Genomic DNA, 56,299 nt, shown 5'->3' with positions numbered 1-56,299 from the left:
CGTGGCGCGCCTCATCACACCGTTGATGGCCGCCTATCTGATGCGCGCGGAAGACGGCATGGAAGACCATCACGACAATGACGGCACGATCATGCGCGGCTATACGCGCCTGGTCACCGGCACCACGCGCAAATGGTACTGGCGCTATACGACACTGCTCTGCGCTATCGCCTTCCTGATCGGCTCGATGATGTTGCTCAGCCGCGTGCCCGGCAGCTTCATGCCGCCGGACGATTCCTCGCGCGTCGTGCTGTCCGTCGAACTGCCGCCAAACGCCACGCTCGAAGACACTGCCGCAGCCTCGACCAAGGTCTACGACGCGGTGCGCGGGATCGACGGCGTGGAAAGCGTCTTCGTTCTCGGCGGCGCCTCGCCCAAGGGTGATCTGGAGCTGCGCCGCGCCACCGTGCGCGTCATCCTCGGCAATATCGATCACTCGCTGCTGAAGACCCTCGTCAACAAGGGTCTCGGCGGACTGCCTGTTATCGGCAATCTGATCCCGAAGATGGAAGAACACGGCCGCACGCGTCCGCAGTGGGATGTCGAAAAGGATATCTTCGCCGCCGTGCGCGGTATCCCTGACGTGCGCATCTCCAAGGTCAACGACCGCGCCGAGCGCGACCTCACCTTCAACTTCCTCTCCTCCAACGAGGACGATCTGAACGAGGCCGTCAGCCTGCTGGAATCGAAGCTGCGCGCGTCGCCGATCCTGGCGAACGTCTCCTCCGAAGGCGCCCTGCCCCGTCCGGAACTGCAGATCCGCCCACGCATGGCCGAGGCCTCCCGCCTCGGCATCACGCCGCAGCAGATCTCCGAGACGATCCGCGTCGCCACCATCGGCGATATCGACGCAAACCTCGCCAAGATCTCGCTCGACGACCGGCAGATCCCGATCCGCGTTCAGGCATCGCTCGATGTCCGCCGCGATCTGGCCGCCATCCGCGCCATCAAGATCAAGACGGCGAGCGGCGCCAGCGTGCCGCTCTACAGCGTCGCCGATGTCGACTATTCGGAAGGCCCGAGCTCGATCAAGCGCAACAACCGCAATCGCGTCGTCGCCATCGGCTCCGACGTGCCCTTCGGCACGGCGCTCGATACCTCGACCGCCGAGTTCAAGCGCATCGTCTCCGAAACCGAACTGCCGAAGAGCGTGCATCTGGCCGAAAGCGGTGACGCCAAGGTTCAGGGCGAAATGGTCCAGAGCTTCGGCAATGCCATGCTGATGGGCCTGATGCTGGTTCTGGTCGTGCTGATCCTGCTCTTCAAGGACGTGATCCAGCCCTTCACCATCCTGTTCTCGCTGCCGCTTGCGATCGGCGGTGTGGCACTGGCGCTGATCGTCACCCAGAACGCGCTCTCCATGCCGGTTCTGATCGGCATCCTGATGCTGATGGGTATCGTCACCAAGAACGCCATCCTGCTCGTCGATTTCGCGATCGAGATGAAGCGGCATGGGATGGAGCGTGTCGAAGCCATGGTGGAAGCCGGCCGCAAGCGCGCCCGCCCAATCATCATGACCTCGATCGCCATGTCGGCGGGCATGCTTCCCTCGGCGCTCGGCGTCGGCGAAGGCGGCTCGTTCCGCTCGCCGATGGCAATCGCCGTGATCGGCGGCATCATCGTCTCGACGGTGCTCTCGCTTGTCGTCGTACCGTCCTTCTTCCTGATCATGGACGACCTTTCCCGCCTGCTCGGCTGGCTGTTCGGCCGCCTTGTCGGCAAGAAGGACGAGGAGCAGCTTCCGCTCTCGCCGGAGGAACTCACGACCGCCGTCACCAACCTCGACGGCCGCATCACCGCGATCGAGAAGCCCGACGACAAGAAGGGCAAATCCGGCGGCAACGTCGTCCGCCTGCCGCCCTTCGCGGCGGAATAATCGGATCATACGGAAAAGCCGGGGTTCGCCCCGGCTTTTTCATTTCTTGCTCCCACTTGATGCAGATCAACTTTCCCCATGGCCATTCCGGCTATTTTAGCCGAATGGCAGGCGCGGCCTGCGACCGACGAATGTGGAGAAAGAGATGACGACGGGCTTGAAACTAAGCAATGTCCACAAGACCATGCTTGGCGAAACCATTCTTTTTTCCGGCCTCAACCGGGATGAACGCAACGCGCTTCTCGCCTGCGCGACCATCGTGCGCTACCAGATGCACGACATCCTGTTTCACCAGGGCGAACGGGGCGAGTATTTCTATTGCGTGCTGACGGGCTTTGCCCGGCTCTATCGCCTCGGCGGCGACAATCAGGAAGGCGATATCCGCATCTGCGAGCCCGGCGACAGCTTCGCCGAATGCCTAGTCACGGATGGCGGCGATTATCGCTATGGCGCTCAGGCCATGGAGCACTCGATCTTCGCCCGCTTCAATCTCGAGCAGGTCCGGGCGCTGGTCGAACACCGGCCGCATATCGGCATCGCGATCATGCGCAGCCTCTCGCAGCACCTGCTATCGACGATCGATTGCCTGGCGAGCGACCGCATGCAGACCGCACCTCAGCGCGTTGCGACCTATCTGCTCACCCATTGCAAACCGGAAGGTCTGGCGGCGAAGATGCGGCTCCCCTTCCAGAAGAGCCTCCTGGCGCGCAAGCTCGGACTGGCGCCCGAGGCGCTCTCCCGCGCCTTCTCGTCGCTGCGCGCCGCCGGCGTTACCGTCAGCGGCCGCTCGATCGAGATCAGCAATCTCAACGTCTTGAAGACGATACCGGCGATTACAAGCCGCCATGCACCTTGAGGAAATCGACGATGGCGCCGATGCCATCGCCGCGCTTCATGTCTGAGAACACGAAAGGGCGTGTGGCGCGCATGCGCGTCGCGTCCCGGTCCATCACGTCGAGATCGGCGCCGACATAGGGCGCTAGGTCCTTCTTGTTGATGACGAGAAGGTCCGACTTGGTGATGCCAGGCCCGCCCTTGCGCGGAATTTCCTCGCCCTGGCAGACCGAGATCACATAGATGGTGATGTCGGCGAGATCCGGCGAGAACGTCGCCGCCAGATTGTCGCCGCCCGATTCGATGAAGACCACGTCGAGATCGGGAATGCGCTCGTTGAGGCCGGCAATGGCCTGCAGGTTGATCGTCGCATCTTCACGAATGGCGGTGTGCGGGCAGCCGCCGGTTTCGACGCCGACGATGCGCTCCGACGGCAGCGCCTGCATGCGCATCAACGCCTCGGCATCCTCGGTCGTGTAAATGTCATTGGTGACGACGGCGACTGAATATTGATCGCGCATCGCCTTGCAGAGCTTTTCCGTCAGCGCCGTCTTGCCCGAGCCGACCGGTCCGCCGATGCCGACCCGCAGAGGTCCATTTCCTGATTTCATATCGTGCACTCCAATCGAGAATAATCATAGCGCGTCAACCGCAAGTCGGCCACCGGCAAATGGCGCAGATCGTTAGCGACAAGCGCTGTCGTCACGATCGGAAAAGCCGCGTCGATTGCGTCTCGTGCCGTAGCGAGACGATATCGGCCTGCACCGTCGCCGAGCCCAGTTCATCGAGCGTCGAGCCCGTTGCCCGCCGCGCAAGCAGCGCGATATCCCTTTCCCGCGCCGCCATGATCGCGACACCATCCTTCTGCCCGGCAACGCCGAGCCGGATACCGGCGGAAACGGCCTGCGAGACATAGGCGTGCAAGAAGGCGGCGACCGCCTTTTCGGCGCCGATCCCATGCGCGCCGGACACGGCGCCCACGGCAACAGGATAAGCCACATGTTTCGGCAGCCGTATGAACACCTCATCAGGCCATGCGCCAGCCGCCGACAGGAAAGCATCGCCGAGCAGCATCGTCTCCTGGTGCCGCTCGCGCGATCCCGCCAACGCCTCGGCAAGCTCGGCCACCTCAGACAGAGCCGAGGCATTGCCCTGCACCCTGTTGCTCTCGGCAAGCAGCACGACGTCGTTCCAGACGGCGCCGTGATCCATCATGGCACCAAGCCAATCGCTGAGCGAGGCGGCATCGTGTACGAGCCCATCATTTACCGCCCGCTCCAGCCCGCCCGAATAGGCGAACGAGCCCACCGGAAAGGCCGGCGAAAGCCATGCCATCAACCGCAGCAGCGCCTGAAGATCACCGTTCTCGGTCATGGTTCAGTCGTGCGAGTGGTTGTGGCCGTGGTTATGCCCATGATCATGTCCGTGGCCATGCGAATGGCTGCCATGGGAATGATAAGCACCGCGCGCCGGCTGGAACGGCTCGGTGACATCAGAGACCGTCGCGCCCAGCCCTTCGAGCATGGCGCGGATGACATGGTCGCGCAGGATCAGGATACGCTCTTCCTCGATCTGCGCACCCAGATGCCGGTTGCCCAGATGCCAGGCGAGCTCGATCAGATGCAGACGGTCCCGCGCCTTGATCTCGAACAGCTTCTCGTCGGCCGCAACGATCTCCACCAGCTCGCCATCGCCAAGCACCAGCATGTCGCCATTGGCAAACAGCACCGGCTCCTTGAGGTCGAGCATGACCATCTCGCCATTGTCGAGATGCAGCAGCTTGCGCCGGAGATGCCTCAGATCATGCGCCAGCACGACCTTGTGCGTTGGGTGGGAAGACGGCGTGCCGGCAGGCAGATAAGAGGTGATGTACTGCATGATATGTCCATTCCGGTTCAGGCGAGGAGCATGCAAAATCGGCTGGAACCGCGCAAGGGTCAAAACGCCGGTTTGCGCACTATACGCGTGTCGTTGCAACGCTTTAGAGCCTTTCCTGGTTAGATTGAAGCATTCTGCCGGAGCAGGTTTTCGTCAGGGCAAGGCGATTGGCGAAGGGCATACCCCAGGTACGGTCGAGCCGATCGCCTTTGATCCTGACGGAAAGATGCCCGGCCCCTGCGGGGTTGGCTGAAACGGGCCGCCTGATCGACCGGCCGGCTTGGCCGTATGCGTTGGCTACGACGCGCGCCGGCCGGTCGACCATACGACTCCGTTTGAGCCAACAGAATGCTTCAATCTAACCAAGAAAGGCTCTAATGAATGGCGGACGACCTGCCGTCGACATTGGTTTCATCCTGGCTGAGACGCATGCGGCGCTGCAGGCCCTCATCCTCGTGGACCACGCGATTACGGCCGAGCGTCTTCGCCAGATAGAGCGCCTTGTCGGCGGCTGTGTAGGCGGCCTGCCTGCTTCGCCCATCGAAGAGCTCCGCGATGCCGGCCGACATCGTGACATTGAAGCTGCAGCCATCGAGCGCGATCGTCCGTTCGGCAAGCCGGTTGCAGGCAGCCCGGATCTGCGCCACCCGCTCCTCTTTCAAGGGAGCGATGACGACCACCCCGAACTCCTCACCGCCGAGCCGCGCAATAGTCGAATCCGAGCTGAAGGCCGCCGACAGCTCCGCGGCGACAGCGACGATAACAGCATCGCCGCAGGCATGCCCGTAGCGATCATTGACCGCCTTGAAGCGGTCCACATCGAAGATCGCCAGACAGGCTGGCTCATCGACATCATCGAGCGCCTCGGTGAATGCCCGTCGGTTCAAGAGGCCGGACAGCATGTCGGTGCGGCTCAGCTGCTCGAACTCGGCGCGCGAGACGCTGAGCTGATGCATGGCATAGCCTGCGACCAGGGCCAGCGCTCCCGATACGATCCCGCCGATCACCCAGGATAGCGCCACGCCATAGATCACCGCATGCTCCAGCGAAACCGGCAGCATGCCCGCCCAATCGAGCGGCAACAGCAGCACCGCGATGACAAGCGAGGAGAGCATCACCGCGGCGAAACTCATCTTCAGCGCATAGGTATAAATCGTCAGGCGATTCCTGAAATCGCCGAGCTCCGCCTCGAGTAAAATGTGCATCCGAATCGACCTTCTAGCCCCTCGCCAAGTCTATTGATGAGACACGAACCGCTGCCGGGGTCTTAAGGGAATCACTAGGATTTTAGCGAGTTTTGTAAATTGTTCGTGCGCTGCACAATGGATCGAAACGCGACGAAACTGGCCTTGGAAATGGCGGCGAGGCCGAGCATCTAAGAAATTGATAAATCACAGTTTTCAGGATTTCACCGGTCGCCGCGTCCCATTTCGGACGCAACGCCCCATGGTGGAACAGCACGCAATCACGATGCAACTTTAAGAATGCATTGCTAAACGTGTAGCCAAAAGTTGGCCGGCACCGGGGCGCCGGCCATTAAAGCTGATCAGTACATGAAGTAACGCTGCGCCATCGGCAGCGACGTCGCCGGTTCGCAGGTGAGCAGCTCGCCGTCGGCGCGCACCTCGTATGTCTCCGGATCGACCTCGATATGCGGCGTCAGGCTGTTGTGGATCATCGATGCCTTGGAGATGCCGCCGCGCGTGTTCTTGATGGCGACGAGGTCCTTGGCGACGCCGAGGCGTCCCTTCAGGCCGGCGTCGAGCGAAGCCTGCGAAACGAAGGTGACCGACGAATTGGTGCGCAGCTTGCCGTAGGCGGCAAACATCGGGCGATAGTGCATCGGCTGCGGCGTCGGGATCGAGGCGTTCGGATCACCCATCGGGGCCGCCGCGATCGAGCCGGCGAGCAGCACCATCTCCGGCTTCACGCCGAAGAAGGCCGGGTTCCAGAGCACGAGGTCGGCGCGCTTGCCAACTTCGATCGAGCCGATCTCGTGGCTGACACCCTGGGCGATCGCCGGGTTGATCGTGTACTTGGCGATATAGCGGCGGACGCGGAAGTTGTCGTTATCCCCCGTCTCCTCCTTCAGCGGACCGCGCTGGCGCTTCATCTTGTCGGCGGTCTGCCAGGTGCGGATCGCGACCTCGCCGACGCGGCCCATGGCCTGACTGTCGGACGAGATGATCGAGAAGGCGCCGATATCGTGCAGGATGTCTTCGGCCGCGATCGTTTCCTTGCGGATGCGGCTTTCGGCAAAGGCGATATCCTCGGGGATCGACGGCGACAGATGGTGGCAGACCATCAGCATGTCGAGATGCTCGGAAATCGTGTTGACCGTGTAGGGTCGCGTCGGGTTGGTCGACGACGGGATGACGTTCGACTGGCCGCAGATCTTGATGATATCCGGCGCGTGGCCACCGCCCGCCCCTTCCGTGTGGAAGGCGTGGATGGTGCGGCCCTTGAGCGCTCCGATCGTATCCTCGACGAAGCCGCTCTCGTTCAGCGTGTCGGTGTGGATCATCACCTGGATATCGTATTCGTCGGCAACCGAGAGGCAGCAGTCGATCGCAGCCGGCGTCGTGCCCCAGTCCTCGTGCAGCTTCAGCGACGACGCGCCGGCCAGTACCATCTCCTCAAGTGCGGCCGGCAGCGAAGCATTGCCCTTGCCCGCGAGCGCGAGGTTCATCGGGAAGCCGTCAAAGCTCTCGATCATCCGCTCGATATGCCAGGCGCCGGTGCAGGTGGTGGCGAGCGTGCCGTGCGCCGGGCCACTACCGCCGCCGAGCATGCAGGTGATGCCGGACATCAGCGCTTCCTCGATCTGCTGCGGGCAGATGTAATGGATATGCGCGTCCATGCCGCCGGCGGTGATGATCTTGCCCTCGCCGGCAATCGCCTCGGTCGAGGGGCCGACGATGATGTTGACGCCAGGCTGCGTATCCGGATTGCCGGCCTTGCCGATGGCGTGGATGCGGCCGTTCTTCAGCCCGATATCGGCCTTGACGATACCGGTATGGTCGATGATCACGACATTGGTGATGACGGTGTCGACCGCGCCCTGCGCCCGCGTTGCCTGGCTCTGCCCCATGCCGTCGCGAATGACCTTGCCGCCGCCGAACTTCACCTCTTCGCCATAGGTGGTGAAATCCTTCTCGATCTCGATGAAGAGCTCGGTATCGGCAAGCCGCACCTTGTCGCCGGTGGTCGGGCCGAACATGCCGGCATAGGCGGCGCGGGAAATCTTGTAGGGCATGGGTCAGGCTCCTTGGGAGGACGAACGGGATGCGGACGGATAAAACCGCGTGACGCGGCCGGCGGCGACGTAAGCGTCGACGAGCTGCCTTTCGGCAGCGAAGGGATGCCACTCCCAGCCTTGATGGCCGAAGCCGGCAAGCGCGATCGGGGCATCGGGAAATCGGTTCACGACCTCAGCGATCACGATCATGCCGCTGCTCGGCACGACGTAGGGTGCGGGATCAAATGCGGCCAGCGCTTGGTCGACGCCATCATGAATCATTGTGTCAACGACCACATGCGTCTTGCCAGCGTCCCTGCAGAAGCTGCTGAATTGACTCGTATAGTCGTCGCAGAAATCGTCGAGCTCTGGATGCGAAATGGCCAGCGGGGCCTTCAGCGCCGCGAACTTCTCCGGATCGCGCACGCTCCAGATCTCCGAAGCCTCGACCACGGCGGGATGCGCACGCCACGCCTCGGAAGACAGCATCGCCTTGGCGGGACGGCCGGTATTGCAGACGGCGACGACATCAGTGCGGCCGGGGCTCGCCTCATAGGACCGGCATTCGTTGAACCGGATGACGAAGCGTGCTGCAGCAACAGCCGCGGCCCCTTCCGCACCGATCTCACCATTGCCGACGATCATGATGCTCTCTGTCACCTCAGTTGCTCATCGCATCTTCGAGCGTCTTCAGCTCCTTGGTCCTGGCATCGGTCACGTTCGCGATGCAGCCGGCAACCAGCATCGGCTCCATCGTGCCGCCACGCGCCTGAAAGCCCTCAGCCTCGCACTGCGCATCACGGTAGGTGATCCAGGCACGCTGGGCAGTTACCAGAGCCTTCTCCGCCCCCTTCATATCGCCATCCTGATCGCTATCAACGGCGACCATGGCGGCGCGGGTCTTCTTGTATTGAACGTTGAGCGCCTTGTCGGCCTCGTCCTGCCGCGCCCGCTCGCAGAGCGTCATGTCGGTCTGCGTCGTCGGGCTCTTGCAGTCGATCTCCTCGGCGCTGGCACCGCTGGCACCAATCAGCGCCAGCAGCCCGAAACCGATAGGCATAAAGAAACGCATCATCTCCTCCCGAGACATGATCACAGCTTGCCCATCACCAGCTGGCGAAAGCCGTAGACTTCGCGCTTGCCTGATAGCGGGATCAGCGTCACCGAGCGCGTCTGGCCGGGCTCGAAGCGCACGGCGGTGCCGGCGGGAATATCGAGCCGCATGCCATGCGCCTTCTCGCGATCGAAGGAGAGCCCGGCATTGGTTTCGCCGAAGTGATAGTGGCTGCCGACCTGCACGGGACGATCGCCGGTGTTCGACACCTCGATGGTCACGGTCGGCGCACCGGCATTGAGTTCGATTTCGCCTGGTGCGGCAATGATTTCGCCTGGGATCATGATTCTCTCCTCACGCAGCCTTCACGGGCGCGCAGCCCTCGGCCTTCAGCACGCGTTTCGTCGATGCCGGGTTGTTGATGAGCCTGGCCGCCGGGCGCACCGGCCGGCGCACCAGTTCGCCGCCGCAATTCGGGCAGATGCCTGAAAGCACGTTGTCGGCGCAATCAGCGCAATAGGTGCACTCGAAGCTGCACATCACGGCCTCGCGGCTTTCGGGCGGCAGGTCCTTGTCGCAGCATTCGCAATTGGGTCGAAGCTCGAGCATGGTGGCCTCAGCGGATCGGTTCGTGAACGGTGACAAGCTTGGTTCCGTCAGGGAACGTCGCCTCCACCTGCACGTCATGGATCATCTCGGCGATGCCATCCATCACCTGGTCGCGGCCGATGACATGGGCGCCGGCTTCCATCAGCTCGGCCACCGGCCGTCCGTCACGCGCGCCTTCGACGACGTAGTCCGTAATCAGCGCGATGGTCTCGGGATAGTTGAGCTTGACGCCCCGCTCCAGCCGCCGCCGCGCGACCATCGCCGCCATCGAAATCAACAGCTTGTCTTTTTCTCTTGGTGTGAGGTTCATCGTGCATCCATCTGCTTGAACTAGAGATTCCAGACTTTCGGCACAGGCGCGCCGTTGCGCAAGGCTGAAATGATCGGGATCAGGATTTTTCGAAGTGCGAAGCCATCCGACGCCGCGAGCCGAACGACAAGCTTGCCCGCCCAGCAACTGGCACCGCCCATATGGCCGTCGAGCAACGGCCTGACCGCATTGAGATAGCCCTCCGCCGGTGGTCCGACATAGAGCAGCGTCGCGAAGGCGACCTGGCCCGACAGCACCGCCTGCTCGCGCGTCAGCGACTGGACCTCGCCCGCGAGCCTCAGATCCTCGGCATGGCAAAGCCGGCCTTCCCGGCGGATACGCCAGCGGTCGCGAAATAGCCCGGAGACAACCGCCTCGCCCATCGCCTTGCGCCCGAGCAGCACCGCCTCGACCGCCAGAAACTCCGCCCCCTCGTCGAGGTCGACATCGAGCCGCCGATAGAGCGAGGAGCGATCGAAGAGGATGGTTTCCTGCGGCAGCCAGTCGACCCGCGCATTGGCGCCGACCTGAATTTTCGTGGTGATCTCGGCGGTGCCGGCGGAAGCCTTGTAGATCTTTTCGCAGGCCTGCGTGGTCACGTCGATGCGCGTACCGGGACCGGCAACGACGCTCCAGTCCATGCGGTCGCCGCCGGTGAGCCCGCCGGCCGTATTGATGATGACGGCCTCCATCGAGGCATCGAAGGTATCCGGCAGCCGGATCTTCGCCGCCCCCTCCTGATAGAGCTCGCGGATGCGCGTACGCCCGCCCAGCGACTTCGCGGCCAGATGCCCGCGGCCTTCGGCCCTTTGCGGTCTGGTGGCTGCCGCGGCGTTCGTCATTCCATGCCCTTTTCATGCCGCCGGTTTGCCCGGCCGTTCTCATTCAATCCTGTAACTGATTGAAAGCAAGCAATTTCCGTGCCGCGCGAAAGACGCCGCAATCCCGGCGCCGGCCAGCGGAGCGCATGTCGTCGAGTGCCCTTAAAAGCGGCGAATGCCGATCAGACGGTCAGGTGCCGGCGCGCCTCCGGCGTATCCAGCGTCTCAGCCAGGCCTTCATGCACGATCTCGCCTCGATCCATGATGTAGACGTAATCCGCAAGCTCCCGGCAGAAATCGAGATACTGCTCGACCAGCAGGATCGCCATGCCGGTGCTGTCGCGCAGATAGCGGATCGCCCGGCCGATATCCTTGATGATCGACGGCTGGATACCCTCGGTCGGCTCGTCCAGCACGAGGATCTTCGGCCGCGTCACCATCGCCCGACCGATCGCCAGCTGCTGCTGCTGCCCACCCGAGAGATCGCCGCCGCGCCGCCCGAGCATGGTCTGCAGCACGGGGAACAGGCTGAAGATATCGTCGGGGATATTCTTGTCGCGACGCGAAAGCGGGGCAAAGCCGGTCTCGAGGTTTTCCTTCACCGTCAGCAACGGAAAGATCTCGCGCCCCTGCGGCACATAGCCGATGCCCTGCTTGGCGCGCGCATAGGGCGCAAGGCCGTTGAGTTTTGTGTCGTTGAAGGTCAGCGTCCCTGAAGACAGCGGGTGCTGGCCGGTGACGGCGCGCAGCAGAGAGCTCTTGCCCACGCCGTTGCGGCCGAGCACACAGGTGATCTTGCCCATCTCGGCCTTCAGCGAGATGCCGCGCAGCGCCTGCGCCGCGCCATAGTGGAGGTTTGCGTTTTCGACGGTCAGCATGGTTTTCCCCTATGATCGCTTACGGTTGTGGCGCCCCCCTCTGCCCTGCCGGGCATCTCCCCCACAGGTGGGGAGATTGGCTGGGCGCACCCGCTCGCTCCAACGGCTATTGATTGACGAGACGCCCGCCACAGGTCGATCTCCCCCCTTGTGGGGGAGATGCCCGGCAGGGCAGAGGGGGGTAATCCTTGCTCAACGCTCATCACCGCCCCAGATAATTCTCGATCACCTTCGGATCGGAACTCACAAAATCGATCGACCCCTCGGCCAGCACCGAGCCTTCGGCCAAGCACGTCACCTTCACCCCAAGGTCACGAATGAAGCCCATGTCGTGCTCGACGACGACCACCGACCGCGTCTTGGCGATCTCCTTGAGCAGGATCGCCGTCTCCGCCGTCTCCGCATCCGTCATCCCGGCCACCGGCTCGTCGACCAGCAACAGCTTCGGCTCCTGCGCCAGAAGCATGCCAATCTCCAGCCACTGCTTCTGCCCATGGCTGAGATTGGCGGCGAGATCGTCGCGGCGATGCGTCAGGCGGACCGTTGCGAGGATCTCGTCGATACGCGATCGGTCCTCGCTCGACAGCCGGTAGAACAGCGTCGAAAACACCCCGCGTTTGCGGTTCAGCGCCAGCTCGATATTGTCCCAGACCGTATGGCTCTCGAACACCGTCGGCTTCTGGAACTTGCGGCCGATGCCGAGCTGGGCGATGTCGGCCTCGTCGAGCTTGGTGAGATCGGTCTGGCCGTTGAAGAACACCTGGCCGGTGTCCGGCCGCGTCTTGCCGGTGATGATGTCCATCATCGTCGTCTTGCCGGCGCCGTTGGGGCCGATGATGGCGCGAAGTTCGCCCGGTTCGATGACGATCGACAGCGAATTCAGCGCCTTGAAGCCATCGAAGGAGACGGAGACGTTGTCGAGATAGAGAACGCTGTTGGGTTTGACGTCAGGGATCATGGCGCTCACTCCGCGGGCTGGATTTCTGCGTCCACACCGTCTTCGCGTTTCGCGGGCGGCGTGTCGCTGGAGGATGGCTTGCGCTTGCCGAGATACTGGCCGATCGTGCCGACGATGCCTTTGGGCAGGAACAGCGTTACCGCCACGAACAGCCCGCCGAGCGCGAAGAGCCAGAATTCGGGGAAGAGACCGGTAAAAATCGTCTTGCCGCCATTGACCATGATCGCGCCGATGATCGGCCCGATCAGCGTCGAGCGCCCACCCACCGCCGTCCAGATGACGACTTCGATCGAGTTGGCCGGGGCGAATTCGCCGGGATTGATGATGCCCACCTGCGGAACGTAGAGCGCGCCGGCGATCCCCGCCATCATCGCCGAGACGACGAAGGTGAAGAGCTTGAAGTGCTCGACGCGGTAGCCGAGGAAGCGGGTGCGGCTTTCCGCGTCACGCACGCCGACCAGCACCTTGCCGAACTTCGACCGCACGATGGCCGACGCGATCAGCAGCGACAGTGCCAGCAGGATCGCGGTGGCCGAGAAGAGGGCAGCACGCGTGCCGTCGGCCTGGATGTTGTAGCCGATGATATCCTTGAAATCGGTCAGGCCGTTATTGCCGCCGAAGCCCATGTCGTTGCGGAAGAAGGCGAGCAGTAGCGCATAGGTCATCGCCTGGGTGATGATCGAGAGGTAGACGCCGTTGACGCGCGAGCGGAAGGCGAACCAGCCGAAGACGAAGGCGAGCAATCCGGGCACGACAAGCACCATCAGCGCCGCGAACCAGAAATGGTCAAACCCATGCCAGAACCACGGCAGTTCCTTGTAGTTCAGGAACACCATGAAATCGGGGAGGATGGGATCGCCGTAGCTGCCGCGCGTGCCGATCTGGCGCATCAGATACATGCCCATCGCATAGCCGCCGAGCGCGAAGAAGGCGCCGTGGCCGAGCGAGAGAATGCCGCAGAAACCCCAGACGAGATCGAGCGCCAGCGCGAGAAGTGCATAGGTCAGATACTTGCCGAACAGTGACATGATGTAGGTTGGGATATGCAGCGGGCTCGTGGCTGGCGTCATCAGATTCAGGACCGGCACCAGCACGGCGAGCGCCAGCAGGATGAAGAGCGCAACGATGATCTTGCGATCGAGAGACCGGAGAAGGAAGGCCGTAATCATGCTTCCACCGCCCTTCCTTTGAGTGCGAAGAGCCCACGCGGCCGCTTCTGGATGAAGAGAATGATGAGGACGAGCACCAGGATCTTGCCGAGCACGGCGCCGGCGAAGGGCTCGAGGAACTTGTTGACGACACCGAGCGACAGCGCGCCCACCAGCGTGCCCCACAGATTGCCGACGCCGCCGAACACCACGACCATGAAGCTGTCGATGATGTAGCTCTGGCCGAGATTGGGCGAGACGTTGTCGATCTGGCTGAGCGCCACGCCCGCCATGCCGGCGATGCCCGAGCCGAGCGCGAAGGTGAAGGCATCGACCCAGCCGGTGCGGATGCCCATCGACGACGCCATGCGGCGGTTCTGCGTGACGGCGCGCATCTGCAAGCCGAAGGCGGAACGCTTGAGCAGCATCAGCAGCGTCACGAATACGGCCATCGAGAAGACGATGATCCACAGGCGGTTCCAGGTGATCGACAGGCCGCCGAGTTCGAACGCGCCCGACATCCAGCTTGGATTGCGCACTTCGCGGTTGGTCGGCCCGAAGATCGAGCGCACCGCCTGCTGCAGGATGAGCGAGACGCCCCAGGTTGCGAGCAGCGTTTCCAGCGGTCGTCCGTAGAGATAGCGGATCACGGTGCGTTCGATGACGAGGCCCACGAAGCCGGTAAAGACGAAGGCGGCGGGCACGGCGAAGGCCAGCGAACAGACTTCGAGGCCGGGGAATGTCGAGGCGATGTATTGCTGCACGACATAGGTCGTGTAGGCACCGATCATCACCATCTCGCCATGCGCCATGTTGATGACGCCCATGACGCCGAAAGTGATGGCAAGGCCGATGGCGGCAAGCAGCAGCACCGAGCCGAGCGACAGACCGTACCAGACATTCTGCACCACGTCCCAGAGCGCCAGGCTGCGGTTGATCGTGTTGATATGCGTCTGTATCTCGCCCTTGAGTTCGTCAGGCGCGGTCGCCATCGCCGTCGTCAGGATGGTCAGCGCGTTGCGACCGCCACGGGCGGCGATCGTGTCGATGGCCGCCTTCTTGTCCTCGGCGCCGACATCGCTCTTCAACACCATCACGGCGCGGGCGGCTTCCATCGTCTCCTTGACCTCGCCGTCCTTCTCGGCGGCAAGCGCTGAGTTCAGAAGTTCGAGATTGGCGGGATCGGCATCGCGCAGCAGCCCCTGGGCAGCCGCGAGGCGGGCGCCGCGATCGGGAGAGAGCAGCGTCAGCTGGCTCATGGCTGAAGCGATGACACCGCGCAGCGAATTGTTGATCCTGACCTTGGACATGTAGTCCGCGTCGATATCGGCGACGGCTTCGCCGCTGATCGGATCGGAAAATGTCGGCTCGTCATCCGTGCCGCCCTGGAGCAGAACCGGGCCACCGCTTTCCGAATTCACGTAAAGCTGGCCGTCGCTGAGCTGCTGCAGGATCTGGCTGACGTGCGCATCGCCGGATGCGACCAGCGCCTTGATGGCGACCTCGCGTTCCGGGAAATCGCCGACGCCGAGCGCGTCGACCAGCGCGTGGATGTCTTCCTGCGCCTTCAGCGCCGTGGCGAATGCCGGCAGGGCCAGGCACAAGGTCAAAAGCAAAATCTTGATGGCGCGATACATCGGCTTTCTGCCTCGGTTATCGTTGGCCTTCCGGCGCAATCGGGAGAAATTCAGGCCTCTAACTCGGCAACTGCCGTCCGAAGCCTCAAGGCCACGCTTCGGAGAGAGAACTTCCGCCCGGACAGGAGGGCCGGACGGAAGCTGTTTTCAGGCTTTTAGAGTGAAGGGGTGTCCACTCAGGAGCCCTTGCCGCCGCACTTGCCCGTTGCGACATTGAAGTTGCCGCAGTTCATGGGCTTGCGCCAATCGGAGATCAGGTCCTTGGAGTCAGGCAGGAAGTCGGACCATTCGTCGCCGACGACAGCAGGGGTCTGCTGGACGATTTCGAACTGGCCGTTCGCCTGGATTTCACCGATCAGGACCGGCTTGGTGATGTGGTGGTTCGGCATGACGGTGGCGTAGCCGCCCGACAGGTTCGGAACCGTGGTGCCGATGATCGTGTCGAGAACCTTGTCCGTGTCGGTCGTGCCCGCAGCCTGGACCGCCTTAACCCATGCGTTGAAGCCGATATAGGCAGCTTCCATCGGGTCGTTGGTCACGCGCTTGTCGTTCTTGGTATAGGCATGCCATTCCTTGATGAACTTCTTGTTGGCCGGGCTTTCGACCGACTCGAAGTAGTTCCAGGCAGCGAGGTGGCCGACGAGCGGCTTGGTGTCGAGACCGGCAAGCTCTTCTTCGCCGACCGAGAAGGCGACGACAGGAATGTCGGTTGCCTTGACGCCCTGGTTGCCGAGTTCCTTGTAGAACGGAACGTTGGCGTCACCGTTGATGGTGGAGACGACGGCGGTCTTCTTGCCGGAGGCGCCGAATTCCTTGATCTTGGAGACTTCCGTCTGCCAGTCGGAGAAGCCGAACGGCGTGTAGTTGACGATGATGTCTTCCTTCGGAATGCCCTTCGAGATCAGGTAGGCTTCCAGGATCTTGTTGGTCGTGCGCGGATAGACGTAGTCGGTGCCTTCGAGAACGAAGCGCTTAACGCCTTCCTTTTCCATCAGGTAGTCGACAGCAGGGATCGCCTGCTGGTTCGGAGCAGCACCCGTGTAGAAGATGTTGCGCGAGGACTCTTCGCCTTCATACTGAACCGGGTAGAACAGGATGGAGTTGAGCTCTTCGAAAACCGGCAGGACCGACTTGCGCGACGAGGACGTCCAGCAACCGAAGACGGCCGCGACCTTGTCCTTTTCGATCAGCTCGCGTGCCTTTTCGGCAAACAGCGGCCAGTCGGAAGCCGGATCGACGACGACGGCCTCGAGCTTCTTGCCGAGAAGGCCGCCCTTCTTGTTCTGCTCGTCGATGAGCATCAGCATGGCGTCTTTCAGCGTCGTTTCGGAGATCGCCATCGTGCCGGACAGCGAATGCAGAACGCCGACCTTGATGGTGTCGTCAGCCGCAACGGCTCCATGGAATGCGGCCGTGGCCGACATGACGGCGCCGAGCACGGCACCGGAAACATATGATCGCAGATTCATCTGGTTGATCCCCTCTTCTTGTTCCGACAACAGGCCTGAAACGGCGATTAACTGTTGCTTAAGGGACTATCCGGTGCTGCACTGCGAAAGCGTATACGCGAAATGACGTAGGTGACGGGGCGAAATGTGCAGTTTTGCGTTGCACCGCACTCTTAAGCCCCGCACTGTTCCATGTTACGAACGCATGACAAGGGGAACGAAGGGGCCGATTACGGGCATGGCAGCGCGGCAACGCATTATTCCGGTCAGGCGCGAATACAATCGCTGGGTCGCCAACCAGACGCTGGAAGACTATGCGCTGCGCTTCACCGCCAAGAGCGCCCGGCAGTTCTCCTCGCAGCGCATTTCGCAAACCGCGATCGGCGCTATCTCCTTCCTAGCGCTGGAGGCGATCGGCGGCGCCATCACGCTCTCCTACGGCACCACCAACGCCTTCTACGCCATCATCGTCGCCTCGATCGCCATGCTCGCCATCGGCCTGCCGATCAGCCGCTACGCGATCCGCCACGGCGTCGACATCGACCTGCTGACGCGTGGCGCGAGCTTCGGCTATATCGGCTCGACCATCACCTCGCTGATCTACGCAAGCTTCACCTTCATGCTGTTTGCGATCGAGGCCTCGATCATGTCCGGCGCGCTGGAGCTGACGCTTGGGATACCGCTCTGGATCGGCTATATCATCAGCGCCGTCATGGTCATCCCGCTCGTCACCCACGGGGTCAGGCTGATCAGCCGGTTCCAGCTTCTGACGCAGCCCTTCTGGATCGTCCTCAACATCTTGCCCTTCCTCTTCATCGCGGTGATGGACTGGGAGAAGTTCGATCTCTGGCGCGCCTTCTCCGGCATTCGCCATGCGTCAGGCCCACCCGGCACCATCGCCCCATTCGATCTCGTCGAGTTCGGCGCGGCCTCGGCCGTCATCCTGGCGCTGATGTCGCAAATCGGCGAACAGGCCGACTTCCTGCGCTTCTTGCCCCCGGAAAAGCAGACCAAGTGGCGCCACCGCCTCGCCGTCTTCCTCGCCGGTCCCGGTTGGGTCATCATCGGCGCGCCGAAGCTGCTGGCCGGCTCCTTCCTCGTCGTGCTCACTTTTGCTTCAGGAGTGCCCGCCGACCGCGCCGCCGATCCGGCGCAGATGTATCTCACCGCCTTCGGCTACATGATCCCCTGGCACAACGCCGCGCTGCTGCTGATGGCCGCCTTCGTCATGGTCTCGCAGTTGAAGATCAACGTGATGAACGCCTATGCCGGCTCGCTCGCCTGGTCGAATTTCTTCTCCCGTTTGACCCACAGCCACCCCGGCCGCGTCATCTGGCTGGTGTTCAACGTGGCGATCGCGCTGCTCTTGATGGAACTCGGCATCTACCGGCTGCTCGAAGAGACACTCGGCATCTTCTCGATCATCGCCATGGCCTGGCTCTGCACCATCTCGGCCGATCTCTTCATCAACAAGCCGCTCGGGCTTGCCCCTCCAGGCATCGAATTCAAGCGCGCCCATCTCTACGACATCAACCCCGTCGGCCTCGGCGCTATGACGCTGTCGGCGACCATCGCGCTCATCGCCCATTTCGGCGCCTTCGGCACGGTCGCGGCGTCGCTCGCGCCCTACATCACCCTCATCGTCGCCCTGATCGCCTCGCCCGCGATCGCCTGGGCCACGAAGGGCAAGTTCTACCTCGCCCGCAAGCCGCGGCAGAGCTGGAAGAACCTGACCAACATCACCTGCTCGGTCTGCGAACATCCGTTCGAGCCGGAGGACATGGCCTGGTGTCCCGCCTATGCCGCGCCGATCTGCTCGCTCTGCTGTTCGCTCGACAGTCGCTGCCACGACATGTGCAAGCCCAACGCGCACCTGAATGCACAGGTCGGTTACGTCGCAAAGGCTGTCCTGCCCGAAACCATCGTCCAGAAGCTCACCACCCGCCTCGGCCGCTACGGCATCGCCGTCATCCTGGCGCTCACCGCAGTCGGCGCCATCCTCGCCATGATCGCCCACCAGGTCTCCTCCGCCTCCCCGGCAACAGCGGAAGTCGTCAACGGCACGATCCTGATCGTCTTCTTCGTCTTCGCCGTCATCGCCGGCGTCGTCTGCTGGTTCTACGTGCTCGCCCATGACAGCCGCGTCGTCGCCGAGGAAGAATCCTCGCGCCAGAACACGCTGCTCCTGAAAGAAATCGCCGCCCACAAGAAGACCGACGCCGCACTCCAGGCCGCCAAAGAGACCGCCGAAGCCGCCAACCGCGCCAAGAGCCGCTATGTCGTCGGCCTCAGCCACGAGCTGCGCACGCCGCTCAACGCCGTGCTCGGCTACGCCCAGATCCTCGAGCGCGACGAAACCATCCCGACGCCGCGCCAATCCTCGATCAAGGTCATCCGCCGCTCGGCCGAACATCTCTCCGGCCTGATCGACGGCCTGCTCGATATCTCCAAGATCGAGGCCGGCCGCCTGCAGGTCTATTCCAACGAGATCAACATCCAGGATTTCCTCGACCAGATCGTCGACATGTTTCGGCCGCAGGCGCTCGCCAAGGGTTTGACCTTCAACCACCAGCGCGCCCCCGCCCTGCCCCAGTTCGTGCGCACCGACGAGAAACGCCTGCGCCAGATCCTCGTCAATCTGCTCTCCAACGCCATCAAGTTCACCGACGAGGGCACCGTCACCTTCGACGTCGCCTATCGCAGCCAGGTCGCGACTTTCACCGTGACGGACACCGGCCGCGGCATCGCCGAGAAGGACCTCAGCCGCATCTATGAACCCTTCCAGCGCGGCGAAGCCGACAGCATCCGCCCCATGCCCGGCCTCGGCCTTGGCCTGACGATCACCCAGCTTCTGACCAACACGCTCGGCGGCGAAATCTCCGTGACCAGCGAAAAGGACAAGGGCTCGACCTTCCGCGTGCGCCTGATGCTCTCGGCCGTGCTGCGGGAGATGGCGGCCCCGCCGCAGGAAAAGAAGATCGTCAGCTACGACGGCCCGCGCCGTACCGTCGTCGTCGTCGACGACAATGAGGACCACCGCGAGATGATGCGCGAGATCCTCGTGCCGCTCGATTTCGTCGTGCTGACGGCCGCAAGCGGCACCGATTGCCTCACGCTGATCGAAGGCATCCAGCCCGATCTCTTCCTCGTCGATATCCTGATGCCCGGCATGAACGGTTGGCAGCTGGTCTCGCGCCTTCGCGAAGCCGGCCAGACCGCACCGATCGTCATGCTCTCCGCCAACATCGGCGACGCCGCCGCCCATGGCGACAGCGACGACAGCCACAATGACGCGATCGGCAAGCCGGTCGACATCCGCCGCCTGCGCGACAAGCTCGCCCTGCACCTCGGCCTGAAATGGCTCTACGCCGAAGCGGCTCCCGTGGCACCCAAGAAGACCGAGCAGGTCCTGCAAAGCCCGGGCGACGCGCATGTGCAGGAACTGCTGCGTCTCGGCGAGATCGGCTACATCAGGGGTATCGAGGCCAAGCTCGCCGACCTTGCCAAGGTGGAGGCAAATCAGCCATTTACCGAGGAACTTCGATCCTATGTCGCCGCCTTCGACCTGAACGGCTTCATGACCTTCCTGCACCGCTTCGACGAAAAGGTGGAACACATTGGCTGAACTCCCGCGCGACATCGTTCTCCTAGTCGACGACTCGCCGGAAGCGCTCGGCTTTCTCACCGATGCGCTGGAGCAATCCGGCTTCTCCGTCCTGATCGCGACCTCCGGTTCAGCAGCACTCAACATCGTCGAGCGCATCACGCCGGACCTGATCCTGCTCGACGCCGTGATGCCCACCATGGACGGCTTCGAGACCTGCCGGCGGCTGAAGGCCAACCCGGCGATCAGCCAGATCCCCGTCATCTTCATGACCGGGCTGACCGAGACCGAACACGTCGTCCACGCGCTAGGCTCCGGCGGCGTCGATTATCTCAGCAAGCCGATCAACATCGACGAACTCCGCGCCCGCATAGGCGTGCACCTAAAGAACGCCCGCTCCGCCCAGAGCGCCCGCGTGGCACTCGACGCCGCCGGCCGCCATCTGCTGGCGGTCAAGGGCGATGGCAACATCCACTGGTCGACGCCCCAGGCCACCCGCCTCGTCAACGCCGCCATGGGCAGCGACGATGGCATGGACACCGTGATCTCGACCATCGCCGCCTGGATGAAGGACCGCACCGCCGCCACCATCGCTGTCGCCCATGGCGGCCAGGACGTGCTGCAGCTCGCGTTCCTCGGCACGATCGGCCCCGACGAATATCTCTTCCGCCTCACCGCCAGCCAGCGCGCCGACGACCAGGTGCTGCGCCAGCGCTTCGCGCTCACCCACCGCGAATCCGAGGTGCTGCTCTGGATCGCCAAGGGAAAGGCCAACCGCGACATCGGCGAAATTCTCGGCCTTTCCGCCCGTACGGTGAACAAGCACCTGGAGCAAATCTACGTCAAACTCGGCGTCGAAAACCGCGCCTCGGCGGCGGTCAAGGCGGCGCATGTGTTGCATGAGACGTAGGTGAGCCCTGACAGCAAAAAAGCCGCTCACACTTTAGAAAGCACACACGGATATCCTTGAGCGACGCCCGCAAGCTGGGCATGGCATCAAGATGATATCCGGCAGGTCATGAAGGACAGGCTTTATTATGTGGATCGGCTGCGGATTTCCGCCTTCGCGATCCTGATCCTCTATCACTCCTCGGCGGCCTTCTTCACCGACATGGGCTGGCTGATCCATAGCGATCGCACCAGCCCGGCGCTCTCGCTGATCATGGAATTCCCCCGCGCCTGGCGGCTGGCGCTGCTGTTCTTCGTGTCAGGCATGGGGGCTGCCTTCTCGTTCCGCTCGGATTCCAGCCTCGCCTTCCTGCGCAAGCGCACCGTCCGCCTGCTCGTCCCCCTGCTCTTCGCCATGGCCGTCCTCGTCGTGCCGCAGGTCTGGTACGAGCGCATGTACGAGACTGGCTATGACGGCTCGCTCATCAATTTCTGGCTGACGCGCTATTTCACCGAGGGCCGCTATCCGACCGGCAACTTCACCTGGGCGCACATGTGGTTCGTCGCCTATCTGCTTGTGATGTCGGTGATCTGCTACCCGATCTTCCTCTATCTCAGCCATCAGGGCAACGCGACCATGGCCTGGTTCGAGCGTGTCGCGAAGTCGGGCGCCATCTATCTCTTCTTCCTGCTGCCGCTGCTTCTCAACCTGGCCTTGACGCCCTTCTACCCCAAGGAAACCAATGCGCTTTATAATGACGGCGCCTGGTTCGCGGTCTGGGCGAGCTGGTTCGGCCTCGGCTTCCTCGTCGCCCGCAATCATCGCAGCCTGATCGAGCCGATCATCGCCAAGCGCTTTATCAGCGCCGCGATCGCGCTGGCCGTGACGGTGTTCCTCTACGCCTTCGCCTGGCTTGCCCCGGCCGAGCGGGCAATCGGCAGCTACGCCGATGAAACCCCGCTCTTCAAGGCCGCGATCTTCCTGCTTGCCTGGTCGATGACCCTGACCCTGATCGGCTTCGCCGCCCGTCATTTCAACCAGCCGGATGCGCGGCTGGTCACGGTCAACAGGCTCGTCTTCCCGCTTTACATTATCCACCAGACCGTGATCGTCGGCGCGCTCTATTATGTGCTGCCGCTCGGCCTGCCCGCCGTGCCGAGCTTCATCATCATCGCCGCCGCGACCTTCGTGCTGTCGAGCCTCTTCGCCATCGCGGTGGACTTCATCCCCGGCCGCGCGCGCCTGCTCTTCGGCCTTGAGGCCAAACCGCGTGGTCCCTCGGGCGAGCGCAAGACCGTCGGCGCGCAGCGGTAGGCTGTATCAGGCCACCCGGTCCGGCGGCTCGCGTCGCTCGAAGAAGGCGGTGATGTTGTCCACCACCTTCATCCCCATCGCGTTGCGCGTCTCTTCCGTAGCACTACCGAGATGCGGCAGCAGAACCACATTCTCCATCACGCGCAGCTTCTCCGGCACTTGCGGCTCCGCCTCGTAGACGTCGAGGCCGGCGCCACGGATCACACCATTCTCAAGCGCCGCAACCAGCGCCGCCTCGTCGACCACATCACCGCGCGCCGTATTGATCAGATAAGCACCAGGCTTCATCGCCGCGAAACGGGCTGCATTCATCAGGTGCCGGTTCTCCGCACCTCCCGGGCAATGCAGCGACACGAAATCACTCGCCGCCAGCACCTCTTCCACGGTCGCGAGCTGCCGCGCGCCATATCGCGCCGCTTCCGCCGCATCGACCGTCGAGCGGTTGTAGAACACCACGTCCATGCCGAAACCGAAATGGCAGCGTTGGGCGAAGGCCTTGCCGATGCGCCCGAAGCCGATGATCCCCACCGTCTTGCCCGTAACCTTGCTGCCGATCATATGCGTGGGGCACCAGCCCTTCCACTCTCCAGCCCGGATCTGTCGCTCGCCCTCCCCGCCACGGCGCGCGATCGAAAGGAGGAGCAGCATCGCGATATCGGCGGTGCAATCGGTGAGCACACCAGGCGTATTGGTCACCACGATGCCTTTGGCCTTCGCCGCGGCGATGTCGATGTGGTTGTAGCCGACCCCGAAATTGCCGAGCACCTTGGCCCGGATTTCGCCTTCGAAAACCGACGCCGGAAGCTTGTCGGACACGGTTGGCAGCACGGCGTCGTGGGTGCGCAGCGCCTCCGCGATGGCTTCGGGCGACATCGGCAGGTCGTCGGTGTTGAAGGTCGCGTCGAAGCGTTCGGCAAGAACGGCCTCGACGGCGGAGGGCCAGCGGCGCGTGAGGAGAATCTTGGGGCGGGGCATGGCGTATCCGTCTCGTCTGCGGCTACGCGCCGATCGGCGGCAACCTGTTGAATTCGCCGGCGATCGTAACCGGATCGTCCTCGATCGCAAGACCGGTAAGCGGCCGGGCGGTTCGCATTGTTGCCAAAACGAAAGAAGCCCGGCGCGAGACCGGGCTTCCAAGGTGAGAACGAAAGTTCTTACTTCGCGTCCTGCGGGAAGTAGGAGAACTTGCCGTCCGGGCCCTTCTTCCATTCGTACATGACGTAGCCTGGGATCTTCGGGTCGCCCTTTTCGTCGAACGAGATTTCGCCGAGAACGGTCTTGAACGGACCCTTGGCCTTCATCGCTGCGGCAACGGCTTCAGCGTCGGTCGAAGCAGCTGCCTTGGCAGCTTCAGCGATCGTCTGCATCGCGGCGTAGGAGTACAGCGTGTAAGCTTCCGGGTTGAAGCCGGCAGCCTTGAACTTCTCGACGAGTGCCTTGTTGTCGGGGTTCAGCGTTGCGTCCGGGCCGAACGTGTTCAGCGTGCCGGCGACTGCGTCACCAGCGATCGATGCCAGTTCGTTCGAAACGATACCGTCACCCGATACGAGCGTTGCCTTCAGGCCCTGGTCGGCGGCCTGGCGGATGATCAGACCAGCTTCGGTGTGGAGACCACCCCAGTAGATGATCGAAACGCCGGCTTCCTTCATCTTGGCGATGAGGGCCGAGAAGTCCTTGTCGCCGACGTTGATGCCTTCGTACATGACTTCGGTGAGACCAGCGGCATTCATGGCCTTCTTGGTTTCGTCAGCGAGGCCCTGGCCGTATGGGGTCTTGTCGTGAACGACAGCGATCTTGGCGTCCTTGAAGTGGTCGGCGAGATACTTGCCGGCGATGCCGCCCTGCTGGTCGTCGCGACCGCAAGTACGGAACGTGTTCCACAGACCACGCTCGGTGAACTGCGGGTTGGTCGCAGCCGGCGTGATTTCGAGGATGCCGTTTTCAGCGTAAACTTCGGAAGCCGGGATCGAAACGCCCGAGTTGAAGTGGCCGATGACGAACTTGACGCCGTCAGCTGCGAACTTGTTGGCAACCGAGATACCCTGCTTCGGGTCGGACACGTCGTCGCCGAGCACGATCTTGATCTGCTCGCCATTGATGCCGCCAGCAGCGTTGATGTCGGCAGCTGCCTGCTCGGCACCCTTCTGGAGCTGTGCGCCGAACGCAGCGTTCGGGCCGGTCAGCGGACCAGCAACGGCAACCGTGATGTCGGCCCAAGCGTTGCTGCTGAAGGCGACCATCGCCGTCAGAGCCACTGCCGACAGAAGAGACTTCTTCATTATGTTACTCCCAGTTTTTTAGCGGGTTCCGTTCCATTACCCAGCGCATCACCCACTTTACTGCGCTGGGAAACCTGTTCCACTCGGAGAGGTAATTTGTCCCTAGATTCAACCGGCTGTCAATGTTTTGCCTTCCAGGAGAAGGGCGACGTCTTTTCGTAGAGCCAGTAGTAATTATTGACCATCTGATTGGTCCGGCGATAGCGGTATCCTGCCGTCGCGAAGATCAGGAGAAGGACGAAGTCGATGGCGTAATAGAACACGCTCAGCACCGGCCCGTCGAACAGCGCATGATGCAGAAACTGCATCGCGGCCGCCAGAAGCACGCTGTAGCCGATGACGATTGGATAATCGCTCCAGCCATCGGCAGCAGCCTTGCCCGAACGCCACGCGGTCCAGAAGCCGATCAACACGACGATCAGGCGGATGACGCTGCGAACGCCGGTATCGCCTTCAAAGAAAAGTCCCTGCATATCAAAGTCTCCCCTTCGTCATGCTCAATGCCGTCCGCCTTCGAGATAGGCGGCGCGAACTTCAGGATTGGCGAGCAGTTCCTGGCCGGAGCCCGACATCGTCACCTTGCCGTTGACCATGACATAGGCCCGGTCGGACAGCTTCAGCGCCGCGAATGCGTTCTGCTCGACGAGGAACACGGTGAGCCCCTCATCCTTGTTCAGCTTCTTGATCGCCTCGAAGATGCCCTTGACGATCAGCGGTGCGAGACCGAGCGACGGCTCGTCGAGAAGCAAAAGCTTCGGGCGGGCCATCAGCGCGCGGCCGATCGACAGCATCTGCTGCTCGCCGCCCGAAAGCGTGCCGCCGCGCTGCGTCTGGCGCTCCTTGAGACGCGGGAACATCGCGAAGATCTTCTCGACGTCTTCCTTGAAGTATTTCAGGTTGTCGAGCCCGGCGCCCATCTGCAGGTTTTCCATCACGCTCATGCGCGGGAAAATGCGGCGTCCCTCTGGTGACTGCGCAATGCGCAGACGGGCGATCTCGTGGGTCGGCATCTTGGTGATGTCGCGGCCCTCGAAGATGACCTTGCCGGCGCGCGCCTGCGGGCTGCCGCAGATCGTCATCATTAGCGTCGACTTGCCGGCGCCGTTGGCGCCGATCAGGCTGACGATTTCGCCCTGGTTAACGTGGACATCGATACCGGCGAGCGCGCGAATGTTGCCGTAATAGGTTTCAACACCCTCGACCTTGAGAAGTGGTTGACCGGTCATCAGTGCGTACCTCCTTCGAGGTTTTCGACGTCTGCGATCACCTGTTCCACTTCCTCGTCTTCGACACCGAGATAGGCCGCGATGACCTTCGGATCGTTCTTCACATGGTCTGGCGTGCCATCGGAAATCTTCTGGCCGTATTCGAGCACGACGACGTGGTCTGAAATTTCCATGACCACGGACATGTCATGCTCGATCAGGAGCAGCGACGTGCCCTCGTCGCGGATACCGCGCAGAAGCGTGTTCAGCGTCAGCGATTCCTTCGGGTTGAGACCGGCGGCCGGCTCGTCCAAGCAGAGCAGTTCCGGTCCTGTGCACATGGCGCGCGCGATTTCCAGACGACGCTGAGCGCCATATGGGAGGTCGCCGGCGGGATCGTCGGCGCGATCGATCAGATCGGCCTTCTCCAGCCAGTAGCGGGCAAGCTCGATCGCGTTCTTCGCTTCCGCGCTGTAGCGACCGATCCCGAGCAGGCCGAGAATGGTGTAGCCCGATGCCAGCATCAGCTTGTTGTGCTGCGCGACCAGAAGGTTTTCAAGCACCGTCAGGCCCGAGAACAAACGGATGTTCTGGAACGTGCGGGCGACCTTGGCTTCGCGGGTGATGCGAAAGTCCGGCAGACGCTCAAGCAGATGTTCCCTGCCGTCCTTGTGGCGCATGGTGATCATGCCCATGGTCGGCTTGTAGAAACCGGTGATGCAATTGAACACGGTGGTCTTGCCGGCGCCGTTCGGGCCGATCAGCGCGGTGATCTCGCCGCGCTTGGCCTCGAACGAGAAGTCGTTGATGGCCATCAGGCCGCCGAACTTCATCGACAGGTGCTCGACCTTGAGCAGGGTATCGCTGGACATGTTGGTTTCCTGAGGGCTCATCAGCCGTGGCCCTCCTTGGTGAAGCTTCCCGATACCGATTTCCGTTCTTTCAGGAACGCCGTCGGCTCACGCGATCCGACGAAGCCGCGCGGCTTGATCAGCATGACGACGACCATCGCCAGACCAAAGAGCAGCATGCGGTAGAGTTCAGGCGTGAAGTCGGGTCCGAAGATGAGCTTCAGGAACTCCATTTCGCGCAGCATTTCCGTACCGCCGATCATGACGATCGCCGCGATCGCGATGCCGGTCAGCGAACCCATGCCGCCGAGAACGACGATGGCGAGGATGACGGCCGATTCAAGGAACACGAAGGATTCAGGCGAGACGAAGCCCTGACGAGCGGCGAAGAAGGAGCCGGCGAAGCCACCGAACATCGCGCCCGTGGCAAAAGCCGTGAGCTTGGTCGTCACCGTGTTGATGCCGAGCGAACGGCAGGCGATTTCGTCTTCGCGAAGCGCTTCCCACGCACGGCCGATCGGCATGCGGCGCAGGCGGATCGTCACGTAGGCCGTCAGAAGGCACAGCGCCAGGATCAGATAGAAGAGGAAGATCTTGTAGTAGGCCGAAGAGATCGGCAGGTGGAACAGCTTGGCGAAGCCGTGAGGGCTGGCATCGAACGGAATGCCGAACAGCGTTGCCTTCGGAATGCTGGCGATACCGAACGTGCCCTTGGTCAGATCCGTCCAGTTGATGATCACCAGGCGGATGATTTCGCCGAAGGCCAGCGTCACGATCGCCAGGTAGTCGCCGCGCAGACGCAGCACCGGGAAGCCGAGGATGATGCCCCAGAGACCGGCGAGAATGCCCGACAGCGGCAGAAGAACCCAGAAGGACAGGCCGAAATAGCTGGAGAGCAGCGCGTAGGAATAGGCGCCGACCGCGTAGAAGGCGACATAACCGAGATCGAGCAGACCGGCGAGACCGACGACGATGTTGAGGCCCCAGGCCAGCATCACGTAGATCAGGATCTGGATACCGAAGTTGTCGACCCACTTCAGCGAGCCCTGCGCACCGACCAGCGCCACGATGACGACGGGATAGAGCACCAGCGCCAGAAGCGCGATCTTCAGGAAGTGGGCGTGGAAGAAGCCCTTCTTGTCGGAGATGTCGAGCTCGCCGCTGCGCGCCTTGGCAAGCTTGCGGGCATCGAGATGCGGACGCAGGAACACCACGATCGCGAACCGGCCGACCGCCGCGATGGCGACGAAGATCGCAAGCAGGCCCCAGCGCTGAACGACGACGAGTTCGTTGCTGATGTTCTGCTGCGTGCCGAGACCGACATAGAGAACGAACATGCCGAAGGAGATAACGGCTGCGAAGATAGCTTCTTTAATACCCTTCTGGACAAGTCCGGATGCGGGCTTGCCAGGGGCGTTTTCAACATTTGCCATGATCTTAAACCTTCTCGACTTCCGGCCGGCCCAGGATACCTGTCGGCTTGAAGATCAGCACGAAAGCGAGGATGGCGAAGGTCGCCACATCCTTGTAGGCGATGGTGAAGTAGGCCGACCACAGGCTTTCGATCAGGCCGATCATCAGACCACCGAGAACGGCGCCCGGAAGAGAACCGATACCGCCGAGAACGGCCGCCGTGAACGCCTTGACGCCAGGCACGAAGCCGTCGTTGAAGTTCACCACGCCGTAGTACATCAGGTACATCGTGCCGGCGACGGCAGCGAGTGCGGCGCCCATGATGAAGGTCACCGAAATCGTCTTGTCGACGTTGACGCCCAGCAGCGCCGCCATCTTGCGGTCCTGCTCGGTGGCGCGCTGCGCGCGGCCAAGCGCCGTGTGATTGACGAGATACCAGAAGACGGTGAGCAGCACGGCCGTGATGATGATGATCACGATCTGCTTCAGCGAGATGGTGACACCACCAATGTTATAGACGCTGCTGATCAGCGGCGGGATCGGCTTGTTGCGCGGACCCTGCGTCACCTGGATGAAGTTCGACAGCACGATCGACATGCCGATCGCGGTGATCAGCGGCGCCAGGCGGAACGAACCGCGCAGCGGGCGATAAGCGACGCGCTCGATCGTCCAATTCCACAAACTCGTCATCAGCATCGCGATAAGCAGCATTGCCAACAGCAGAACCGCGACCGGCAAACCAGCAAAAATCGATGTGAGGACGAGAAAGACGATAAGGGCGGCGAAGCCACCGATCATGAAAATATCGCCGTGAGCGAAGTTGATCATGCCGATGATGCCGTAAACCATCGTATAGCCGATAGCCACGAGGCCATAGATGGATCCAAGAGTCAGCCCATTGATGAGCTGCTGGACAAAATATTCCATATGTCTTTCCCCTGGACACAGAACCGTGAAAAGCCTGCGTCTCTTGTTATTCGAGCCCTTGTTGAGCCCTTGATTAAAGATTTCATACTGCTTTCAAGGCAAAAGGGAAGTGTAAAATTTCAAAGCTCCAAAGTTCTTTGCCGTTTTGGTGAAAATGACTTTTTCGAGTTCAAAAAGTTGATTTTTTCAACACAATCCGGCCTCCGACGCCACTTTTCACCGCAAATTCACTTTTCCCTATGATCTTTACCCTTCGCTGATGGATGGAAAATCGTCAAACCACACCTGCGTCCTTTTGCGACGGTCGACCGGCGGTGCAATGAAGCGTGAAAACGACTATATGAGAAGCATGATGGAGAAGGGATCGAACCGACCCGCGATGCTCGAAACGTTTGAACGCGCCGCCCTTGAGGCCGGCAAGGCGATCATGGATGTGTACCGCGCCGGCTGCACGGCGGCCAGCAAGGCCGACAACAGCCCAGTGACGATCGCCGACGAGCAGGCCGAGCGGATCATTCTGGCGCATCTCTATCGCGATTTCCCCGATATTCCGGTCATCGCCGAAGAATCGGTCGCGGCCGGCATCGTGCCGGCGGTCGGCTCGTCATTCTTCCTGGTCGATCCGCTTGATGGCACGCGCGAATTCGTCGACAAGCGGCCGGAATTCACCGTCAACATCGCCTTCATCGTCGATGGCCACCCGGCCGCCGGCATCGTCTTCGCGCCCGCGCTGGGTGTCGCCTTTCTCGGCGAGAACGGCACGGCCGAGAAGCTGCATGTCGGACCGGACTTTCGTGTCGAAAAGCGGTTGCCGATCAATGTGCGCCTCGCCAAGGCCGAACGCACCGCACTCGCTAGCCGTTCGCATAACAGCCCGCAGACCGCGCGTTTCCTGGCCGAGCAGGCCATCTCGGAGTGCAAGAATATCGGCTCGTCGCTGAAATTCTGTCTTCTCGCGGAAGGGGAAGCGGACGTCTATCCGCGCTTTACCCGCACGATGGAGTGGGACACCGCGGCCGGCGATGCCATCCTGCGCGCGGCAGGCGGCTGCACCGTGACCCTCGACGGCCGCCCCCTCACCTACGGCAAGACCCGACAGGCCCACGACGCGGATTTCGCCAACCCCGATTTCATCTCATGGGGCAACGCGCCAAGGCTTTGAGCACGGGGATATTTCTCACAAATTTCCCTTTGAAATCAGCGCTGGCTCCCGCGCGCTGTCCCCGCTTCCCGACACGCCCCTACGATTTGCGGCAGTGAAACCTGCCGCGAACACCGGAGCTCGATCGTGTCGGACCAGACCAACAACCTCGCCTTGCCCTACATCCTACCCTCCCAGGCGCAGAAGCACGTGCCGCACAACGAGGCGCTGCAGCGCCTCGACGCCGTGGTCCAGCTGACCATCCTCGCCGGACGCCAGGGACCACCCGAAACACCTGTTGAAGGCGACTGCTACCTCGTCGCCGCCGATCCCGAGGGCGCGTGGCTCGACCGGCAGGGGCTTATTTGCGTCTGGCAGGATGGTGCATGGGCCTATCTTTCGCCAAACCCCGGCTGGCGCGCCTTCTTTCTCGATACCCGCCAGCTGCGTGCTTTCGACGGCACGAACTGGAACGTGATCTCGCTCGATGCGGATGGCGCGCTTCCGATGATCGGCATCAACGCGACGGCCGACGCGATCAACCGGCTGGCGGTCGCCTCAGCGGCCAGCCTTTTCACCCATGCAGGACAAGGCCATCAGCTGAAGATCAACAAGGCCGACCCGTCTCAAACAGGCACGCTGCTCTTTCAGACGAATTGGTCGGGCCGCGCCGAGATGGGGCTTGCGGGAAGCGATGCGTTTTCGATCAAGGTCAGCGGCGATGGCAATGATTGGTCGACGGCGCTCGTCGTGGCGCCGGATGGCGTGGTGCGCATGCCCTCGCGGCCGATCGTGCGGGCATCGCCCGCTGCCGGCACAGCGTCTCCACCAACAGCAAGCCGCACCGGCTTCACGGATTTGCATGCCGAGCAAGGCGGCTTCGAACTCGGCGCCGCCGTGCCGTCTGGCTCCGGCGCACGGCTGATCGTCCCGGCAGACGGCTTCTATCTGCTGTCGCTTTCCGTGAGCACCCTCACCTCATCAGGCCACGGTGTGGCGATCGAGATCAACGGCGCGACGGTCGTCGCCAGCGCGAGCGGCCCGGCCTCAGCATCGCCGGCCCGGCAAAACACGACGACGATCGTCTGGCTGAATCAGGGCGATTGGCTTGCATTGCTTCACAGCGGCACGGCGCAATACGAATTCGGACCGGCGAAGACCGAACTCTGCGCCGTCATGCTCTGAACGGGTTACAGCAGGCGGTAGCGGAAGGCCCGGGCAACCGCCTGCATCCGATTGACGGAATCGAGCTTGCGCATCGCGCTTTTCAGATATCCGACCACGGTGTGCGGCGACAGCTCGAGTATGATGGCGATCTCATCACTGCTCTTGCCCGCCGCCGACCAGCGCAAGCATTCGATCTCGCGGCTGCTGAGGCTCTCCAGCGGTTGCTCGGTCACCTGCAGGCGCGCATAGACGTCGAGGAATTCCATGGCGCTGAACACATGCGCCATCGCCTCCTCGCGCGAAAGATCCGCCCGCGCGCCCGAAAACGCGAAAATATAGGGCTGTCGATCGGCGTCATGCAGCACGAAAGCAAATGTCCGGCGAAATCCGAGCTCGCGAAACCGCTCGGTGATCCGCCCGTTCTTCGGGTTGGTCACGCTGCTTTCGAAGGCACCGACACCAAACGAAACCGGCAGGCTCGATTTCCTGAGTTCCGAGACAAGCGCACTATTGTGAAACAGGTCATCTTCGTCATAGGCGGCAACGAGGCTGTCGGGCCAGTTGCTGAAAATATGGTTTCCCGCAAAGCCGCCATTGTCGCCATGGGGAAAACCCGCGAACAAATAGTGGTTGAAACCCGCCGCTTTCGCGAGACGCGCGAGGCGCTCCTTGGGATCAACCGGCGATGGACTGGACTTCTCTGACGATAAAAAAACAATATTCGCCGCGCCGTCTTGAACGGCGCGTTCTTCATTCCGCATCGATTTCGTCCTTCAAAGGCTAAACTTGCCTGAAAACGGCCTTCTGGCAGCAACAATCAAAGTATAGGAAAAGAAAAAACGGCCGCTTCGACGTTATGCGAAGCCTGACATTCTATTCCCAACGCACGCAAAAACAACAATCGCGACGACACGCGACGTTCTATCTGCCCCTGGGGAGGCTTATAGTTTGATGAGGATCAGACAACTAATATTCATTGTGCATGGCTCCCATGCACTTATGACAAATTTACGCAAGGGAAGCCGTGCGCGAAGCGCGCGCCAGCGCCATCATGCGACGCGGTTAAATTTATTATCAAAGTCTTACGACGCGTTTAGGCAATTTTTAAATGTGACAAGCTAGAGTGGCTCTCGTGGTCTTGAGTTGTGTAGAGAGTCCAATGACCGAAATGATACGTCCCCGAGTGAAATATGTCATCGGCCCCGATGGCAGCCCGCTGACGATTGCGGATTTGCCGCCGCCGAATACTCGGCGCTGGGTAATTCGCCGTAAGGCAGAGGTTGTCGCAGCTGTGCGCGGTGGCCTGTTGAGCTTGGAAGAAGCTTGCGAACGCTATACCCTGACCGTCGAGGAGTTTCTCTCCTGGCAGTCATCCATCAATAGCCATGGTCTTGCCGGCCTGCGCACCACGCGCATCCAGCAGTATCGCCATTGATTAATTATTGAAGTTGATTCCATTTCAGTTCGGGCCGACCGCACATCGCAGGATGTGACGCCGGCCCGAAGCTTTTGCTGCTTTCCGGCGTTTATCTCATTGCCGAACTGAACCGACGCTCTGAAGCGCGGCCACCGTCCACAAAGACCACTCGGACAACGGCTGCGCGAGCAAGGCTCGACATTTTCTTTTCGCAAACGCCGAACCACCTGCCTCCCCTTTCATCGAACAATGCGTCACCTTGAGCGGCCTTTGCTTTGCGCCGGCGCCATGGCACGTTTGCTTTAACGCAATCGAAAGGAAGGCAGTCGGGATGAAGATCACCAACGAAGAAAACGCATCGGGCGGCCGCTACGTCGCCGAGCTCGAAGGCCATCAGGCCGAAATGACCTATTCCCGCACATCGCCGACGCTCATCATCATCGATCACACCGGTGTTCCGGATGCGCTGCGCGGCAAGGGCGTCGGCCAGGCGCTGGCGCTGCATGCGGTCGAAGCCGCCAGAACCGGTGGATGGAAGATCATTCCGCTCTGCCCCTTCTTCAAGGCGCAGGCGCTTCGCCATGAAGAATGGCGCGACGTTATCAACTGATCTTCTGAAGTCGAGAAACGCCAAAAGCCATGTATGACGGACAGCACGCCCGTCATGCATGGCTTTTATGAGATGACACCCCAGATGCCCGAAGGCATCGATCATCCTGGCTTAGGCTCTTGCCCGAACCGCCCCGTCGCGCTCTTCGAGCGCGGCAGCGCGTGCATATTCCGCCTGCATCTCTTCGAGCGTCTGCTCCAAGGCCTCTTCCTGCATCCTCAGTTCCTTGATCGAAACCTGAAGATTGTCCGCGCGCTGGCGTGCTGCCTTCGCGAAGGTGGGATAGGCGAAGTGATTCGGGTCGGAAATGCCGGACTTCTTTTCCTCGACGACGATCTGGCTCTCCAGATCCTTCGTCATACGGTCAAATTCAGACATCATCATCTGCAACTGCTGCAGCTGACGACGCTTTTCGTTCACCTGAAACTCTTTCAGACGAACTAGGCTCTCACGCGACTTCATACGCATTACTCCAGTGATGCGAGACCCCGGCTTCACTTGAAACCGCCCATTAGCTGCCGCTGTCATGCGACTTGCCCAAAAAATTTCCCTCGGCGTTAACAAAAACCTACCGCTGGTAACCTTTCGTTTACGGGCATCGTTAATGATAGTGCCGATGATTTAAGGGTCGGTAAACACAACTACGCGATTTCCGGTCCGTTTCATTGGTGAGTCGAATGAATCGCTTGCCGGCCTTTCTTAATGTAACAGTTGAGAAGAGGGCCTTGCGGATTCTCGTTGGAAAACAGCGGAATGGACAAAATATTTAATAAATTGATTACCTCTTGCCAGAGTGAATCAGAATTTGTTAACCATTTCGTGGCAGCTTCCAAATCACGCAGTGACATTTCTGTATCGCGTAGGGGCCAGACCACCTTTCGGCGGCGGTAAAGGGGATAAGAATGCGGGTACTACTCATCGAAGATGACAGCGCGACAGCGCAGAGCATCGAACTGATGCTCAAGTCAGAAAGTTTCAACGTCTACACCACCGATCTTGGTGAAGAAGGCGTCGATCTCGGCAAGTTGTATGATTATGATATCATCCTTCTTGATCTCAACCTTCCAGACATGTCCGGATATGAAGTGCTCCGCACTCTCCGTCTGTCCAAGGTTAAAACACCGATCCTGATCCTCTCCGGCATGGCCGGCATCGAGGACAAGGTTCGCGGTCTCGGCTTCGGCGCCGACGACTACATGACCAAGCCTTTCCACAAGGACGAACTGGTTGCTCGCATCCATGCGATCGTCCGTCGTTCCAAGGGCCACGCCCAGTCGGTCATCATGACCGGCGAACTGATCGTCAACCTCGACGCCAAGACCGTCGAAGTCGGTGGCCAGCGCGTTCACCTGACGGGCAAGGAATACCAGATGCTGGAGCTGCTTTCGCTCCGCAAGGGCACGACCCTCACCAAGGAAATGTTCCTGAACCACCTTTACGGCGGCATGGACGAGCCGGAACTGAAGATCATCGACGTCTTCATCTGCAAGCTGCGCAAGAAGCTTGCAAACGCTGCCGGCGGCGCAAACTACATCGAAACCGTCTGGGGCCGCGGCTACGTTCTGCGCGAGCCTGACGGTGCCGAATACGCCGAAACAGCCTGATATCCGATTTCGGTCCCTACGCCGATCATCCCTAAAATCCCGCCTTCATGGCGGGATTTTTTGTGCCTGGGAATAAGTCCGGAACGACAAAAGCCGCCCCGAAGGCGGCTTTTGCATGTGGATCGAATGGGAATATCAGGCGGCGATGGCGCGATTGCCGAACACCGCGGTCAGGATCTTGCGGTCGAAGGGCTTCAGCAGGAAGTCCGTGGCCCCTGCCCGCTTGCCCATCATCAGCTTCTTCAGGTCGGCCTCGATCACGCAATAGTAGATCTTGACCTCTTTGCCGCCTTCCATGGCGCGAACCGCCACGATCAGATCAAGCGCTCCATCCATGGACGAATCGACGATCAGGTAATCGGGCAGTTCCACCTGGCAATGGGACAATGCTTCGCTGGCGCTGGAGGCTTCACTGACCATGAAGTCGAGTTCGGAGAGAATCCGCTTCCCGACCTTACGAACGACGTCCGACGAATCGGTGATCATGAACCTTTGCATTGCTGCTCCATTGCCCAGCTTCTGTCCCGGCTGGCATCTTCACGGGCAAGGATAGAAACATTCGGCTAAGGAAGTATTACTTCGATACAAGCAATGTGCCGGGAATCTATCCCGGCGCTGTTTTAGATCAGCCCGGAATGACTTCGGCGGTGAAGACGATCTCTTCGGCGCTGGCGCTATGGCCAAGCTTCATGCCGCACTCTTCCGCGAGCAGCACTGCGTAATAAGGCTGGATCGTGTGGGCGTCGATCGCTTCTTCGATCTCACCGGTCGAAATCTCCACGAACTTCGGCGGCAGGCGCATCAGCTTGCCCTTGGCAACGAGCTTGAACTTGGCGTCGAATTCCGGGTTCTCAAGCGTGATATCGATCTGACCACCGCGCGGAATGGAAGAATAGGCAACCAGGAACAGGTTCAGCAGCAGCTTGACGCGGTTCTTCGCGATGATGGCGCGCGGTCCGTTCCAGACCACTTCGGTCTTCTTCTCGGCGGCGGCGAAGTCCTTGGCGGCGCGCTCGGCTTCGCCGGTGTCGATCGAAGCGCCGACGGAGCCGGAAGCGCCGAAGGCAAGGCGTGCGAATTTGAGACGAACCGAGGCGTTCAGCGCGCTGGTGCGGATAAGATCCATGGCGTCTGCATCGGCGCCGCCCTCGTCGAGAAGCTCAAGGCCGTTGTTGATCGCGCCAACGGGCGAGATGACGTCATGGCAAACACGGCTGCAGAGAAGCGCGGCCAAATCTGGGCCGGTCAGGGTAAGGTTTGGATTCTTCGACATCATTGTCTCCAAGAGGGCGGTGATTCATTCCGCCACACATATTGCTTCATCATTGCACGAAGTTTGCGAGCGTACTCGGCGCCATAATGACACCATATTTGGTAAACCGATTGTTAAGACCATCCGCGCAAAATGATAGAAACGCCGGAAACGGCTCCATGTATCGACCATGATGAACGGATGACACCATGCGCCCCTCAATCCTAGGAAGATTCCTGGCCGACTGCCGGCGGGTATCACTGCTCGCGATTTCGTGCCTGATGCTCGTCGCGACCCAGGCCGCGGCTCAGCAAGCCAGGAATGATCAATACTCGGTTCAAGAAATCGTCGACGCCGGACATTCCTTCTTCGGCTCCACCAGCGGCGGCCTTGCCAAGGCGGTCGAGGCCGCCTTCCAGAAGTACGGCTTGCCGAACGGCTACATTCTCGGCCAGGAAGGCTCCGGCGCCTTCATCGCCGGCCTGACCTATGGCGAAGGCCAGCTCAACACCAAGAACGCAGGCGAGCATCCGCTCTACTGGCAGGGCCCCTCGCTCGGCATCGACTACGGTGGCCAGGGCACGCGCGTCATGATGCTGGTTTACGACCTGCCCTCGACAGACGCGATCTATGCCCGCTTCGGCGGCGTCAGCGGCCAGGCCTTCGTCATCGCCGGCTTCGGCATGACCCTGCTCAAGAACAACAACGTTCTCGTCGTGCCGATCCGCACGGGCGTCGGCGCCCGCCTCGGCCTCAACGTCGGCTATATCAAGATTACCCCAAATCCGACCTGGAACCCCTTCTGATATCATCGTCACGGCGAACTCTGTGTCGCCGTGACCCATCCGCCACTTGCCCTAACGGCGTTGGCCGCTTAATCATTGGCTGACGCAAATCAACTTCTGGAAGCAGTGGCCTCGCCGTGATCGAATACGCGCTCTTGTTCGGATTGGGCTTTCTGGCCGCGGCGTTCTTGGTTTTCCTCGTATCGCCGGCCGTTCATCGCCGTATCGTCTGGTACACCGAAAACCGCATGCGCGCGACGATGCCGCTCAGCCCCCAGGAAGTGCGCGCGCAAAAGGACATGGTCCGCGCGCTTTATGCCGCCGAAAACGCCCGCACCACGCAGGATCTGATTCGCGAACGCGAAAAGTCGATGTCGCTGCAATTGAAGCACGACCAGATCGCCCGCGACGCCGGCCACTTCGCCTCCGAGATCAGCGCGCTTCAGGCCCAGATCGCCGACATGAGCGTCGAGGCCGCCGAGCTGCGCTCGCATCTGCGCAAGGACGAAAACTATATCAGCCAGCTGAAGACGAGCCTGCACATCGCCGAGCAGGCCAGTGCCGCCAAGGAAGGCGAACTCGACGCGCTTCGTATCCGCCTGAACAAGATCGTCGAGCAGACCGACAATCTGAAGATCGACATGGCCGCGCGCGAGACCGAGCTCGAGAACCTGAATTTCAAGCACAGCGGATTGCGCACCGAGCGCGACGAGCTTCGCCAGGACGTCGGCCTGCTGCAGAAGCGCGCCAAGGATGCCGAACAGAAGCTGACCCAGCAGGAACACGCTGTTCTGCGCCTGGAAGACCGCGCCGAGCGCGACAAGGCGACCCTTGCCGACAAGGAAGCGCTTCTGACGCGCCGGCAGCAGGATCTGACCAAGCTCAAGGATCAGGTGAAGGCCACCAATGCCGACATGCGCAAGGCAAACCGCGCGCTTCGCTCGGCGGGCCTCGCGCCCCTCGTTCTCATCCCGCCGCAGGAAAAGCCCGTGCCGGAAGAAGCCCCGATCTCAGAACTCGACACCGCCGCGGTCGCAGCCCGCCTCGCAGAAGAAGTGCGCGCCCGCAGCGCAGCCGTTTCCGAGGAAATCCTCGCCGCCAGGCTGAACACCTCCAATGACGGCGCGATCCGCGAAGAGATCGCGACCATCGCGGCCGACATGGTGGCCCTCACCGCCATCAACGAAGGCAAGGCCTCGCCGATCCGCGAGCTGCTGCCGGAGACGGCGGAAACGAAGGAAGGTGAGCGCATCGACCTCGCCCAGCGCGCCGCCACGATCCTGTCGCAGCCCGGCTAACCTAGCCGCTGATCTCAGATACGCTTGGCCGTGGAAGACATGGCAAACAGCGCGATACCGGTCGCGGTCGCGACGTTGAGGCTGTCGAGCCCCGGTGATTGCGGAATGCGCGCGCTGCGGAAGCGCGACAACACGGCCTGCGGCAACCCCTCGCCTTCCGTGCCGACCACCAGCGCCATGCGCTCCGAGGCCGGAATGGAGCGGATATCGACCTCGCCGCGCGGCGATAGTGTCCAGATGGCGAAATCCCGCTCGGCCAGTCGCGTGAGCAGTTCGACCGCATCACCGCCGCGCTGGTAGGGAACGCTCAATACCGATCCGACTGACACGCGCATCGCCTTGCGATAGAGCGGATCGCACGAGGTCTCGTCGAGGAAGATGGCATCAGCATCGAAGGCCGCCGCATTGCGGAACATCGAACCGGCATTGTCGTGATTGGAAATGCCGCACCCGACCAGCACCAGCGAGCGCTCGGGCAACCGGTCGATCAGTGCGCCGTCCCGTGGCTGTCGTCGCCCCAGCGCCAGCACGCCGCGATGCAGATGGAAGCCGACGATACGGTCGAGCACATCCGCTTCCGCGACATAGACGGGAACGTCATCCGGCAGCCGCTCGAGAATATCGGCAACGCCCTCGACACGGTTGCGCAGCAAAAGCACCTTCTCGGCCGCGAAATCGCCGCCCATCAGGTGTGCCTCGGCCAGCATGCGCAGCACGACGGTGCCTTCGGCGATAAACCGGTTATGCCGCCCGGTCAGATCGCGTTCGCGAATATCGCGAAACTCGGCGATACCAGGGTCGTCGGCATTGTCGATCGCAATCAGCCGAGGGGCCATCGTTCTCAGCCGCCGTTGACGGTCACGTCGGCGATGATGCTTCCGGCCTTGATGTCGAACACCAGCGCCTTGGCCACGCCCTCGGCGGTCTTGCCGAAGAACATGATCTGGCCGCCCGAAAGCGAAGAGGACTGGAGAACGAAGCCGGCGGGCAGGTTTGCGGTGACGGAAACCGGCGCATCCGACGGAATTCCGGCGGACGTGATCGCGACCGGCTCCTTGGCCGGCGCCCGCATCGTCTTGTAGACAACCGCGCCGAAGACCGCCATAAGGCTCACGAACATGATGAAGCCCGAGACGATCTGCAGGCGGATCATCTTGCGTCGGACATTTTCCATTGCCGGATCGAGGGGCTTTTCTTCCTGATCGTCTTCTGGCTGGACATTCGTCATATATGGCGTTCCATTCTATAAAATACTTCGGAGAAGAAGCGTCTTGAGCGACCCCTTTAAACAAGCAGCCGGCAATATGAAAGTCCTGACGGCGGATGAACATGCCGAAGGCCGGCTTGATGCGTGGATGACCGCTCAGCTCGGCGAGGAATTCTCCCGCAGCCGTGTCAAGGTGCTGATCAAGGAAGGCCAGGTCACGTCGAAGGGGTCAGTCGTCGCCGACCCGCAGAAGAAGGTCCGCCCCGGCGACGTCTTCGAGATCAACCTGCCCGAGCCCGAGGATCCCACGCCGAAGGGCGAGAATATCCCGCTCGACATTCTCTATGAAGACGACGACCTGATCGTCATCTCCAAGCCATCGGGCATGGTCGTGCATCCGGCCGCCGGCAACTGGACGGGAACGCTGGTCAACGCGCTGATCTATCACTGCGGCGATAGCCTGTCGGGCATCGGCGGCGTGCGCCGTCCCGGCATCGTCCACCGCCTCGACAAGGACACGACGGGTGTCATGGTCGTCGCCAAGAACGACGTCGCGCATCGCCACCTCTCCGCCCAGTTCGCCGATCACGGCCGCACCATGCCGATCGAGCGCGCCTACCAGGCCGTCGTCTGGGGTCGTCCGCGCACATTGACCGGCAGCATCGACGCGCCGCTCGGCCGCGACACCGGCGACCGCACGCGCCGCGCCGTCAAGCGCCCGGGCACAGCCGATGCCGATGAGGCGATCACTCACTACGAGGTGCTCGAGCGTTTCCACGAGACGCCGGATGCGCTGTCGCTTGCCTCTCTCGTCGAGTGCCATCTGGAAACAGGGCGCACCCACCAGATCCGCGTCCACATGGCCCATATCGGCCATCCTCTGCTCGGCGATACCGTCTATGGCGCAGGCTTCAAGACCAAGGCCAACCTCCTGCCGGATGCCGCCAAGAAGGCGGTCAACAGCTTCGGCCGACAGGCGCTGCACGCCTACATGCTGCAGTTCGAACATCCGCGCAGCGGCGAGCTCATGCGCTTCGAGGTCCCCCTGCCGGGCGATATGGTGGCGCTGGTCGACGCCTTGCGCAATGCCGAGCTGTAACGGCATCGTGAAGCGGGCCTGAGCCTTGAACTACGGTTTCGCCACACTTATCTCTACACTGACTTCGTGCGGGCTTTGACAAAGCCGCACGTTCCCGGTTCGCCTTCAAGACGCAGGGACGCGTCCAAGCGGGGATCGGAATTCAGATAGGAGGGTGCAAGAATGGCCCGAAGCAGTTTGCCGTCCATTACCGCCGGCGAAGCCGGTCTCAACCGTTATCTCGACGAAATCCGCAAGTTCCCGATGTTGGAGCCGCAGGAAGAATACATGCTGGCAAAGCGGTATTCCGAACATGGCGACCGCGAGGCTGCGCATCGTCTCGTCACCAGCCACCTGCGTCTCGTCGCCAAGATCGCCATGGGTTATCGCGGCTACGGCTTGCCGATCGGCGAAGTCGTGTCCGAAGGCAATGTCGGCCTGATGCAGGCCGTCAAGAAGTTCGACCCGGAACGCGGTTTCCGCCTGGCAACCTATGCCATGTGGTGGATCAAGGCCTCGATCCAGGAATACATCCTGCGGTCCTGGTCGCTCGTGAAGATGGGCACCACCGCCAACCAGAAGCGTCTGTTCTTCAATCTGCGTCGCCTGAAGGGCCGTATCCAGGCCATCGACGAAGGTGACCTGAAGCCGGAACACGTGGCCGAGATCGCAACCAAGCTGCGCGTCTCCGAGGAAGAAGTGATCTCGATGAACCGCCGCCTGTCCGGCGACGCTTCGCTCAACGCGCCAATCAAGGCGTCAGAGGGCGACAGCGGCCAGTGGCAGGATTGGCTTGTCGACGATCATGACAGCCAGGAAGACGTGCTGATCGAGCAGGACGAACTCGACACCCGCCGGCGCATGCTGGCCAAGGCGATGAGCGTTCTGAACGACCGCGAACGCCGCATCTTCGAGGCACGCCGCCTCTCCGAAGATCCGGTGACGCTGGAAGATCTGTCGAGCGAATTCGACATCAGCCGCGAGCGCGTGCGCCAGATCGAGGTCCGCGCCTTCGAAAAGGTCCAGGACGCCGTCCGCAAGGACGCGCTCGACCGCGCCAAGGCTGTCCGCGTCGTCGAAGCCACGGCATAAGCGAACCAATCTCCAAAAAAGACAAGGGCGGGTCTCACGACCCGCCCTTTTCGTTTACAGGGTTCCCAGCACTGCCGCGCCAGCCAGCAGCACGCCCGTCAGGATATTCGCCAGGAACAGCCGATAATTCACCTCCGGGCGAACAAGGTCGATCCGCCCGGTCTGCCACGCAAGATGGGCGGCAATCACCAGAATTCCGAGCATATAAGGCAGCGACATCCCGAGCAGCCAGCCGCCGAGCGCCCATGCGCCAACGGCCACGCCGTAGAAGACGCCAATGATCGCCTTGCCATGCCGGCCAAACAGGATCGCCGTCGATTTCAGCCCAAGCCGGGTATCATCCTTGACGTCGACATAGGCATAGACCGTGTCGTAGCCGATCTGCCATGCAATCGCCCCGCCCCACATCAGGATGGCCCCAAGCGGGATGTGCCCGGAGACCTCGGCCCAAGCCATCAGCATGCCCCAGTTGAACGCCGCGCCAAGAACGGCCTGTGGCCAGTGCGTGAAGCGCTTGCAGAGCGGATAAATGAAGACGAGCGGCACGACACAGATCGCGACCAGCCGTGTGTAGGGCGACAGGAAGAACAGCAGCGAGGCCGCCAGCGCAAGCTGAACCGCCAGAAAGCTCAGCGCCTGCAGGATGTTGATCTGGCCATTCGCCAGGGGCCGGAAGCGCGTCCGCTCGACATGGCCGTCAAACTTGCGATCGGCGACATCATTGACGGTGGAACCGGCACTTCTCATCAACAAGGCGCCCAGCGAAAATATCAGCAGCTGCCGAATATCCGGAAAGCCGTGCGACGCCTGAATGAGTGCCGCCCAACACGGGAAAAGCGTGAGCCATATCCCGACGGGACGATCCAGCCGCGCCAGACGCGTGTAGGGTCGCCATGCTCTGGGGAGCCTGCGCTCCACCCAGTCGTCGAGGTTGATATCGCTCAGATCCGGGCGGCTCGCAGCGGTCATCTTGTCCAAACTCCAAATCCAGAAAGCCCGGCAGCGAAGGGGGCCGATCTCGTCAAAAAGGGCAAGTCTCGCGACCTGCCCTTTCTTGTCTGTTCAGTCCGAACGACCGCCCTTACTGGCTGGTCGAGACATCCCCGGCTGCGTTCCATTCGCGGATCGCGGCGTTGAAGGCTTCGACGCCGGTCGGGCCTTTCTGCATGGTCAGAAGCGCGCGGCGGCCGTTGCGGTAGGTGATCGGGATATCGATCCAGTCACGCGTCGACAGAAGGTCGAGATTGGCCTTGCGGGCATCCGGGTAGTCATTGAGCGCGATCATGTGGAAGTCGTCGGTGATCTTCGCGGGCACCGCGACAAGCGGATCACCGCGATCCTGCTCCGTCCGCTTCATCGAAATGCGCTGAACGCTGTCGATTGCGCCACCTTCGAAGTTTGCCGGCAGCGAGAACACCATCTCAACTATGTGGCTGGCCGGAAGCGAGGGATCGGAGTTGCGCTTGAAGTTGATCTGCGCCGTAAGGTTCCGCTCGGGCACCGTCAGCGTGCCCTGGACGGAGGCTTCCTGCTTGCCATCGGCGCCCGCCTCATGATGCAGGCTCCAGACGATCGAACCCTGGATCGCCGTCGGCGAGCTCTGGCCGATGCGCTCCTCATAGAGGAACATCTTTTCGCTGGAACCGGCAGGCGCGGTCTGGCCGGCAGCGGGCGGCGTCGCGGATGCTGCGGCGGCAGGTGCGGCCGTGCCGGAAGCGGCGGCCGGCGGTGTCGTGCCTGCGGCGGCCGGTGCGACCGGGTCGGCGGAAGCGACATTCTGCTCGGCGACGGACTTGCCTTCGGCGACCTGCGTGCTTGGTGCAGCCGCCGGGCCGCTATCGACCTCGGTGCCATCGGCCATCAGCCGCTGCGTGAACTTGTTGCCGGCAGCAGAACCGTCGGCGGACGCGGCGCCGCTCTGCGCTGCATCAGGCGTTGCAGCAGCCGGCTTGGCATCGCTCGTCTGGTCGGCCGGCGCTGTCGTGCCTGCAACAGGCGGCGTCTGCGCGGTCTGCGATGGGGCGGCACTGACGAGGCCCTTGACCATTTCGGTCAAGGCGGCCTGGTGCGTATAGGCGGCATAACCGCCGCCGCCGACAACGCCCAAGGCGATCAGAAGCGCGATGATGGAGCCGATGCCGAAACGGCGGCGCTTCGGTTCCATGCGGAAATTCTTGCCCTGGAACTTCGAGGCGATGTCGTCGTCGCTGTTGCCAACCGACAGGCCATCGTCATCCTCGGCAACGACGCCGCGATTGTCGTAGCCGCGAAGCCGCGTTGCTTCCTGCCAGTCGTCGCCGGCCAAAGGCTCGTTTTTCGGCGCCGGCCCACCGTGAATTTCGGAGAAGAGATCGACATCCTCGTAGGATGTGGCAGCCGGTGTCTTCTTGTCGTTGTCGATCGGCGGCAGGTCGTCGAAGGCAGCCGCTTCCCAGGAGAAGCTCTCATTGGCAGTCGGCATCTTGGCCGCTGCAGCCGGTACCGGCGCCGCAGCGTAGTCGATGCTCGACACCACCTCGTCGAAGGCGCGCGCAGCATCGTTGGCGGCAGGTGCTGCATGCGAGGTCTCGGAGAACTGGCGCAGCTCCTCAAGCGCCCAGTCGGTCGGCTCAACCGTCTTCGTGGACGGTTCGGGCACTTCTTCCGCCGGCTCGTTCCAAACCGGATCGAAATGACCTGCGGCGTCGGCATGAATGGGATCGTCCTGCGTCTGCTCGACGAACTGATGCGGCGGCTCGAACACCGGAACCGGCTCGACGAGGCGGTTGCTCAGGTCGAAATCGCGCGCGACCGACTGCGCCCGCGGCGCGTCGTCGATGACAGGCTCTGCATAGGGCTCGACGTCGGGCGCGGCGGCGAAATCATGGCGATGCGTCTCGCGCGCGGCATCATACTGGTCCTCGACCGGCAGCTGCCAAGGCTCGACAGCCTCTGGCTCGGAGGCAGCGGACACATGTGGCGCATCCTCGAACACGGGCTCGGCGTGCGAATGCGCGGGCTCGTGATAGACCTCAGGCTCGGGCTGAACTTCGGGCTCTTCGTGAACCTCGGCCGCATGCACCGCCGCCGGCTCCTCGTAAACCGGCTCCTCATGCACGGCAGGCTCGTCAGCAACCGGAGCCTCGGGCTCGACGGGCGCTTCGTAAGCCGGTTCCTCGTAAGCAGGTTCTTCGTGCGCGGGCGCCTCATAGGCCGGATGCTCGTAAGCGGGCTCGGCCTCCGGTGCCTCTTCCGCCTGCTCGGCGATCGGCTCGGGTGCCGCAGCAACCTCGGGCTCGGGCGCGACTTCGGGCTCCGGCGGCGCTTCCGTCACCGGCTCGGCGACGGCGGCATGGTCCTCGGCCGGCAGCGCATCGGCATGCTCGGCTTCGACTTCACGAATGGCGGCTTCGAGCTTTTCCAGCTGGCGTTGCAGCATGGCCTCAGGCGGACGCGGCTTCATGTTCTCGAGCTGCCGCTGTACGGCACCGCGAGCACGCTCGTAAACCTTCACCCGCATATCGGGAGTGTTGTCGGTCAGGCCGTCAACCGCCCGCCGGATAACTGCGATAAAATCCGCCATACGTACTTTCTCTAAGAGTGTGGTTCGCCGCGCGAACCACACAAATAATCATATAAAACCTTAATCCTCAAAAGGATCGGTCACAAGTATGGTGTCATCGCGCTCAGGACTTGTAGACAGGAGAGCGACGGGGGCGCCGATCAGCTCTTCAACCTGGCGGACATACTTGATCGCCTGGGCCGGCAGATCGGCCCAGCTGCGCGCGCCGACAGTCGATTCCTTCCAGCCCTCGAGCGTGATGTAGACAGGCTCGACGCGTGCCTGCGCAGCCTGGCTGGCCGGAAGATAATCGATCTCCTTGCCGTCGAGCTTGTAGGCGACGCAGATCTTCAGCTCGTCGAGGCCGTCGAGAACGTCGAGCTTGGTGAGCGCGATGCCCGTGATGCCTGATGTTTTCACCGTCTGGCGAACCAGAACGGAGTCGAACCAGCCGCAGCGACGCGGACGGCCGGTATTGACGCCGACTTCGCGACCGACGGTCGAAAGATGCTTGCCGACTTCGTCATCGAGCTCGCAAGGGAACGGACCTTCGCCGACGCGGGTCGTGTAGGCCTTGGTGATGCCGAGAACATAACCGATCGCCGTCGGGCCGAGACCAGAACCGGCGGCAGCCTGACCGGCGACCGTGTTCGACGAGGTGACGAAGGGATAGGTGCCGTGGTCGTTGTCGAGCAACGCGCCCTGCGCGCCCTCGAACAGGATGCGGGCGCCGGCCTTGCGCTGGTCGTCGAGGATACGCCAGACCTGATCGACATAGGGCAGAACCTGATCGGCGACGTCGTTCAGTTCCTTCTCCAGCGATTCCACCGAAATCTCCGGCAGGCCGAGGCCGCGGCGCAGCGCATTGTGGTGCGTCAGAAGACGATCGATCTTGGCAGGCAGTGCTTCCTTGTCGGCAAGGTCGATGGCGCGGATCGCGCGGCGGCCGACCTTGTCTTCATAGGCAGGGCCGATGCCGCGGCGGGTGGTGCCGATCTTGGTGCCGCTGTTGGAGGCAGCATCTTCACGGAAGCCGTCGAGATCGCGGTGCAGGGACAGGATCAGCGGCGCGTTGTCGGCAATGCGCAGAATCTCGGGCGATACGTTGACGCCCTGGGCACGCAGCTTCTCGACCTCGGCGACGAAATGATGCGGATCGACGACGACGCCGTTGCCGATGACGCTGAGCTTGCCGCGCACGAGGCCCGACGGCAGCAGCGCCAGCTTGTAGCTGACACCATCGATGACCAGCGTATGGCCCGCATTGTGTCCGCCCTGATAGCGCACGATCACATCGGCACGTTCCGAAAGCCAGTCGACAATCTTGCCCTTGCCTTCGTCACCCCATTGCGAACCGACCACAACTACGTTCGTCATTCACGTCTTCCTGTTAAAGGCGGATTTAACCGCTCCCTGCTCAAACCCGCGCATCTATAAGGCTTTGTTTTTGGGAAAGCGACCCTGTATTGCCGTCTGAATTGGCTTTTTACGTGACAAATCAGCTATTGGCAGGCTATTTGCCGCCGTAGTCGAAAGAAGTTCTGCGCCCGCGCAGCCGACCGGGAGAGAATCGGCCGTGCAGTTTGCCGCCTACATATGCCTTGTCGTTGCCGCGATGTGCTGGGGTGGCAATACCGTTGCCGGAAAACTGGCGCTCGGTCACGTCAGCCCGATGATGCTGACCTCCCTGCGCTGGTTCGTCGCAACGGCGATCATTGCCGCCATATCCGTGCCGCAGCTGAAACGCGACTGGCCGGTCGTGCGCAAAAACCTCCCTCTGCTCTTCTTCTACGGCATCGTCGGCTACACGCTGTTCAATGCCATGCTTTATTCCGCGGTAAAATATACGACCGCCATCAATGTCGCAATCGAGCAGGCAGGCATCCCGATGCTGATATTCCTGCTCAACTTCCTGTTCTTCCGCACCGGCGTGTCGCTGGCCCAGATCCTGGGCTTCGCGATGACCTTGCTCGGCGTCGCACTCACCGCCGCCCACGGCAGCCTGACCACGCTCCTGGAGCTCGGTCTCAACACCGGCGACGGCCTTATGCTGGTCGCAGTCGCCGCCTACTCGGTCTACACGATCTTCCTGCGATGGAAGCCGCCGCTCGACTGGCGCACGCTGATGGCAGTGCCTGCACTCGGCGCCATGCTGAGCGCGCTGCCGCTTCTGGCCTGGGAGGCCTCAAAGGGCGCGGCGCAAGCTCCCGACGGCACCGGATGGCTCATCACCATCTATACGGCGATCTTCGCCTCGCTGATGGCACAGGTCTTCTACATCAAGGGCGTGGAATGGATCGGCGCCAACCGCGCAGCGCTCTTCATCAATCTCGTGCCCGTCTTCGGCACGCTGTTTTCTGTCGCGCTACTCGGCGAAACGCTGCAGACGTTCCACATCGCGGCGCTGGTGCTGACGCTCGGCGGCATCGCCATCGCCGAAAAGGGCCGCCCCAATCGAGTGGCCCCAGCAACGTCGGACGCGAGCTAGCTAGCCCAGCTCCAGCGTGGTAACGCCGAAGACATTCTTCAGCGGAACGGTGGGAACAGCGCCGCGATACATGCGAGATGTCTCGAACACCGGCTCCAGCCCCATGCCGACGGCAAGCGCCACGGCTTCGCGATTGTCGGAGGGGATATCGATGAACACCCGCGCGCCCTTCGCGTCCTGCCCGAGCGTGGAAAGCAGCGCCGCGGCGCTATCCGCATCGGCGGCAAACAGCGGCCCGATCTTGTATCCGTCATAACAGCGGCGGATCGTGCCATAGCCACGGATCTTGCCGCTCTTGCGCACGACGGCCGTGCGCCGATGCTTGCGGTTGGTGCACCAGGATGTCACGAAAGCCGGGCGCTGCGCCGAAAACACGCTGGCATCATACCGCACCAGCCCGTCCAGCTTGTCGGTCACGGGCGTGGCGGTCAGCGACGACGACGGCAAAGAGCCGATCACCCCGCCATAGCGAACCGTCTTGTAAGCCTCCTCGAAGCCAGCCTTGCGGTAATTCTCCTGCTGGGCGACGACACCGTCGAGCCCGATGCTGCGGCCATTCGCCGATGCGATGCCGGCATCCCAGATCGCCCTGCCGTAACCCTTGCCGCGAAATTCGGGATGAACCATGTAGAGCCCGAGAAAGGCCAGGTCGTCGCCATATTTGACGACGGAGATCGAGCCAACCGGCACTTCGCCAACCGCGCCGACGAAAAAACCCGATGGATCCGCGTCATGAAAGGGAAGCGAATCGTCGAGACCTGGATTCCACCCCTCCTGGCGCGCCCATTCGAGCACTAGCTCCAACTCACCGGGCCGCATGGGGCGAACGGCAAACTCCGAATTCATGCAATCTTCCCAATCAGGCCCACGGCGAGCGCACACAGGCGGCGTAATGTGATGAAATCAAGTCTAGCGGCCGCGATACGCGATCGATGACCAGGAAACATGTTCTCTACGGAAGCGATCTGCATCGATCGACATGACGTCGGACACAGAAAACCTTCCGGCCGGAATCATCATGGAACAAGGAACCTGTAATCTCAAGATAATTACTTAAGACAACATGAAGGTAGCCACGCTTCGGGCGCTTCGACCGCAAAAGAACTTGCGCCAACAGCTCGTCCCCGTCTCCCAAGGCTGAACTAGGATATTTTTCCCAGTTCTTACAGGAGACCAGCAATGCTTCTCGGTATCGGCCTTTCGACTGCCCAATCCCCCGCCCGGCAACGCCCCGGCCCTCGCGCCATCATCGCATTCGGAGACAGCCTCACCGAGGGTGCCGGCGCATCATCCCGCGACACCACCTTCCCAGCCATCGCCGCCGGCCTCTTCGATCCACCGAGGACGATCATCAATCGCGGCATCGGCGGCCAGACCTCGACCGAGATCGCGGCCAGACAAGGCGGCGTGCCGCTGCTGCTTGCGGTCGCCGGCGACGATATCAGGAACCTCTATCCGCATACGCGCGACTGGATGGACCGGTTCGAGACCGGCATCGTCAACGGCCTCACGCATGAATGCATCAACAAGGGCACCGACGAAAACGGCCTGCCCTATGGCGACATCAGGATCCATGGCACGGCAACGGCAGGCTTCACAGACATCGGCCGGCAGATCTACGGCGCCATCGCCGCCAACTACGCCGCTGAACCCGGCAACCACTGGACGATCTCAAGCGAAATTCAGATGATCGCCGGTTCCACCTCAGGCATAGCGGGCATGCGCCTTCTGCTCATTGAGGCCGACGAACTCGGCGGCTACCTCGCCGAAATCGCCGCGCCCGCTTTCGCCCTTGATGGCACGCGGAGCCACGTCTTGGCGACGGCGACCAACACCCATGGTTTCATCCGCTCCACGCATCTGCTCGATATCATCCCGGGCAGCGCGATCGACATCACCCTGCGCATCTTCTCCGGCCAGTTCGAACAGGGCGCGACCGTGACCGCGCTGCAGCTGACACCCGGCGACGGCGAAATCCCGGCCTACCACCCGGAATTCTCGCGTCTCTATCGTTTCGATCAGGATAGGGACGGCTGGCTGCCGCGCATCCAGGACGGCCACGCGGCGCCGGTCTTGACGCGCGACGGCAGGCTGATCGTCGAAAACGACGACGCCGGCGTGCTGCGCGGATGCGAACTCAACGTTGCCGAAATCCGCGGTGGCCAGATCATCCCAGCCGGCAAGCTCATCCACACCGCCTTCGACATCGAGATCATCGACGGCAGCGGCCAGATCCATGTCGGCGGGCTCGGCGCGCCGGGCGGCAGCTGGGCGACGACGACATCGGACGGCGACCCCACATTGGCGATCTCGGCGAGCGGCCGCTATGAACTGGTCTTCTCAGCCGGCAATCTCGCCAGCGCAAACCCGTCCTGCGGGGCAATCGCCTTCCTCAGCAGCGGCAGCCTTCTCCGCTGGTCGCTCGACAACATCGTCATCGAATGGGGCGACGAGACCCCGCAAGTGGAGGTCCTCTATCGATCAGTCGAGGCGCTGCACGGCGCCAATGGTGCCATCGGCCTACGCGGCACGCTGGCCGGCGTGGAGGGCACGCTGACGACCGACGGCGGCACGCGCCACCTCTTCACGCGAAGCCATGCGGGCGATGCCGTGGCCGTCGCATACGCCACGCCATTGTTGCCGGCCGATGCGTCCAGCGGCCAGATCCAATGGCTGTGGGCCGGCCGCAACAATGCGGTCACGCCAGAGACCGTTCTCTCCGACATCGCGGCCATGACCGCCCATGTCCCCGGCGGCTGCTACCTGATCGGCTCGATCCTGCCTTCAGCGTCGGATACCCCCGAAACCCGCCAGACGATCGCCACCCTGAACACCACACTGGCCGCCCTGTACGCTACACGCTTCGTCGATCTCCACGCCGCGCTTACCGCCGCCGCCAATCAAACGACCGAGGACCAACAGGACATCGCCGCCGGCCTGACGCCGAGGTCGCTACGCTCCGATTCGCTCCATCTGAACGACCAGGGCTATGCAATCGCCGCCGCAGCCTGGGTGGCGGCGACCATGGCTATGGGCTGGTAACCCGCGCCCGGATCGGCCGCGCCGGATTGCCGGCATAAACGGTCCATGCGGCAAGATCGCTGAAGGCAACACCCCGCGCGCCGAGAACCGCTCCCTCCCCGATCAAGACGCCGGGACCGACAAAGGCCTCGGCCGCGACCCAGGCGTTAGCACCAACGGTGATGGGCCGAGCCGTAAGCTGGAAGGACGCATCATCGATATCATGCGACCCGGTGCACAGATGTGCCCCCTGCGAGATCACCACGCCGCGCCCGAGGCGAACAGGCGCGATGCAGTAGATGATCGCCCCACGACCGATCAGCGTGTTCTCCTCCGTGACGAGATACGGCGGATACCAGATCCGCGCCGATCCATGCACCCGCACATTGCGCGCCAACCGCGCCCCAAACAGCCGCAACAGAAGCGCCCGCCAGCGATGCAAAGGTGCTGGCGTCCAGGCCGCGAGCAGCGCCCAGACAATCCCCCAGGCTAGGCGCAGGACACGGTGCCGGACACTAAAGCTTGGCCCGCCCTCACGCGAGCCGGATTGCGCGGCGTCGAGTATGCCGAAATTCTCCGACGCGCCTTCCGTCATCGTCGCAACCGTTCCTGATATGGCAGCGCCGGATAGACTTGGTCACGGACCGGCCGGGACAGAGCCAGCAAGACCGCGATCTGGCAAACGAACAACGGCAGCACTGCGCCAACAGGGCCGCGCAGAAGGATCGGAATCGACGAGACGATGAGAACACGCGACACGCTGATGCCGCCGAACACGCCCCATTTCGCCATCAGCACCGACCGCAGCAGCATGGCGGTGACGACACCGCCCAGCACGACGCCGGCAAAGCCGAAATCCATATAGAGATCGCAGCCGACGAAGAAGGACAGGTTCGGCGTCCCGTACATGCCCGCCGCAAACAGCTCGTTGCCGACATCGAGCCCACCCACGATAGGCTTTCCGGGCCAGACCGCGCGCGGCACGAAGAACAACAGGATGGCGACAAGCTTCTCTCCCCACATCTGATCATGCGCCGACATGAACCGCACCGCATGCACCGCCATGTCGAAAACGTCGACCGAGGGAATATCGAAGAAGTTGCCGAAGACGGATATCTCGGAGAGACCACCCACGCCATCCAGTCCAAGCCGCGTGGTTATGTTCAGCACCGGAAACAGGACCGTCAGCGCCAACAAGCCGACGACATAAAACCACGCAGCCGCAACCCTGCCGCCACAAAGCGCCAGCATGACCGGCCCCCAGACCGCCAGCAGCATGAAGCGCGGCGCATTGAACGGATTTCGCGCAACCGCCAGCAAGGCGATAACGAGAAGCAGCGGCACGAGAGAAATCAGTCGCGATCGGCACACATGAAACCGCACCGCGACAAGGCAAGCGGTCACCGATTGCAGCCCGAGAAAGAACAGGCTGCCGATGAAAGCTTGCGTCGGGTCCTGCTCCAGCCGCGACGACAACAACCGCTCCATTCCGCCTTCGGATGCGACGAAGGATACGAAGGCGAGCACGTTCACGGCCAGCAGAACCGGCATCGGCAATGTCGAACCACCCGCTTCGGCGGCTGGCGCATCTCGCTCCATCGGGACAAACAAAAACGGCAGACAAAACAGGACGATGATCAGCATGGCGGCAATGAACTCGTGCGGCTCATAGGCATAGGCCGTGATCGCAGTCGCGCCGCCGATCTGGTCCCCATGAATGCGCTGCAGAGGCGAGATCACGAAGTAGACGAAGAGACAGAACCAGAAGACATCGCCGATCTGGAACCGGCGTGACTGAATGCGATACAGCCCGACCAGAACCATAAGAAACATCGGCAGCGTCAGCAGAACGACGAAGAGGCTGTCGGCGAAGAGCAGATTGGCGAGATAGAGCGCCGTAACGGTCGTGAGCCTGATCATGCACCGACCCGCAGTGTCTTCCGCCCGCCCACTCGCCGGAATACCGAGGGCCAGATCACCAGCGCTCCAACAACATGCGTCACCACCTCCGCCATCGCCAGCCCGACAAGCCCGAGCAACGCCCCGAGACCGGCACTCGCCGCAAAGCCGATCAACATGGCCAGCACGGCGGCGACGGCCACGACGCGAAAGCGGCCAAGCCCTTGAGCTGCCTGCGCCAGCGTCTGCGACAGCGCGCCAGTCAGCACCCCGACGGAAAAGAGCGCGACCACTAAAGCGGACTGCGCGAAGGCGCCGCTCATCAGCAAGAAGCAGCCGCCGCCCGCCAGCATCAAACCAAACGCCAGAGCGGTGGCGAGCAGCGTCGCGAGCCGCTGCGCCTCAAAGCCCGCTCTCACTGTGGCGCCAGCCGGTTGAAGAGCGCGGACCATGCCAGGAAAATGCGCGCGCCGCACGAACTCCAGAACCTGCGAGGCGGCAGCCGCGATCTGCCTGCCATAGACGAACAGTCCAACACCCGCCTGCCCCAGAACCGCCGCGCAGACCACGATCTGAAACCGAAACGACAGCTGCCCCGGCAGAATCGCAAGGAGTACGCCCAATCCCTCCCGGGCAAACGCACCGCAATCCGCGACGGTGACCGTCACCATACGCATCGGGCAGCCCAACCGCCAAAGCGCGGCCAGTTGTGCAACGACGGCGACAGCGTAGCCAACCGATAGCGCCGCCCCGAGAACCATACCCGCATCGGCCGATTGAGCGCCCGCTGCGACCAGCGCAATGGCGGACGCGATATAGGCGAGCATCCCAGTCAATCCGCTGATGCCACTGAGCCCCAGCCCATCGAAGACGCCTGCCGCGTTGAATGCCGAGATCAACAGCGCCGGGATGGCGGCCGGAATATAGGCCCGCGAAAATCCGTCTCCGCCAATCCAGGCGTAGATGAGCGCCGCCACCGACAACACGAGCGCGATGCCAAGCCGAACAACCGATGCCTGCCAGTAGCAGCGCCGCGCCACATCCAGGACCTCGCTGTCCCCCGTCAGCGAAATCCGCCTTGCGACGACGACAGGCGCGCCGAAGTCGATAATAATCAGCGCCAGGATCGCAAAAGAAAAATGCGTCGCGAACGCCGCCAGGAGATCGAGCGATCCGCTATGGATCAGCCATGTCTGCGCCAGGAAGATCGATCCCTGCCCGATCGCGAAGCTCAGGATCAATAACGCCGCATTGGCCGAACCGCGCGACCGACCGCCCATCGCCGAGAGCCTATCCCACTTGGGAAAGCCGCTTCTCACGCAGCGCTCCGCAGCAGCTGGCTCTCGATCCAGGCATAGGTCTTTTCCAGGCCATCCATCAGGCGCTGAGTCGGCCGCCAGTGGAGCCTCTCGGCAATCAACCGATTGTCCGATCTGCGCCCGCGCACACCCATCGGCCCCACGACATGCCGCTTGTGCAGCCGCTTGCCGGCGATCTCGCACACCATGTCGACGAGGCGGTTGATGCTCACCATTTCCTCGGAGCCGATATTGACCGGCCCGGCAAAATCCGAGCGCATCAGCCGGATCGTGCCCTCGATGCATTCATCGATGTAGAGGAAGGAACGCGTCTGCAGGCCATCGCCCCAGATCTCGATCTCGCCGCCATGGTCGGCCTGCGCCACCTTCCGGCAGATCGCCGCCGGTGCCTTCTCCTTGCCGCCGTCCCAGGTCCCCGATGGGCCGAAGATGTTGTGGTAGCGGGCGATGCGGCAGGTCATGCCGTGGTTGCGGGCATAGGACTGATAGAGCCGCTCGGAGATCAGCTTTTCCCAACCATATTCGCTGTCCGGCGCTGCGGGATAGGCGGAGGATTCCTCGCAGTTCGGGTTGTCGGGATCGGCCTGGTTAACGGCGGGATAGACGCAGGCCGACGATGAGAAGAATACGCGGCCAACCCCGCGCCGACGGCACAGATCGGCGACATTGAGATTGATCGTCGCCGAATTGTGAATAATATCGGCGTCGTGCTGTCCGCTAAAAATATAGCCGGCTCCGCCCATATCGGCCGCGAGCTGGTAGACCTCGTGGAAATTGCGATCCACCACCCGTTCGCAGAGGTCGATTTGCCTCAGATCTCCGACGATGAACTCGTCTGCCACGCTTTCCTCGTAGTCCGGCAGCTTCAAATCGACGCCGCGAACCCAGAAGCCGTCGCGCTTCAGCCGGGCAACGAGGTGGCTGCCGATAAACCCTCCGGCGCCGCAGACAAGTGCAGTCTTCTCCAGCATGCAACGCCCCCCCAGCGCTAGATTACCTGTTTCTCCATCTGATAGAGGCCGGCGAAAATGGCCTCGAAGCGATCGGTAATCGGCTCGATCGCGAAATGTGCACGAGCATAGGAATGACCATTCGCGCCGAGCCGGCGGCGCAGATCGGCATCGCCGGCGAGCTTTCGCAGATTGTAGATGAACCCCGCCGCATCATCAGGATCAGACACAAGACCGGCATCGGCGCGCTCGATGAGCCGCCGCGCCAGGTTGTTGCGTGGCACGGAGGCCAGCACCGGCCGGCCGCACCCGAAATAGGTCAGCACCTTGGATGGCACGCAGAAGGCCCCGGCCCCCTCTTCGATCATCGCGATCAGAATATCGGCGCCCCCGAGCACATCGGGCAGATCAGCAAACGGCACCCACGGTTTTACGCGCAGATTGTTGACACCTTCCACCGTCGCCCTACACGCCAGGTTTTCGGCAATCGCGCCCTCGGAATGAACATCGATCGTAACAGGCAGCGCTTTCGCCGCCTGCAGCAGCAGATCGGGGTTGTGCTTGTAGCCGAGCGTGCCGGCATAGACCGCCCGGATCGGACCATTGCCGCTTTCGCTCTCGGACTGTTTCGATTCGACTGATCGCATCTCATCCAGCGGCGCCCAGTTCTCGATGACAGAGACCCGACCCGGCGTAATGCCGTTCACCAGGAGATGTGAAACGAAGTCGTCGGTGATCGCGACGACATGATCGCTTTCTCTCAGCAGACCGAACTCCAGTCGCTGATATCGGCGCGCCACCGCATTCCCGATCAGCGGAAACGCTGCGGGCAGGAAGCGGCCAATGGCCTCGCTGTAGATATCCTGCAGCCAGAAAACGAACCGCGCTCCGCAGGCCCGCGCGGCCTTGTGGATGACGGCCTGCGTGTCGAGCGGCGCATTGGCGGAGAGCACGATGTCAGGCCGAAACCGCCTGATCTCGCTGGCCACCAGCCGTCCGAACTCGATCTCCTGCGCACGACGCTTTAGGAAGCTCGATTTTTGGAACGGCTCGGACAACGAAAGACCGGCGATACGAAATCCGGGCGGGTCGTCCGGCCGCGTATCGAGATCCCCCTTCGGCGTCTGGAAGCTCGCCGAATAGAGGTGCAGAACCTCATGCCCGCGCCGCGCCAACGAACGCGCAAGCTGCACCTGAAACGGATGACCGGAATAGTCGTGGACGAGAATGCGCCTTGCACGGACCATGCGTTGCTCTTC

General features: G+C 62.1%; 53 protein-coding genes and 1 pseudogene (1 of these 54 running past the window's edge). 16 read left to right on the top strand and 38 right to left on the bottom strand.

The genetic code is table 11. The annotated features are described in order from the left end of the window. Both AC1DOG_RS19195 and AC1DOG_RS19190 read left to right on the top strand, forming a co-directional pair. Positions 1–1,876: the 3' portion of an efflux RND transporter permease subunit gene (locus AC1DOG_RS19195; RefSeq protein WP_477930265.1), read on the top strand. The gene continues 1,421 nt to the left of window position 1, outside the view; the window shows 1,876 of its 3,297 coding nt (coding positions 1,422–3,297); its start codon lies beyond the left edge, outside the window; the stop codon is at positions 1,874–1,876. 145 nt (positions 1,877–2,021) lie between these two features. Next, on the top strand, positions 2,022–2,732 hold the full coding sequence (locus AC1DOG_RS19190; protein ID WP_113197468.1) for a Crp/Fnr family transcriptional regulator: 711 nt from the start codon (positions 2,022–2,024) through the stop codon (positions 2,730–2,732). Here the strand turns inward: AC1DOG_RS19190 and ureG are convergent. The 16 genes and pseudogenes from ureG to urtA form a co-directional block, all read right to left on the bottom strand. After that, a complete protein-coding gene (gene ureG / locus AC1DOG_RS19185; RefSeq protein WP_018897109.1) occupies positions 2,710–3,321 on the bottom strand; it encodes an urease accessory protein UreG in 612 nt (203 codons plus the stop codon). The genes AC1DOG_RS19190 and ureG overlap by 23 nt on opposite strands. A 91-nt stretch (positions 3,322–3,412) precedes the next feature. Then, positions 3,413–4,084 carry an urease accessory protein UreF gene (locus tag AC1DOG_RS19180; protein WP_477930262.1) on the bottom strand — a complete coding sequence of 224 codons (672 nt, stop codon included), beginning with the start codon at positions 4,082–4,084 and terminating at the stop codon, positions 3,413–3,415. Between the two features lie 3 nt (positions 4,085–4,087). Further along, positions 4,088–4,588, bottom strand: a complete 501-nt coding sequence (gene ureE, locus AC1DOG_RS19175) for an urease accessory protein UreE (RefSeq protein ID WP_477930261.1) — start codon at positions 4,586–4,588, stop codon at positions 4,088–4,090. A 374-nt stretch (positions 4,589–4,962) separates the two neighbouring features. Further along, positions 4,963–5,793 (bottom strand): GGDEF domain-containing protein, encoded by an 831-nt coding sequence (locus AC1DOG_RS19170; protein WP_113008316.1) that lies wholly within the window; start codon positions 5,791–5,793, stop codon positions 4,963–4,965. 341 nt (positions 5,794–6,134) lie between these two features. Continuing rightward, positions 6,135–7,844 (bottom strand): urease subunit alpha, encoded by a 1,710-nt coding sequence (gene ureC, locus AC1DOG_RS19165; RefSeq protein ID WP_018897105.1) that lies wholly within the window; start codon positions 7,842–7,844, stop codon positions 6,135–6,137. 3 nt (positions 7,845–7,847) lie between these two features. Next, complete coding sequence (locus AC1DOG_RS19160) at positions 7,848–8,471, bottom strand: Urease operon accessory protein (RefSeq protein ID WP_477930258.1); 624 nt, start codon at positions 8,469–8,471, stop codon at positions 7,848–7,850. 16 nt (positions 8,472–8,487) lie between these two features. Continuing rightward, on the bottom strand, positions 8,488–8,886 hold the full coding sequence (locus tag AC1DOG_RS19155; RefSeq protein ID WP_477930335.1) for a lysozyme inhibitor LprI family protein: 399 nt from the start codon (positions 8,884–8,886) through the stop codon (positions 8,488–8,490). 32 nt (positions 8,887–8,918) lie between these two features. Beyond that, positions 8,919–9,224 carry an urease subunit beta gene (locus AC1DOG_RS19150; RefSeq protein WP_047514525.1) on the bottom strand — a complete coding sequence of 102 codons (306 nt, stop codon included), beginning with the start codon at positions 9,222–9,224 and terminating at the stop codon, positions 8,919–8,921. 10 nt (positions 9,225–9,234) lie between these two features. Continuing rightward, positions 9,235–9,489, bottom strand: a complete 255-nt coding sequence (locus AC1DOG_RS19145) for a DUF1272 domain-containing protein (RefSeq protein ID WP_477930256.1) — start codon at positions 9,487–9,489, stop codon at positions 9,235–9,237. A 7-nt stretch (positions 9,490–9,496) separates the two neighbouring features. Further along, a complete protein-coding gene (locus tag AC1DOG_RS19140; protein ID WP_477930254.1) occupies positions 9,497–9,799 on the bottom strand; it encodes an urease subunit gamma in 303 nt (100 codons plus the stop codon). A 20-nt stretch (positions 9,800–9,819) separates the two neighbouring features. Continuing rightward, the gene (locus AC1DOG_RS19135) at positions 9,820–10,641 is read right to left on the bottom strand and encodes an urease accessory protein UreD (RefSeq protein ID WP_477930252.1); all 822 of its coding nucleotides are present in this window, start codon (positions 10,639–10,641) and stop codon (positions 9,820–9,822) included. 161 nt (positions 10,642–10,802) lie between these two features. Further along, entirely contained in the window at positions 10,803–11,498 is a 696-nt protein-coding gene (gene urtE, locus AC1DOG_RS19130; RefSeq protein ID WP_477930250.1) for an urea ABC transporter ATP-binding subunit UrtE, read from the bottom strand. A 202-nt stretch (positions 11,499–11,700) separates the two neighbouring features. After that, on the bottom strand, positions 11,701–12,456 hold the full coding sequence (urtD, locus tag AC1DOG_RS19125) for an urea ABC transporter ATP-binding protein UrtD (protein ID WP_477930248.1): 756 nt from the start codon (positions 12,454–12,456) through the stop codon (positions 11,701–11,703). A gap of 88 nt (positions 12,457–12,544) precedes the next feature. After that, positions 12,545–13,625 (bottom strand): annotated as a pseudogene (gene urtC / locus AC1DOG_RS19120) (urea ABC transporter permease subunit UrtC); the annotation flags it as partial. Beyond that, positions 13,622–15,241 (bottom strand): urea ABC transporter permease subunit UrtB, encoded by a 1,620-nt coding sequence (urtB, locus tag AC1DOG_RS19115; protein WP_477930246.1) that lies wholly within the window; start codon positions 15,239–15,241, stop codon positions 13,622–13,624. The pseudogene urtC and the gene urtB, both read right to left, overlap by 4 nt. A 176-nt stretch (positions 15,242–15,417) precedes the next feature. Next, positions 15,418–16,710, bottom strand: a complete 1,293-nt coding sequence (urtA, locus tag AC1DOG_RS19110; RefSeq protein WP_018897094.1) for an urea ABC transporter substrate-binding protein — start codon at positions 16,708–16,710, stop codon at positions 15,418–15,420. A gap of 217 nt (positions 16,711–16,927) precedes the next feature. On the opposite strand from urtA, the gene AC1DOG_RS19105 reads away from it, so the two are divergent. From AC1DOG_RS19105 to AC1DOG_RS19095, 3 genes are all read left to right on the top strand, one after another. Continuing rightward, on the top strand, positions 16,928–20,314 hold the full coding sequence (locus AC1DOG_RS19105) for a hybrid sensor histidine kinase/response regulator (RefSeq protein ID WP_477930244.1): 3,387 nt from the start codon (positions 16,928–16,930) through the stop codon (positions 20,312–20,314). Beyond that, entirely contained in the window at positions 20,307–21,203 is an 897-nt protein-coding gene (locus tag AC1DOG_RS19100) for a response regulator (protein ID WP_477930242.1), read from the top strand. Before AC1DOG_RS19105 ends, AC1DOG_RS19100 begins: the two co-directional genes overlap by 8 nt. A gap of 108 nt (positions 21,204–21,311) precedes the next feature. Beyond that, positions 21,312–22,496: an acyltransferase family protein gene (locus tag AC1DOG_RS19095; RefSeq protein WP_477930240.1), complete on the top strand. Its 1,185-nt coding sequence runs from the start codon at positions 21,312–21,314 to the stop codon at positions 22,494–22,496. Between the two features lie 6 nt (positions 22,497–22,502). On the opposite strand, the gene AC1DOG_RS19090 is transcribed toward AC1DOG_RS19095, so the two are convergent. The 7 genes from AC1DOG_RS19090 to AC1DOG_RS19060 form a co-directional block, all read right to left on the bottom strand. Continuing rightward, positions 22,503–23,471, bottom strand: coding sequence for a 2-hydroxyacid dehydrogenase (locus AC1DOG_RS19090; protein ID WP_477930238.1), 969 nt, complete (start codon positions 23,469–23,471; stop codon positions 22,503–22,505). Between the two features lie 179 nt (positions 23,472–23,650). Then, the gene (locus AC1DOG_RS19085) at positions 23,651–24,775 is read right to left on the bottom strand and encodes a branched-chain amino acid ABC transporter substrate-binding protein (protein WP_047514557.1); all 1,125 of its coding nucleotides are present in this window, start codon (positions 24,773–24,775) and stop codon (positions 23,651–23,653) included. Positions 24,776–24,894: 119 nt separating this feature from the next. Next, the gene (locus tag AC1DOG_RS19080) at positions 24,895–25,248 is read right to left on the bottom strand and encodes a DUF6867 family protein (RefSeq protein WP_018897088.1); all 354 of its coding nucleotides are present in this window, start codon (positions 25,246–25,248) and stop codon (positions 24,895–24,897) included. Positions 25,249–25,272: 24 nt separating this feature from the next. Further along, positions 25,273–26,001, bottom strand: coding sequence for an ABC transporter ATP-binding protein (locus AC1DOG_RS19075; protein ID WP_018897087.1), 729 nt, complete (start codon positions 25,999–26,001; stop codon positions 25,273–25,275). Next, positions 26,001–26,873 (bottom strand): ABC transporter ATP-binding protein, encoded by an 873-nt coding sequence (locus AC1DOG_RS19070; protein WP_026282746.1) that lies wholly within the window; start codon positions 26,871–26,873, stop codon positions 26,001–26,003. The genes AC1DOG_RS19075 and AC1DOG_RS19070 overlap by 1 nt, the downstream gene beginning before the upstream one ends. Further along, entirely contained in the window at positions 26,873–28,264 is a 1,392-nt protein-coding gene (livM, locus tag AC1DOG_RS19065) for a high-affinity branched-chain amino acid ABC transporter permease LivM (RefSeq protein ID WP_047514563.1), read from the bottom strand. The genes AC1DOG_RS19070 and livM overlap by 1 nt, the downstream gene beginning before the upstream one ends. 4 nt (positions 28,265–28,268) lie before the next feature. After that, positions 28,269–29,171, bottom strand: a complete 903-nt coding sequence (locus AC1DOG_RS19060) for a branched-chain amino acid ABC transporter permease (protein ID WP_113008329.1) — start codon at positions 29,169–29,171, stop codon at positions 28,269–28,271. 379 nt (positions 29,172–29,550) lie between these two features. Between AC1DOG_RS19060 and cysQ the strand changes: the two genes are divergently transcribed. Both cysQ and AC1DOG_RS19050 read left to right on the top strand, forming a co-directional pair. Continuing rightward, complete coding sequence (gene cysQ / locus AC1DOG_RS19055) at positions 29,551–30,333, top strand: 3'(2'),5'-bisphosphate nucleotidase CysQ (RefSeq protein ID WP_477930333.1); 783 nt, start codon at positions 29,551–29,553, stop codon at positions 30,331–30,333. Positions 30,334–30,459: 126 nt separating this feature from the next. Beyond that, complete coding sequence (locus AC1DOG_RS19050; RefSeq protein WP_477930234.1) at positions 30,460–31,497, top strand: DUF2793 domain-containing protein; 1,038 nt, start codon at positions 30,460–30,462, stop codon at positions 31,495–31,497. Between the two features lie 5 nt (positions 31,498–31,502). Here AC1DOG_RS19050 and AC1DOG_RS19045 read toward each other — a convergent pair whose 3' ends face one another. After that, positions 31,503–32,240: a LuxR C-terminal-related transcriptional regulator gene (locus AC1DOG_RS19045; RefSeq protein WP_477930232.1), complete on the bottom strand. Its 738-nt coding sequence runs from the start codon at positions 32,238–32,240 to the stop codon at positions 31,503–31,505. Positions 32,241–32,638: 398 nt separating this feature from the next. On the opposite strand from AC1DOG_RS19045, the gene sciP reads away from it, so the two are divergent. Together sciP and AC1DOG_RS19035 are read left to right on the top strand one after the other, a co-directional pair. Further along, the gene (gene sciP, locus AC1DOG_RS19040) at positions 32,639–32,914 is read left to right on the top strand and encodes a CtrA inhibitor SciP (protein WP_007533628.1); all 276 of its coding nucleotides are present in this window, start codon (positions 32,639–32,641) and stop codon (positions 32,912–32,914) included. 313 nt (positions 32,915–33,227) lie between these two features. After that, complete coding sequence (locus tag AC1DOG_RS19035; RefSeq protein ID WP_113008332.1) at positions 33,228–33,506, top strand: GNAT family N-acetyltransferase; 279 nt, start codon at positions 33,228–33,230, stop codon at positions 33,504–33,506. A gap of 111 nt (positions 33,507–33,617) precedes the next feature. On the opposite strand, the gene AC1DOG_RS19030 is transcribed toward AC1DOG_RS19035, so the two are convergent. Beyond that, a complete protein-coding gene (locus tag AC1DOG_RS19030; protein WP_018897078.1) occupies positions 33,618–33,968 on the bottom strand; it encodes a hypothetical protein in 351 nt (116 codons plus the stop codon). Between the two features lie 440 nt (positions 33,969–34,408). Between AC1DOG_RS19030 and ctrA the strand changes: the two genes are divergently transcribed. After that, complete coding sequence (gene ctrA / locus AC1DOG_RS19025; RefSeq protein WP_003542362.1) at positions 34,409–35,110, top strand: response regulator transcription factor CtrA; 702 nt, start codon at positions 34,409–34,411, stop codon at positions 35,108–35,110. A gap of 135 nt (positions 35,111–35,245) precedes the next feature. Here ctrA and AC1DOG_RS19020 read toward each other — a convergent pair whose 3' ends face one another. Both AC1DOG_RS19020 and chpT read right to left on the bottom strand, forming a co-directional pair. Further along, a complete protein-coding gene (locus AC1DOG_RS19020) occupies positions 35,246–35,608 on the bottom strand; it encodes a response regulator (RefSeq protein ID WP_018897077.1) in 363 nt (120 codons plus the stop codon). A 127-nt stretch (positions 35,609–35,735) separates the two neighbouring features. Beyond that, positions 35,736–36,386 (bottom strand): histidine phosphotransferase ChpT, encoded by a 651-nt coding sequence (gene chpT, locus AC1DOG_RS19015; protein ID WP_477930229.1) that lies wholly within the window; start codon positions 36,384–36,386, stop codon positions 35,736–35,738. Between the two features lie 185 nt (positions 36,387–36,571). Here chpT and AC1DOG_RS19010 point away from each other — a divergent pair, with 185 nt between their 5' ends. Both AC1DOG_RS19010 and AC1DOG_RS19005 read left to right on the top strand, forming a co-directional pair. Then, positions 36,572–37,168, top strand: coding sequence for a DUF1134 domain-containing protein (locus AC1DOG_RS19010; protein WP_477930227.1), 597 nt, complete (start codon positions 36,572–36,574; stop codon positions 37,166–37,168). A 116-nt stretch (positions 37,169–37,284) separates the two neighbouring features. Further along, the gene (locus tag AC1DOG_RS19005; protein WP_477930225.1) at positions 37,285–38,445 is read left to right on the top strand and encodes a hypothetical protein; all 1,161 of its coding nucleotides are present in this window, start codon (positions 37,285–37,287) and stop codon (positions 38,443–38,445) included. Between the two features lie 14 nt (positions 38,446–38,459). Here AC1DOG_RS19005 and AC1DOG_RS19000 read toward each other — a convergent pair whose 3' ends face one another. Together AC1DOG_RS19000 and AC1DOG_RS18995 are read right to left on the bottom strand one after the other, a co-directional pair. After that, positions 38,460–39,281, bottom strand: a complete 822-nt coding sequence (locus tag AC1DOG_RS19000; protein ID WP_477930223.1) for a TrmH family RNA methyltransferase — start codon at positions 39,279–39,281, stop codon at positions 38,460–38,462. A gap of 5 nt (positions 39,282–39,286) precedes the next feature. Continuing rightward, entirely contained in the window at positions 39,287–39,673 is a 387-nt protein-coding gene (locus AC1DOG_RS18995; protein ID WP_018897072.1) for a hypothetical protein, read from the bottom strand. 43 nt (positions 39,674–39,716) lie between these two features. Here AC1DOG_RS18995 and AC1DOG_RS18990 point away from each other — a divergent pair, with 43 nt between their 5' ends. Continuing rightward, entirely contained in the window at positions 39,717–40,751 is a 1,035-nt protein-coding gene (locus AC1DOG_RS18990) for an RluA family pseudouridine synthase (RefSeq protein WP_477930220.1), read from the top strand. Positions 40,752–40,913: 162 nt separating this feature from the next. After that, complete coding sequence (gene rpoH / locus AC1DOG_RS18985) at positions 40,914–41,822, top strand: RNA polymerase sigma factor RpoH (RefSeq protein WP_018897070.1); 909 nt, start codon at positions 40,914–40,916, stop codon at positions 41,820–41,822. Positions 41,823–41,876: 54 nt separating this feature from the next. On the opposite strand, the gene ubiA is transcribed toward rpoH, so the two are convergent. The 3 genes from ubiA to AC1DOG_RS18970 form a co-directional block, all read right to left on the bottom strand. Further along, entirely contained in the window at positions 41,877–42,791 is a 915-nt protein-coding gene (gene ubiA, locus AC1DOG_RS18980; protein ID WP_477930218.1) for a 4-hydroxybenzoate octaprenyltransferase, read from the bottom strand. A 112-nt stretch (positions 42,792–42,903) separates the two neighbouring features. Beyond that, on the bottom strand, positions 42,904–45,384 hold the full coding sequence (locus AC1DOG_RS18975; RefSeq protein WP_477930216.1) for a hypothetical protein: 2,481 nt from the start codon (positions 45,382–45,384) through the stop codon (positions 42,904–42,906). 60 nt (positions 45,385–45,444) lie between these two features. After that, positions 45,445–46,740: an adenylosuccinate synthase gene (locus tag AC1DOG_RS18970; RefSeq protein ID WP_477930214.1), complete on the bottom strand. Its 1,296-nt coding sequence runs from the start codon at positions 46,738–46,740 to the stop codon at positions 45,445–45,447. A 199-nt stretch (positions 46,741–46,939) separates the two neighbouring features. Here AC1DOG_RS18970 and AC1DOG_RS18965 point away from each other — a divergent pair, with 199 nt between their 5' ends. After that, positions 46,940–47,851: a DMT family transporter gene (locus AC1DOG_RS18965; RefSeq protein WP_477930212.1), complete on the top strand. Its 912-nt coding sequence runs from the start codon at positions 46,940–46,942 to the stop codon at positions 47,849–47,851. On the opposite strand, the gene AC1DOG_RS18960 is transcribed toward AC1DOG_RS18965, so the two are convergent. Next, entirely contained in the window at positions 47,852–48,697 is an 846-nt protein-coding gene (locus AC1DOG_RS18960) for a GNAT family N-acetyltransferase (protein WP_477930210.1), read from the bottom strand. Between the two features lie 333 nt (positions 48,698–49,030). Between AC1DOG_RS18960 and AC1DOG_RS18955 the strand changes: the two genes are divergently transcribed. Beyond that, the gene (locus AC1DOG_RS18955; protein ID WP_477930208.1) at positions 49,031–50,893 is read left to right on the top strand and encodes an SGNH/GDSL hydrolase family protein; all 1,863 of its coding nucleotides are present in this window, start codon (positions 49,031–49,033) and stop codon (positions 50,891–50,893) included. Here AC1DOG_RS18955 and AC1DOG_RS18950 read toward each other — a convergent pair. The 5 genes from AC1DOG_RS18950 to AC1DOG_RS18930 are packed head-to-tail and all read right to left on the bottom strand — an operon-like array spanning position 50,880 to position 56,287. Then, positions 50,880–51,467, bottom strand: a complete 588-nt coding sequence (locus AC1DOG_RS18950) for a DapH/DapD/GlmU-related protein (protein ID WP_477930206.1) — start codon at positions 51,465–51,467, stop codon at positions 50,880–50,882. The genes AC1DOG_RS18955 and AC1DOG_RS18950 overlap by 14 nt on opposite strands. Continuing rightward, the gene (locus AC1DOG_RS18945) at positions 51,464–52,792 is read right to left on the bottom strand and encodes a hypothetical protein (protein WP_477930204.1); all 1,329 of its coding nucleotides are present in this window, start codon (positions 52,790–52,792) and stop codon (positions 51,464–51,466) included. Before AC1DOG_RS18945 ends, AC1DOG_RS18950 begins: the two co-directional genes overlap by 4 nt. Beyond that, entirely contained in the window at positions 52,789–54,051 is a 1,263-nt protein-coding gene (locus AC1DOG_RS18940; protein ID WP_477930202.1) for a polysaccharide biosynthesis protein, read from the bottom strand. Before AC1DOG_RS18940 ends, AC1DOG_RS18945 begins: the two co-directional genes overlap by 4 nt. A 35-nt stretch (positions 54,052–54,086) precedes the next feature. Beyond that, positions 54,087–55,061: an NAD-dependent epimerase/dehydratase family protein gene (locus tag AC1DOG_RS18935; RefSeq protein WP_477930200.1), complete on the bottom strand. Its 975-nt coding sequence runs from the start codon at positions 55,059–55,061 to the stop codon at positions 54,087–54,089. Between the two features lie 17 nt (positions 55,062–55,078). Continuing rightward, complete coding sequence (locus tag AC1DOG_RS18930; protein ID WP_477930198.1) at positions 55,079–56,287, bottom strand: glycosyltransferase family 4 protein; 1,209 nt, start codon at positions 56,285–56,287, stop codon at positions 55,079–55,081. Positions 56,288–56,299 lie beyond the last annotated feature (12 nt).

The sequence above is a fragment of the Rhizobium sp. 01N48 genome (genome assembly GCF_056399145.1).
The sequence above is the reverse complement of the archived record's forward strand: the minus strand, read 5'-3'. Positions and strand labels throughout refer to the sequence as shown.

Excerpts from the sequence above, each read along its gene's own strand:
- AC1DOG_RS19190 (WP_113197468.1), top strand. The coding sequence starts at position 2,022 with ATGACGACGGGCTTGAAACTAAGCAATGTCCACAAGACCATGCTTGGC.
- ureG (WP_018897109.1), bottom strand. The coding sequence starts at position 3,321 with ATGAAATCAGGAAATGGACCTCTGCGGGTCGGCATCGGCGGACCGGTC.
- AC1DOG_RS19180 (WP_477930262.1), bottom strand. The coding sequence starts at position 4,084 with ATGACCGAGAACGGTGATCTTCAGGCGCTGCTGCGGTTGATGGCATGG.
- ureE (WP_477930261.1), bottom strand. The coding sequence starts at position 4,588 with ATGCAGTACATCACCTCTTATCTGCCTGCCGGCACGCCGTCTTCCCAC.
- AC1DOG_RS19170 (WP_113008316.1), bottom strand. The coding sequence starts at position 5,793 with ATGCACATTTTACTCGAGGCGGAGCTCGGCGATTTCAGGAATCGCCTG.
- ureC (WP_018897105.1), bottom strand. The coding sequence starts at position 7,844 with ATGCCCTACAAGATTTCCCGCGCCGCCTATGCCGGCATGTTCGGCCCG.
- AC1DOG_RS19160 (WP_477930258.1), bottom strand. The coding sequence starts at position 8,471 with ATGATCGTCGGCAATGGTGAGATCGGTGCGGAAGGGGCCGCGGCTGTT.
- AC1DOG_RS19155 (WP_477930335.1), bottom strand. The coding sequence starts at position 8,886 with ATGCCTATCGGTTTCGGGCTGCTGGCGCTGATTGGTGCCAGCGGTGCC.
- AC1DOG_RS19150 (WP_047514525.1), bottom strand. The coding sequence starts at position 9,224 with ATGATCCCAGGCGAAATCATTGCCGCACCAGGCGAAATCGAACTCAAT.
- AC1DOG_RS19145 (WP_477930256.1), bottom strand. The coding sequence starts at position 9,489 with ATGCTCGAGCTTCGACCCAATTGCGAATGCTGCGACAAGGACCTGCCG.
- AC1DOG_RS19140 (WP_477930254.1), bottom strand. The coding sequence starts at position 9,799 with ATGAACCTCACACCAAGAGAAAAAGACAAGCTGTTGATTTCGATGGCG.
- AC1DOG_RS19135 (WP_477930252.1), bottom strand. The coding sequence starts at position 10,641 with ATGACGAACGCCGCGGCAGCCACCAGACCGCAAAGGGCCGAAGGCCGC.
- urtE (WP_477930250.1), bottom strand. The coding sequence starts at position 11,498 with ATGCTGACCGTCGAAAACGCAAACCTCCACTATGGCGCGGCGCAGGCG.
- urtD (WP_477930248.1), bottom strand. The coding sequence starts at position 12,456 with ATGATCCCTGACGTCAAACCCAACAGCGTTCTCTATCTCGACAACGTC.
- urtB (WP_477930246.1), bottom strand. The coding sequence starts at position 15,241 with ATGTATCGCGCCATCAAGATTTTGCTTTTGACCTTGTGCCTGGCCCTG.
- urtA (WP_018897094.1), bottom strand. The coding sequence starts at position 16,710 with ATGAATCTGCGATCATATGTTTCCGGTGCCGTGCTCGGCGCCGTCATG.
- AC1DOG_RS19105 (WP_477930244.1), top strand. The coding sequence starts at position 16,928 with ATGGCAGCGCGGCAACGCATTATTCCGGTCAGGCGCGAATACAATCGC.
- AC1DOG_RS19095 (WP_477930240.1), top strand. The coding sequence starts at position 21,312 with ATGAAGGACAGGCTTTATTATGTGGATCGGCTGCGGATTTCCGCCTTC.
- AC1DOG_RS19090 (WP_477930238.1), bottom strand. The coding sequence starts at position 23,471 with ATGCCCCGCCCCAAGATTCTCCTCACGCGCCGCTGGCCCTCCGCCGTC.
- AC1DOG_RS19085 (WP_047514557.1), bottom strand. The coding sequence starts at position 24,775 with ATGAAGAAGTCTCTTCTGTCGGCAGTGGCTCTGACGGCGATGGTCGCC.
- AC1DOG_RS19080 (WP_018897088.1), bottom strand. The coding sequence starts at position 25,248 with ATGCAGGGACTTTTCTTTGAAGGCGATACCGGCGTTCGCAGCGTCATC.
- AC1DOG_RS19075 (WP_018897087.1), bottom strand. The coding sequence starts at position 26,001 with ATGACCGGTCAACCACTTCTCAAGGTCGAGGGTGTTGAAACCTATTAC.
- AC1DOG_RS19070 (WP_026282746.1), bottom strand. The coding sequence starts at position 26,873 with ATGAGCCCTCAGGAAACCAACATGTCCAGCGATACCCTGCTCAAGGTC.
- livM (WP_047514563.1), bottom strand. The coding sequence starts at position 28,264 with ATGGCAAATGTTGAAAACGCCCCTGGCAAGCCCGCATCCGGACTTGTC.
- AC1DOG_RS19060 (WP_113008329.1), bottom strand. The coding sequence starts at position 29,171 with ATGGAATATTTTGTCCAGCAGCTCATCAATGGGCTGACTCTTGGATCC.
- cysQ (WP_477930333.1), top strand. The coding sequence starts at position 29,551 with ATGCTCGAAACGTTTGAACGCGCCGCCCTTGAGGCCGGCAAGGCGATC.
- AC1DOG_RS19045 (WP_477930232.1), bottom strand. The coding sequence starts at position 32,240 with ATGCGGAATGAAGAACGCGCCGTTCAAGACGGCGCGGCGAATATTGTT.
- sciP (WP_007533628.1), top strand. The coding sequence starts at position 32,639 with ATGACCGAAATGATACGTCCCCGAGTGAAATATGTCATCGGCCCCGAT.
- AC1DOG_RS19035 (WP_113008332.1), top strand. The coding sequence starts at position 33,228 with ATGAAGATCACCAACGAAGAAAACGCATCGGGCGGCCGCTACGTCGCC.
- AC1DOG_RS19030 (WP_018897078.1), bottom strand. The coding sequence starts at position 33,968 with ATGAAGTCGCGTGAGAGCCTAGTTCGTCTGAAAGAGTTTCAGGTGAAC.
- ctrA (WP_003542362.1), top strand. The coding sequence starts at position 34,409 with ATGCGGGTACTACTCATCGAAGATGACAGCGCGACAGCGCAGAGCATC.
- AC1DOG_RS19020 (WP_018897077.1), bottom strand. The coding sequence starts at position 35,608 with ATGCAAAGGTTCATGATCACCGATTCGTCGGACGTCGTTCGTAAGGTC.
- chpT (WP_477930229.1), bottom strand. The coding sequence starts at position 36,386 with ATGATGTCGAAGAATCCAAACCTTACCCTGACCGGCCCAGATTTGGCC.
- AC1DOG_RS19010 (WP_477930227.1), top strand. The coding sequence starts at position 36,572 with ATGCGCCCCTCAATCCTAGGAAGATTCCTGGCCGACTGCCGGCGGGTA.
- AC1DOG_RS19000 (WP_477930223.1), bottom strand. The coding sequence starts at position 39,281 with ATGGCCCCTCGGCTGATTGCGATCGACAATGCCGACGACCCTGGTATC.
- AC1DOG_RS18995 (WP_018897072.1), bottom strand. The coding sequence starts at position 39,673 with ATGACGAATGTCCAGCCAGAAGACGATCAGGAAGAAAAGCCCCTCGAT.
- rpoH (WP_018897070.1), top strand. The coding sequence starts at position 40,914 with ATGGCCCGAAGCAGTTTGCCGTCCATTACCGCCGGCGAAGCCGGTCTC.
- ubiA (WP_477930218.1), bottom strand. The coding sequence starts at position 42,791 with ATGACCGCTGCGAGCCGCCCGGATCTGAGCGATATCAACCTCGACGAC.
- AC1DOG_RS18975 (WP_477930216.1), bottom strand. The coding sequence starts at position 45,384 with ATGGCGGATTTTATCGCAGTTATCCGGCGGGCGGTTGACGGCCTGACC.
- AC1DOG_RS18970 (WP_477930214.1), bottom strand. The coding sequence starts at position 46,740 with ATGACGAACGTAGTTGTGGTCGGTTCGCAATGGGGTGACGAAGGCAAG.
- AC1DOG_RS18960 (WP_477930210.1), bottom strand. The coding sequence starts at position 48,697 with ATGAATTCGGAGTTTGCCGTTCGCCCCATGCGGCCCGGTGAGTTGGAG.
- AC1DOG_RS18955 (WP_477930208.1), top strand. The coding sequence starts at position 49,031 with ATGCTTCTCGGTATCGGCCTTTCGACTGCCCAATCCCCCGCCCGGCAA.
- AC1DOG_RS18950 (WP_477930206.1), bottom strand. The coding sequence starts at position 51,467 with ATGACGGAAGGCGCGTCGGAGAATTTCGGCATACTCGACGCCGCGCAA.
- AC1DOG_RS18945 (WP_477930204.1), bottom strand. The coding sequence starts at position 52,792 with ATGATCAGGCTCACGACCGTTACGGCGCTCTATCTCGCCAATCTGCTC.
- AC1DOG_RS18940 (WP_477930202.1), bottom strand. The coding sequence starts at position 54,051 with ATGGGCGGTCGGTCGCGCGGTTCGGCCAATGCGGCGTTATTGATCCTG.
- AC1DOG_RS18935 (WP_477930200.1), bottom strand. The coding sequence starts at position 55,061 with ATGCTGGAGAAGACTGCACTTGTCTGCGGCGCCGGAGGGTTTATCGGC.
- AC1DOG_RS18930 (WP_477930198.1), bottom strand. The coding sequence starts at position 56,287 with ATGGTCCGTGCAAGGCGCATTCTCGTCCACGACTATTCCGGTCATCCG.